The 52,276-nt window shown below is 67.8% G+C and carries 59 protein-coding genes, 2 tRNA genes and 1 pseudogene (1 of these 62 only partly in view); 30 read left to right on the top strand and 32 right to left on the bottom strand.

Annotated elements, in window-relative coordinates; genetic code table 11:
• Positions 1–111: 111 nt before the first annotated feature.
• Positions 112–765: an endonuclease III gene (gene nth, locus KBY57_RS07490; RefSeq protein ID WP_254995235.1), complete on the bottom strand. Its 654-nt coding sequence runs from the start codon at positions 763–765 to the stop codon at positions 112–114.
• Positions 766–824: 59 nt separating this feature from the next.
• Here nth and aroC point away from each other — a divergent pair, with 59 nt between their 5' ends.
• Positions 825–1,913, top strand: coding sequence for a chorismate synthase (gene aroC / locus KBY57_RS07485; protein ID WP_254995234.1), 1,089 nt, complete (start codon positions 825–827; stop codon positions 1,911–1,913).
• Between the two features lie 26 nt (positions 1,914–1,939).
• On the opposite strand, the gene KBY57_RS07480 is transcribed toward aroC, so the two are convergent.
• The 5 genes from KBY57_RS07480 to psbO form a co-directional block, all read right to left on the bottom strand.
• The gene (locus KBY57_RS07480) at positions 1,940–2,455 is read right to left on the bottom strand and encodes a hypothetical protein (protein ID WP_254995233.1); all 516 of its coding nucleotides are present in this window, start codon (positions 2,453–2,455) and stop codon (positions 1,940–1,942) included.
• A 55-nt stretch (positions 2,456–2,510) separates the two neighbouring features.
• Positions 2,511–3,140 carry a bifunctional 4-hydroxy-2-oxoglutarate aldolase/2-dehydro-3-deoxy-phosphogluconate aldolase gene (locus tag KBY57_RS07475; RefSeq protein WP_254995232.1) on the bottom strand — a complete coding sequence of 210 codons (630 nt, stop codon included), beginning with the start codon at positions 3,138–3,140 and terminating at the stop codon, positions 2,511–2,513.
• A gap of 13 nt (positions 3,141–3,153) precedes the next feature.
• Positions 3,154–4,998: an ATP-dependent zinc metalloprotease FtsH3 gene (gene ftsH3, locus KBY57_RS07470; protein WP_254995231.1), complete on the bottom strand. Its 1,845-nt coding sequence runs from the start codon at positions 4,996–4,998 to the stop codon at positions 3,154–3,156.
• A 45-nt stretch (positions 4,999–5,043) separates the two neighbouring features.
• Positions 5,044–6,210 carry a sulfate adenylyltransferase gene (sat, locus tag KBY57_RS07465; protein WP_254995230.1) on the bottom strand — a complete coding sequence of 389 codons (1,167 nt, stop codon included), beginning with the start codon at positions 6,208–6,210 and terminating at the stop codon, positions 5,044–5,046.
• Positions 6,211–6,346: 136 nt separating this feature from the next.
• Positions 6,347–7,159, bottom strand: a complete 813-nt coding sequence (psbO, locus tag KBY57_RS07460) for a photosystem II manganese-stabilizing polypeptide (RefSeq protein ID WP_254995229.1) — start codon at positions 7,157–7,159, stop codon at positions 6,347–6,349.
• Positions 7,160–7,262: 103 nt separating this feature from the next.
• Here psbO and KBY57_RS07455 point away from each other — a divergent pair, with 103 nt between their 5' ends.
• On the top strand, positions 7,263–7,634 hold the full coding sequence (locus KBY57_RS07455) for a hypothetical protein (protein ID WP_409996421.1): 372 nt from the start codon (positions 7,263–7,265) through the stop codon (positions 7,632–7,634).
• An 11-nt stretch (positions 7,635–7,645) separates the two neighbouring features.
• Here the strand turns inward: KBY57_RS07455 and coaBC are convergent, their stop codons facing one another.
• Together coaBC and KBY57_RS07445 are read right to left on the bottom strand one after the other, a co-directional pair.
• Positions 7,646–8,899: a bifunctional phosphopantothenoylcysteine decarboxylase/phosphopantothenate--cysteine ligase CoaBC gene (gene coaBC / locus KBY57_RS07450; RefSeq protein ID WP_254995228.1), complete on the bottom strand. Its 1,254-nt coding sequence runs from the start codon at positions 8,897–8,899 to the stop codon at positions 7,646–7,648.
• On the bottom strand, positions 8,889–9,086 hold the full coding sequence (locus KBY57_RS07445; protein WP_254995250.1) for a DUF2555 domain-containing protein: 198 nt from the start codon (positions 9,084–9,086) through the stop codon (positions 8,889–8,891). Before KBY57_RS07445 ends, coaBC begins: the two co-directional genes overlap by 11 nt.
• Before the next feature lie 189 nt (positions 9,087–9,275).
• On the opposite strand from KBY57_RS07445, the gene KBY57_RS07440 reads away from it, so the two are divergent.
• The 4 genes from KBY57_RS07440 to KBY57_RS07425 all read left to right on the top strand — a co-directional run bounded on the left by KBY57_RS07440 (position 9,276) and on the right by KBY57_RS07425 (position 10,470).
• Positions 9,276–9,348: transfer RNA gene (locus KBY57_RS07440), tRNA-Ala, on the top strand.
• Between the two features lie 34 nt (positions 9,349–9,382).
• Positions 9,383–9,544, top strand: a complete 162-nt coding sequence (locus tag KBY57_RS07435; RefSeq protein ID WP_254987971.1) for a PCP reductase family protein — start codon at positions 9,383–9,385, stop codon at positions 9,542–9,544.
• A 42-nt stretch (positions 9,545–9,586) separates the two neighbouring features.
• The gene (locus tag KBY57_RS07430) at positions 9,587–9,784 is read left to right on the top strand and encodes a hypothetical protein (RefSeq protein ID WP_094559179.1); all 198 of its coding nucleotides are present in this window, start codon (positions 9,587–9,589) and stop codon (positions 9,782–9,784) included.
• Positions 9,785–10,113: 329 nt separating this feature from the next.
• Entirely contained in the window at positions 10,114–10,470 is a 357-nt protein-coding gene (locus KBY57_RS07425) for a DUF565 domain-containing protein (protein WP_254995227.1), read from the top strand.
• Here KBY57_RS07425 and KBY57_RS07420 read toward each other — a convergent pair.
• A complete protein-coding gene (locus tag KBY57_RS07420) occupies positions 10,457–11,485 on the bottom strand; it encodes an aspartate carbamoyltransferase catalytic subunit (protein ID WP_254995226.1) in 1,029 nt (342 codons plus the stop codon). The two genes, KBY57_RS07425 and KBY57_RS07420, sit on opposite strands and share 14 nt — an antisense overlap.
• A gap of 98 nt (positions 11,486–11,583) precedes the next feature.
• Here KBY57_RS07420 and KBY57_RS14365 point away from each other — a divergent pair, with 98 nt between their 5' ends.
• Positions 11,584–11,826, top strand: a complete 243-nt coding sequence (locus KBY57_RS14365) for an AbrB/MazE/SpoVT family DNA-binding domain-containing protein (protein WP_409996420.1) — start codon at positions 11,584–11,586, stop codon at positions 11,824–11,826.
• Positions 11,823–12,242: a type II toxin-antitoxin system VapC family toxin gene (locus KBY57_RS07415; protein WP_254995225.1), complete on the top strand. Its 420-nt coding sequence runs from the start codon at positions 11,823–11,825 to the stop codon at positions 12,240–12,242. Before KBY57_RS14365 ends, KBY57_RS07415 begins: the two co-directional genes overlap by 4 nt.
• A 23-nt stretch (positions 12,243–12,265) precedes the next feature.
• Here the strand turns inward: KBY57_RS07415 and KBY57_RS14270 are convergent.
• Positions 12,266–12,771, bottom strand: a pseudogene (locus KBY57_RS14270) (Uma2 family endonuclease).
• Between KBY57_RS14270 and KBY57_RS14265 the strand changes: the two are divergent.
• Positions 12,745–12,912, top strand: coding sequence for a hypothetical protein (locus KBY57_RS14265; RefSeq protein WP_315859779.1), 168 nt, complete (start codon positions 12,745–12,747; stop codon positions 12,910–12,912). The pseudogene KBY57_RS14270 and the gene KBY57_RS14265 overlap by 27 nt on opposite strands.
• Here KBY57_RS14265 and KBY57_RS07405 read toward each other — a convergent pair.
• The gene (locus tag KBY57_RS07405) at positions 12,909–13,577 is read right to left on the bottom strand and encodes a DNA-3-methyladenine glycosylase (protein ID WP_254995224.1); all 669 of its coding nucleotides are present in this window, start codon (positions 13,575–13,577) and stop codon (positions 12,909–12,911) included. The two genes, KBY57_RS14265 and KBY57_RS07405, sit on opposite strands and share 4 nt — an antisense overlap.
• Here KBY57_RS07405 and KBY57_RS07400 point away from each other — a divergent pair.
• Positions 13,576–13,713, top strand: a complete 138-nt coding sequence (locus KBY57_RS07400) for a hypothetical protein (RefSeq protein WP_254995223.1) — start codon at positions 13,576–13,578, stop codon at positions 13,711–13,713. The two genes, KBY57_RS07405 and KBY57_RS07400, sit on opposite strands and share 2 nt — an antisense overlap.
• A 10-nt stretch (positions 13,714–13,723) precedes the next feature.
• On the opposite strand, the gene KBY57_RS07395 is transcribed toward KBY57_RS07400, so the two are convergent.
• Positions 13,724–14,020 (bottom strand): glycine/sarcosine/betaine reductase component B subunit, encoded by a 297-nt coding sequence (locus KBY57_RS07395; RefSeq protein WP_254995222.1) that lies wholly within the window; start codon positions 14,018–14,020, stop codon positions 13,724–13,726.
• Positions 14,021–14,083: 63 nt separating this feature from the next.
• On the opposite strand from KBY57_RS07395, the gene KBY57_RS07390 reads away from it, so the two are divergent.
• Complete coding sequence (locus tag KBY57_RS07390; RefSeq protein WP_254995221.1) at positions 14,084–14,866, top strand: creatininase family protein; 783 nt, start codon at positions 14,084–14,086, stop codon at positions 14,864–14,866.
• Positions 14,867–14,899: 33 nt separating this feature from the next.
• Positions 14,900–15,193: an Asp-tRNA(Asn)/Glu-tRNA(Gln) amidotransferase subunit GatC gene (gene gatC, locus KBY57_RS07385; RefSeq protein WP_254995220.1), complete on the top strand. Its 294-nt coding sequence runs from the start codon at positions 14,900–14,902 to the stop codon at positions 15,191–15,193.
• A 27-nt stretch (positions 15,194–15,220) separates the two neighbouring features.
• Here the strand turns inward: gatC and crtR are convergent, their stop codons facing one another.
• Together crtR and KBY57_RS07375 are read right to left on the bottom strand one after the other, a co-directional pair.
• Complete coding sequence (gene crtR / locus KBY57_RS07380) at positions 15,221–16,246, bottom strand: beta-carotene hydroxylase (protein WP_254995219.1); 1,026 nt, start codon at positions 16,244–16,246, stop codon at positions 15,221–15,223.
• Positions 16,247–16,301: 55 nt separating this feature from the next.
• A tRNA-Leu gene (locus tag KBY57_RS07375) sits at positions 16,302–16,383 on the bottom strand.
• An 80-nt stretch (positions 16,384–16,463) separates the two neighbouring features.
• On the opposite strand from KBY57_RS07375, the gene KBY57_RS07370 reads away from it, so the two are divergent.
• From KBY57_RS07370 to KBY57_RS07360, 3 genes are read left to right on the top strand one after another with little or no spacing between them, the layout of a single operon-like run.
• Positions 16,464–17,000: a Ycf66 family protein gene (locus KBY57_RS07370; protein WP_254995218.1), complete on the top strand. Its 537-nt coding sequence runs from the start codon at positions 16,464–16,466 to the stop codon at positions 16,998–17,000.
• A gap of 25 nt (positions 17,001–17,025) precedes the next feature.
• A complete protein-coding gene (ileS, locus tag KBY57_RS07365; protein ID WP_315859778.1) occupies positions 17,026–19,974 on the top strand; it encodes an isoleucine--tRNA ligase in 2,949 nt (982 codons plus the stop codon).
• On the top strand, positions 19,971–20,498 hold the full coding sequence (locus KBY57_RS07360; protein WP_254995217.1) for a cupin domain-containing protein: 528 nt from the start codon (positions 19,971–19,973) through the stop codon (positions 20,496–20,498). Before ileS ends, KBY57_RS07360 begins: the two co-directional genes overlap by 4 nt.
• 4 nt (positions 20,499–20,502) lie before the next feature.
• Here KBY57_RS07360 and KBY57_RS07355 read toward each other — a convergent pair whose 3' ends face one another.
• Together KBY57_RS07355 and KBY57_RS07350 are read right to left on the bottom strand one after the other, a co-directional pair.
• A complete protein-coding gene (locus tag KBY57_RS07355) occupies positions 20,503–20,814 on the bottom strand; it encodes a hypothetical protein (protein ID WP_254995248.1) in 312 nt (103 codons plus the stop codon).
• A 9-nt stretch (positions 20,815–20,823) separates the two neighbouring features.
• Positions 20,824–21,477, bottom strand: a complete 654-nt coding sequence (locus KBY57_RS07350) for a DUF3177 family protein (RefSeq protein ID WP_409996419.1) — start codon at positions 21,475–21,477, stop codon at positions 20,824–20,826.
• Positions 21,478–21,513: 36 nt separating this feature from the next.
• On the opposite strand from KBY57_RS07350, the gene KBY57_RS07345 reads away from it, so the two are divergent.
• Genes KBY57_RS07345 through KBY57_RS07330 form a run of 4 tightly spaced genes read left to right on the top strand, consistent with a single transcriptional unit; the run spans position 21,514 to position 25,829 of the window.
• Positions 21,514–22,806, top strand: coding sequence for an FIST N-terminal domain-containing protein (locus KBY57_RS07345; protein ID WP_254995216.1), 1,293 nt, complete (start codon positions 21,514–21,516; stop codon positions 22,804–22,806).
• Between the two features lie 2 nt (positions 22,807–22,808).
• A complete protein-coding gene (gene trmB / locus KBY57_RS07340) occupies positions 22,809–23,498 on the top strand; it encodes a tRNA (guanosine(46)-N7)-methyltransferase TrmB (RefSeq protein WP_254995246.1) in 690 nt (229 codons plus the stop codon).
• Positions 23,499–23,512: 14 nt separating this feature from the next.
• On the top strand, positions 23,513–24,835 hold the full coding sequence (locus tag KBY57_RS07335) for an IctB family putative bicarbonate transporter (protein ID WP_254995215.1): 1,323 nt from the start codon (positions 23,513–23,515) through the stop codon (positions 24,833–24,835).
• A complete protein-coding gene (locus KBY57_RS07330) occupies positions 24,810–25,829 on the top strand; it encodes an N-acetylglucosamine kinase (protein WP_254995214.1) in 1,020 nt (339 codons plus the stop codon). Before KBY57_RS07335 ends, KBY57_RS07330 begins: the two co-directional genes overlap by 26 nt.
• Here the strand turns inward: KBY57_RS07330 and glmM are convergent.
• Together glmM and KBY57_RS07320 are read right to left on the bottom strand one after the other, a co-directional pair.
• Positions 25,826–27,226 (bottom strand): phosphoglucosamine mutase, encoded by a 1,401-nt coding sequence (gene glmM, locus KBY57_RS07325; RefSeq protein WP_254995213.1) that lies wholly within the window; start codon positions 27,224–27,226, stop codon positions 25,826–25,828. The two genes, KBY57_RS07330 and glmM, sit on opposite strands and share 4 nt — an antisense overlap.
• Before the next feature lie 48 nt (positions 27,227–27,274).
• Positions 27,275–27,490 carry a hypothetical protein gene (locus KBY57_RS07320; RefSeq protein ID WP_254987981.1) on the bottom strand — a complete coding sequence of 72 codons (216 nt, stop codon included), beginning with the start codon at positions 27,488–27,490 and terminating at the stop codon, positions 27,275–27,277.
• Positions 27,491–27,555: 65 nt separating this feature from the next.
• On the opposite strand from KBY57_RS07320, the gene KBY57_RS07315 reads away from it, so the two are divergent.
• Entirely contained in the window at positions 27,556–29,547 is a 1,992-nt protein-coding gene (locus KBY57_RS07315; protein ID WP_254995212.1) for a lytic transglycosylase domain-containing protein, read from the top strand.
• On the opposite strand, the gene KBY57_RS07310 is transcribed toward KBY57_RS07315, so the two are convergent.
• Together KBY57_RS07310 and KBY57_RS07305 are read right to left on the bottom strand one after the other, a co-directional pair.
• Positions 29,544–30,017: a hypothetical protein gene (locus KBY57_RS07310; protein WP_254995210.1), complete on the bottom strand. Its 474-nt coding sequence runs from the start codon at positions 30,015–30,017 to the stop codon at positions 29,544–29,546. The genes KBY57_RS07315 and KBY57_RS07310 overlap by 4 nt on opposite strands.
• Entirely contained in the window at positions 30,017–30,430 is a 414-nt protein-coding gene (locus KBY57_RS07305) for an NIL domain-containing protein (protein WP_254995209.1), read from the bottom strand. Before KBY57_RS07305 ends, KBY57_RS07310 begins: the two co-directional genes overlap by 1 nt.
• Before the next feature lie 108 nt (positions 30,431–30,538).
• Between KBY57_RS07305 and KBY57_RS07300 the strand changes: the two genes are divergently transcribed.
• Positions 30,539–31,135, top strand: coding sequence for a thioredoxin domain-containing protein (locus KBY57_RS07300; protein WP_254995208.1), 597 nt, complete (start codon positions 30,539–30,541; stop codon positions 31,133–31,135).
• Between the two features lie 20 nt (positions 31,136–31,155).
• Positions 31,156–31,881, top strand: a complete 726-nt coding sequence (gene thyX, locus KBY57_RS07295; protein WP_254995207.1) for an FAD-dependent thymidylate synthase — start codon at positions 31,156–31,158, stop codon at positions 31,879–31,881.
• Here thyX and dcd read toward each other — a convergent pair.
• Both dcd and KBY57_RS07285 read right to left on the bottom strand, forming a co-directional pair.
• Positions 31,878–32,471 carry a dCTP deaminase gene (dcd, locus tag KBY57_RS07290; RefSeq protein WP_094559156.1) on the bottom strand — a complete coding sequence of 198 codons (594 nt, stop codon included), beginning with the start codon at positions 32,469–32,471 and terminating at the stop codon, positions 31,878–31,880. The genes thyX and dcd overlap by 4 nt on opposite strands.
• Positions 32,471–33,091 carry a cob(I)yrinic acid a,c-diamide adenosyltransferase gene (locus tag KBY57_RS07285; protein WP_254995206.1) on the bottom strand — a complete coding sequence of 207 codons (621 nt, stop codon included), beginning with the start codon at positions 33,089–33,091 and terminating at the stop codon, positions 32,471–32,473. Before KBY57_RS07285 ends, dcd begins: the two co-directional genes overlap by 1 nt.
• A gap of 260 nt (positions 33,092–33,351) precedes the next feature.
• Here KBY57_RS07285 and ntcA point away from each other — a divergent pair, with 260 nt between their 5' ends.
• From ntcA to KBY57_RS07270, 3 genes are read left to right on the top strand one after another with little or no spacing between them, the layout of a single operon-like run.
• Positions 33,352–34,092 (top strand): global nitrogen regulator NtcA, encoded by a 741-nt coding sequence (ntcA, locus tag KBY57_RS07280; RefSeq protein ID WP_094559154.1) that lies wholly within the window; start codon positions 33,352–33,354, stop codon positions 34,090–34,092.
• Positions 34,093–34,140: 48 nt separating this feature from the next.
• Positions 34,141–35,358, top strand: coding sequence for a DUF3084 domain-containing protein (locus KBY57_RS07275; RefSeq protein WP_254995205.1), 1,218 nt, complete (start codon positions 34,141–34,143; stop codon positions 35,356–35,358).
• Positions 35,355–35,816, top strand: coding sequence for a resolvase (locus KBY57_RS07270; RefSeq protein ID WP_254995204.1), 462 nt, complete (start codon positions 35,355–35,357; stop codon positions 35,814–35,816). The genes KBY57_RS07275 and KBY57_RS07270 overlap by 4 nt, the downstream gene beginning before the upstream one ends.
• Here KBY57_RS07270 and KBY57_RS07265 read toward each other — a convergent pair.
• The 4 genes from KBY57_RS07265 to psbH are packed head-to-tail and all read right to left on the bottom strand — an operon-like array spanning position 35,794 to position 37,247.
• Positions 35,794–36,051, bottom strand: coding sequence for a DUF3146 family protein (locus KBY57_RS07265; protein ID WP_094559151.1), 258 nt, complete (start codon positions 36,049–36,051; stop codon positions 35,794–35,796). The genes KBY57_RS07270 and KBY57_RS07265 overlap by 23 nt on opposite strands.
• 4 nt (positions 36,052–36,055) lie before the next feature.
• Positions 36,056–36,691 (bottom strand): aminoacyl-tRNA hydrolase, encoded by a 636-nt coding sequence (gene pth / locus KBY57_RS07260; RefSeq protein WP_254995203.1) that lies wholly within the window; start codon positions 36,689–36,691, stop codon positions 36,056–36,058.
• A gap of 6 nt (positions 36,692–36,697) precedes the next feature.
• Positions 36,698–36,988, bottom strand: coding sequence for a TatA/E family twin arginine-targeting protein translocase (locus KBY57_RS07255; protein WP_254995202.1), 291 nt, complete (start codon positions 36,986–36,988; stop codon positions 36,698–36,700).
• Positions 36,989–37,046: 58 nt separating this feature from the next.
• Complete coding sequence (gene psbH / locus KBY57_RS07250) at positions 37,047–37,247, bottom strand: photosystem II reaction center phosphoprotein PsbH (RefSeq protein WP_190388692.1); 201 nt, start codon at positions 37,245–37,247, stop codon at positions 37,047–37,049.
• Positions 37,248–37,380: 133 nt separating this feature from the next.
• On the opposite strand from psbH, the gene psbN reads away from it, so the two are divergent.
• The gene (gene psbN, locus KBY57_RS07245; RefSeq protein ID WP_094559147.1) at positions 37,381–37,533 is read left to right on the top strand and encodes a photosystem II reaction center protein PsbN; all 153 of its coding nucleotides are present in this window, start codon (positions 37,381–37,383) and stop codon (positions 37,531–37,533) included.
• 9 nt (positions 37,534–37,542) lie between these two features.
• Here the strand turns inward: psbN and KBY57_RS07240 are convergent, their stop codons facing one another.
• Complete coding sequence (locus tag KBY57_RS07240) at positions 37,543–40,446, bottom strand: alpha-mannosidase (RefSeq protein ID WP_254995201.1); 2,904 nt, start codon at positions 40,444–40,446, stop codon at positions 37,543–37,545.
• Positions 40,447–40,560: 114 nt separating this feature from the next.
• Between KBY57_RS07240 and KBY57_RS07235 the strand changes: the two genes are divergently transcribed.
• Positions 40,561–40,680 (top strand): photosystem II reaction center protein I, encoded by a 120-nt coding sequence (locus KBY57_RS07235; protein WP_006172424.1) that lies wholly within the window; start codon positions 40,561–40,563, stop codon positions 40,678–40,680.
• A 131-nt stretch (positions 40,681–40,811) separates the two neighbouring features.
• A complete protein-coding gene (locus tag KBY57_RS07230) occupies positions 40,812–43,235 on the top strand; it encodes a DUF3769 domain-containing protein (RefSeq protein ID WP_254995200.1) in 2,424 nt (807 codons plus the stop codon).
• On the opposite strand, the gene KBY57_RS07225 is transcribed toward KBY57_RS07230, so the two are convergent.
• Positions 43,222–43,848 (bottom strand): 3-isopropylmalate dehydratase small subunit, encoded by a 627-nt coding sequence (locus tag KBY57_RS07225; protein WP_254995245.1) that lies wholly within the window; start codon positions 43,846–43,848, stop codon positions 43,222–43,224. The two genes, KBY57_RS07230 and KBY57_RS07225, sit on opposite strands and share 14 nt — an antisense overlap.
• 69 nt (positions 43,849–43,917) lie before the next feature.
• Positions 43,918–45,327 (bottom strand): 3-isopropylmalate dehydratase large subunit, encoded by a 1,410-nt coding sequence (gene leuC / locus KBY57_RS07220; protein ID WP_254995199.1) that lies wholly within the window; start codon positions 45,325–45,327, stop codon positions 43,918–43,920.
• Positions 45,328–45,476: 149 nt separating this feature from the next.
• On the opposite strand from leuC, the gene KBY57_RS07215 reads away from it, so the two are divergent.
• Together KBY57_RS07215 and KBY57_RS07210 are read left to right on the top strand one after the other, a co-directional pair.
• Positions 45,477–46,586, top strand: a complete 1,110-nt coding sequence (locus KBY57_RS07215; protein WP_254995198.1) for a glycosyltransferase family 4 protein — start codon at positions 45,477–45,479, stop codon at positions 46,584–46,586.
• Positions 46,576–48,678, top strand: coding sequence for a glycogen debranching N-terminal domain-containing protein (locus KBY57_RS07210; protein ID WP_254995197.1), 2,103 nt, complete (start codon positions 46,576–46,578; stop codon positions 48,676–48,678). Before KBY57_RS07215 ends, KBY57_RS07210 begins: the two co-directional genes overlap by 11 nt.
• 29 nt (positions 48,679–48,707) lie before the next feature.
• On the opposite strand, the gene KBY57_RS07205 is transcribed toward KBY57_RS07210, so the two are convergent.
• From KBY57_RS07205 to glyA, 3 genes are all read right to left on the bottom strand, one after another.
• On the bottom strand, positions 48,708–49,982 hold the full coding sequence (locus tag KBY57_RS07205) for a competence/damage-inducible protein A (protein WP_254995196.1): 1,275 nt from the start codon (positions 49,980–49,982) through the stop codon (positions 48,708–48,710).
• A gap of 4 nt (positions 49,983–49,986) precedes the next feature.
• Positions 49,987–51,084, bottom strand: a complete 1,098-nt coding sequence (locus KBY57_RS07200) for a glycosyltransferase family 4 protein (RefSeq protein ID WP_254995195.1) — start codon at positions 51,082–51,084, stop codon at positions 49,987–49,989.
• 64 nt (positions 51,085–51,148) lie between these two features.
• Positions 51,149–52,276 carry the 3' portion of a serine hydroxymethyltransferase gene (glyA, locus tag KBY57_RS07195; protein WP_254995194.1) on the bottom strand. 174 nt of this gene lie beyond the right edge of the window, so 1,128 of the gene's 1,302 nt are visible here — the last part of the coding sequence; the start codon falls outside the window, past its right edge — the gene reads right to left on this strand; it ends in the stop codon at positions 51,149–51,151.

Below are 52,276 nucleotides of genomic sequence, written 5' to 3'. Positions count from 1 at the left end.
CTCGGAGGGGGCTTTTTCATGGGAGATGGATGTGAATGTGGTTGTGGCGTTGTTGCACAGGCTGTTTCACAACCGCAACAGCGGCTTGGCACACACCACCTGGGGATCAGTTCAGGCCTTCCGCCAGATCACCGCGCTGCGGCGCCGGGGATACAGCTCTCGGCACAGCGGGCAGACGGTGCCGTCGCAACCCCGGGCCGTGCAGAACTCACGGCCGTAGAAAATGATCTGTAGGTGCAGCCGATTCCAGGCCTCCTTGGGGAAAAGGGCCTTGAGATCGCGCTCGGTGTGCACCACGCTCTGACCGCTGCTCAGCCCCCAGCGCTGGGCCAGACGGTGAATGTGCGTATCGACGGGAAAGGCCGGCACGCCAAAAGCCTGGGCCATCACCACGCTGGCGGTCTTGTGACCCACCCCCGGCAACGCCTCGAGCGCTTCAAAACTGCAGGGCACCAGGCCGCCGTGGCGCTCGAGCAGCAGTTCCGCCAAGCGCTTGACGTTGCGAGCTTTGGTGCGGGCGAGACCCAGCTGGCGGATGTGGGCCAGGATCGACTGTTCGCTCAACGCCGCCATGGCGGCAGGGTCCGGACCAGCTTCAAACAGCGCCGGGGTGACCTCGTTCACTTTCTTATCGGTGCACTGGGCGCTGAGCAGCACCGCCACCAGCAGGGTGAACGCATCGCTGTGGTCGAGGGGGACAGGGGTTTCGGGGTAGTGCCCCTGCAGGCGCTCCATGATCAGGTTGGCCCGTTCCTGCTTCTTCAAGGTTGCGCCATGCCGCCAGCGAAGCCCAGTTTGTAGGCTCGACCCAGCGCAGATCGCCCATGGGCAGCAGCTTCGGTCAGCTCTTTCGGATCAGCACCTTCGGCGAATCCCACGGCGGGGGCGTCGGCGTGATCGTGGACGGCTGCCCGCCGCGGCTTGATCTTGATGTTGGGGCGATTCAGCAGGAACTGGATCGCCGCAAACCGGGCCAGAGCAAAATCACCACCCCCCGCAAAGAGGACGACCGGGTTGAGATCCTCAGCGGCCTGCTCGATGGGGTGACCCTGGGCACGCCCATCGCCATGGTGGTGCGCAACAAGGACCAGCGGCCTCAGGATTACAAGGAGATGGAGGTGGCGTTCCGCCCCTCCCACGCCGATGCCACCTACCAGGCCAAATACGGCATCCAGGCCCGTAGCGGTGGCGGCCGCGCTTCAGCCCGGGAGACCATCGGCCGCGTTGCCGCCGGGGCGATTGCCAAGCAGCTGCTGGCCAAGACCCATGGCACCGAAGTGCTCGCCTGGGTCAAGCGCATCCACGACCTGGAGGCGCCGATCGACCCCAACACTGTGACCCTTGAGGCCGTGGAATCGAACATGGTGCGCTGCCCCGATCCAGCCATGGCGGAGCGCATGGTGGAGCGGATCGAGGCGATCGGCCGCGAGGGCGATTCCTGTGGCGGCGTGATCGAATGCGTGGTTCGGCGGCCGCCGGTGGGGCTAGGTATGCCGGTGTTCGACAAGCTGGAAGCCGACCTCGCCAAGGCGGTGATGTCGCTACCCGCCACCAAGGGCTTTGAAATCGGCTCCGGCTTCGGTGGCACCTTGCTCAAGGGCAGCGAGCACAACGACGCCTTCCTACCCAGCGAGGGCGGCCAGCTGCGCACCGCCACGAACAACTCCGGAGGAATCCAGGGCGGCATCAGCAACGGCGAAGCGATCGTGATCCGGGTGGCCTTCAAGCCCACCGCCACGATCCGCAAAGCGCAGCAAACCATCAACGACCGGGGTGAAGCCACCACCCTGGAAGCCAAGGGTCGGCACGACCCGTGCGTACTGCCGCGGGCGGTGCCGATGGTGGAGGCAATGGTGGCCATGGTGCTCGCCGATCACCTGCTGCGCCAACAGGGTCAGTGCAGCCTGTGGTGATGGGCAGCTGCAGACTTTGTTTGGGGCTAGATCGCTGCCGCAGTGGGCTGCAGGCCATTGCCGCCGAGCAGTCCTGCAGCCTTCGCCATCCGTCGCGCCGGCGATGAGCCCGCGCGCTTGGTGGAAACAGCTGTGGACACAGCGGTCTTGCGAGCCGGTCTGCGTGCCGGTTTTTTCGGCACCGGCTTCTTAGGCGCCGTCTTTTTAGGCACCGCGGACGCACTGGCCGGCTTCTTGGCCACAGCTTTCTTGGCGGCGCGGCTGCGGTGGTTGAGCACCATCGCCCACTCGGCATCGGTGAGGTTGGCAGGCTTGGCACCGTGGGCATCGGCAACCCTGGCCGCCTTCTCAATGTCGGCAATGAGATTGCTCCAGGAGGTCGCAAACCGCTTGTCGGACTGCGACTTGGCTCCGCTCTCCACCAGGGTTTCGATCACGCCAGCTGCGGAGACCTTCTTGCGGCGGCGATTGAAAATTTCCTTCTGCAGTTGGGCGATCAACGCATCGGCCTTGTCGCTGAGCTTGATGGTGAGCTGAGACATAAAAGGGAAAACCTCTGTCTCAGCTGTAGCACTGCAGACTCGCAACGGCAACACATCAGCGCGATCGGGCCCCCAATCGCGCGACAAGGGCGGCCAAAAGCTCCCACTCAGCGTCGTTGGCGAGGGTTCCCCCCAGGGCCACCGCATCCACGCCCGCTTCAAGCCAGGGCTCGACGTCGGCTGAACGAAGACCTCCAGCGGCGATGCAATGGGGCAAGCTGCGCTCTCCCCCCAAAGGGCCGGCCAAGCGTTGCCAGTAGGCCTTCCCCACGCTGCTGGCGGGAAACAGCTTCACCAGCGAGCAACCCCAAAGCCGCGCCTGGTGCACCTCCGTTGGCGAGAGCACACCAGGCACCAACGGCAGCCGCAACTGCCGGGCCCGATCCACCAGCTGGCGATCCAGCACCGGCGACACCACGTAGGCAAGGCCTGCAGCAGCCGCAGCCGCAAGCCCGGCGCCATCCAGCACTGAAGCGGCCCCCAGATGAAGCCGAGGAAAGCGCTGTCGCAACAAGGCGCAGTGGGGAACCCACTGGGGGTGGCCACTCCAGGCAATCTCCACCTGGTGAACACCCAGCGATTGGAGCCGCTCCAGCGACTCGGCAAGATCCAGAGGGTCGAAAGCACGAAGCACCACCAGCAACGGCTGGTGGTGCAACGCCTCAATCAAGCCAGACTCGATCAAGCCAGCTTCGAGCTCAGACGTATTCAGCGACCTTGACATCGCTGCGGATTAGCAGCTCCTGGAGACCTTCGGCATCCACCGATTCCTTCTCCACCAGCATGTCGGCCAGCTCATCGAGCACCGGACGGTTTTCGGTGAGTACGGCGGTGGCACGCTTGTAGGCCTCGGCCACCAGTTGGCTCACCTCCTCGTCGATGGCTGCGGCGGTGTCTTCGGAGAAATCGCGCTCGGCAGCGATGTCGCGGCCCAGGAACATGCCGCCCTGGCTGCGGCCGAGGGCCACAGGACCCAGGCGATCACTCATGCCAAAGCGGGTCACCATCTGGCGGGCCACGCGGGCCACCTGCTGCAGGTCGTTGGAGGCACCGGTGGTGACTTCGTCTTCGCCGTAGACGATCTCTTCAGCAACGCGTCCACCCAGGGCCACGGCCATCTGGTTTTGCAGGTAGGAGCGGGAATAAAGACCCGACTCCATACGCTCTTCACTCGGGGTGAAGAAGGTGAGGCCGCCGGCGTTACCGCGGGGAATGATCGAGATCTTCTGCACCGGGTCGTAGTCGGGCATCAGGGCACCCACCAGGGCATGGCCCGCTTCGTGATAAGCCACCAGGCGCTTGCGCTTCTCGCTCATCACCCGATCCTTCTTCTCGGGGCCCGCCATCACCCGCTCGATGGCGTCGTTCACCTCGTCCATGGAGACTTCGGTGAGCTGACGCCGAGCGGCGAGAATCGCCGCCTCATTGAGCAGGTTGGCCAGGTCAGCGCCGGTGTAGCCGGGGGTGCGGCGAGCGATCTTGTCGAGGTCAACGTCCTTGGCAAGCGTTTTGCCACGGGCGTGAACGCCGAGGATCTGGAGACGACCGGCGTAGTCGGGACGATCCACCACCACCTGGCGGTCGAAACGGCCGGGACGCATCAGGGCTGCATCGAGCACGTCGGGGCGGTTGGTGGCCGCCACGATGATGATGCCGGTGTTGCCCTCAAAGCCGTCCATCTCGGTGAGCAGCTGGTTGAGGGTCTGCTCACGCTCGTCGTTGCCGCCGCCGAGGCCAGCGCCCCGTTGACGACCCACGGCATCGATCTCGTCGATGAAAACAATGCAGGGAGCACTCTTCTTGGCCTGCTCGAAGAGATCGCGCACGCGGCTGGCGCCGACGCCGACGAACATCTCGACAAACTCCGAACCGGAGATCGAGAAGAACGGCACACCTGCTTCGCCAGCCACCGCCTTGGCAAGCAGGGTTTTGCCAGTGCCCGGAGGGCCAACCAGCAGCACACCCTTAGGAATCTTGGCGCCGACGGCGGTGAAACGATCGGGGTTCTTGAGGAAGTCGACGACTTCGGTGAGCTCAAGCTTGGCGCCCTCGATGCCGGCCACATCGCCGAAGGTGACCTGGGTTTGGGGCTCCATCTGCACCCGTGCCTTGCTCTTGCCGAAGCTCATGGCGGGGTTACCACCTCCGCCCTGGGCGCGGCGCAACAGGAAGAACAGACCCCCGAGCAGCAGCAGGGGGAAGATCAAGCTGCCCACCGCCTGCTGCCAAGCCGCCGGCTCGCGGCTGGGCTGCACAGCAATGTCGACGTTGTGGTCGGTCAGCAGCTTCAGCAGATCCTTGTCGGGGGCGAGGTTGACGACGGCGCGGCGGCCGTCGTTTTCCACCACCTGGGCCGTGCCCCGGTCGGGGGAAATCAGCACCCGGGACACCTCGTCGCCCTGCACCGCTTCCACGAAATCGCTGTAACGCAGAGTGCGGGGCGCGTTGGCCGGATCGGGTCGGTCAAGGAAGGCCGTGCCCACCGCGATCATCACGATCACGAGGAGGACATAGAGCCCCGCGTTGCGCCAGCGCTTTTTCAAGACTCGTGCCTCTGCTGAGAATTTAGTAACGGAATGTTAACTGGCTCAGGCCGCAGCCCGAAGCACCTCCACCACACTACGGAAGGCGAACCATTCAGGGATCTCCTCCCCGCCGCGCAGCATCTGGCGGAACTGGGTGCCGCTGAGCTTGCGCACGTGCAGGCCACGGGCCTCGGCGTGCTCGGCGGTGACGTAGCCCTCCTCCTCGGTGTAGACGAGGTTGAGCGAGGGCACGGTTTCCATGCCCAGCTCGGGGGCGTGGTCGCGGGCGAAATCCTGGGCCTGGTACGGGCCGTAGAAGTCGTCGCCGCTGAGGGAGCTCTTGCAGCCGGCCATGTCGCGGCCAATGATGAAGTGGGTGCAGCCGTAGTTCTTGCGGATGATCATGTGCTGCAGGGCCTCGCGCGGGCCGGCCATGTGCATCGAATAGGGCAGGTAGGCCCAGCGGATGCGGGGGTTGTTGACCTCGGCCGCCAGGCGCTCGTAGGTCTGGAAGCGCACCTCCCCGGCGATGTCATCGTCCTGGGTGGGCCCGCAGGTGGGATGCACCAGCACCACACCCTGCTCGCTCACGTTGCTGGCCTCGAGCGCCCGGGTGAACAGCTCGTAGTGGGCGCGGTGGATGGGATTGCGGCACTGGAAGGCCACCACGCTCTGGCCTTCAGGCAGGGTGGCGCGCACTTCGGCAGGTGTTTTGCAGGGGAACACCCGCTGGGGCAACTCCAGGCCCTGAATGGCTCCACCGAGGTAGTAGCGACCGCGCTCGGTGGCGATCATCTTCACGGCAGGGTGCTCGATCGACGTGGTGCCGTAGCAACCCTGGGCTTCGCGGGCCTTGTCCGGCTCCCAGCGGCTCTCCACCGTGAACACGGCCAGCTCCTGGCCGCGGTAGGTGAGCAGCAGCCTCTCGCCGAGACCGATCGAGGCATCGTCGGTGTCGAACACGATCGGCAGGCCAAACAGCAGGCCGCTGCTGGTGCGATGGCCGGCCACCACGGCGTCGTAATCCTCCTGGTGGATGAAGCCGCGCAGGGGGGAGAAGCCACCCACCACCAGCAGCTCCACGTCGCAGGCATTGCGGTCGCTGCACTCCACCCGGCGGCTGGCGCCCGCCTTCAGCGACTCCCGCTCACCGGCCGCCACCATCAGGTTGACGAGCGCGCCGCCATGGGGGGCAATCAGGCCGGTGGCGGCGGAGTCGGCAACGGTCATCGCGGGCGGACGCTCAGAGGAGGATGGATTCTCCCAGACCAGCAGCACACCGTCCGAGCTCTGAGGGTCGCAAACAGGTGCGGCCATAAAAAAGAGCCCCTTCTGGGGCTCTTGGCAACTGGTGTGCGCGGAGCGCTCAGACCTGTTCGAGGCGGCCGTAGAGCTGGCCGACGATCTTGACGTCGACGACAGCTTTGGTGCCCATGTCGGAGTCAGAGGGCTGAATGGCGGTGAACACACCAGCGAACTCACCGGTGGTCGGATCGACCTTGGTGATGGACAGATTCATCGTGCCGGAGCCATCGACGTAGCGCTTCACGGTTTCGCCGGTGAACTCATCGCCAGCTGGCACCAAGCCCACCGCACTGCTGTAACCGGTGGTGAGGCCACGACCCTTGGGATCAAGGAAGTTGCTGGTGCGGTAGCTGGGGGCGCGATAGGAGCCGTCGAAATCGGTGCTGGTGGTGAGGGCTGCACCGTCTGCGGTGGCCAGCAGCTCCTTGCTGGAGAAGGTGAAGGGCACTTCCTCACCGCCGGGCAGCAGCACGGTGATGGGCTGGAAGTCGATGCCGCCCAGCTCCTTGAAGGTCAGGCCATCGCCGCTGACGTTGAGATCGCCATACACCTGATCCAGGCTGGAGGTGAAGCGGGTGAGGATCTTGCCGGCCACAAATTGGGCCTCTTGGCGCTTGTTGGCGGGCTCGCCCTTCACATACACCTCAGCGGGGTGCATGCAGATTTCGCGGAGCTGATAGTTCGCCGAAGCATCCAAAGCAATGGAGCCCCGCGCCGAATCGGGCAGGGTCGGGCAATCGTTGGCCAGACCGGTGTTGTGGATGTCGTCGTAGGTGAGGTTGGCGCGATCCACGGCCTTGGCCCCGCCGCTACACGCGGTCACCAGGGTCAGGCACAGCGCCAGCACAAGGGCCAGCAGAGGACGAAAACGCATGGGGGAACGCCGCAGAGACGGGGGATGGGAACTGGGCTGTGGCGGATCCTACCGGTGCAAAACCCTGATTCCCCGTACGATGTCGCGGCTCTCAACAACCTGTATGCGAGAGCCCGCCGCGCGCGAAGAGAGACAAGACATGAGCCTTACCCCGTCCCAGCAAGAACGCCTCACCAGCCAACTGCAGCAGCTCGAACACCTGGCCAGTGAACTGGAGGACCAGCCCGAAGCCCTCTTGGCCCTGTTGCGGCAGCTGGAGCAACTGCACCGTTCCGTTCAGGACGGGCCCTTCCGCAGCAGCCTCCCCGCCGATCGCGGTCGGCTGTTCAGCCTGTTGCAGAGCGTCGAGCGCAGTGGCGGCTGGCCCTACATCCCCCGGCTTCAGCTGCGCACCTTTATGGATCTGCTCCAGCACGACGGAGCTCACGATGGGCCCCACAACGAAACTCCCGACAACGAGCCCCTGGCCGCCTGAGGCCTGCGCTCCTAAGGGCGCAGGGCCGTGAGCAACTGCTGGGCAATGGCCAGCTTGGAGCCAGGCTGCAGCCGTTGCTCACCGCCAACGCCGCCCAGCAGCCAGCCGTGGTTGGTGTCCACACCAAACCCGGCATCGGCCTGATCAATCGGATTGGCAAACAACAGATCGCAGCCCTTGCGGGCCCACTTGGCCCGGGCCTCGGCCAGCACCTCCCCCGACTGGGCCGCAAAGCCCAGGATCCGCTGACCGGCGGGCCGGCGGGCCACCAGGCCGGCCAGCAGATCGGGCACCGGCTGCCAGCCGGAGGCGAGCTCAGCCTCCAGGGCTTCCTTGCTGAGCTTGTGCGCCAGCGGCTGCTGGCGGCGGTGATCGGCCACCGCCGCCGCCATGGCGATGGCATCGGCGTCGGGCTGGAGGCGCAGCAGGGCCTGTTCCATCTGGGCTGCCGTCTCGACCGGCTCGCAACGCAGCCCCGCCAGCAGTTGGGGATCGAGGGCCAGGGGGCCATGCACCAAGGTCACCTCCGCCCCGCGCAGCCGTGCAGCCTGAGCCAGCAGCACGCCCATCCGTCCGGTGCTGGGGTTGGTGAGACAGCGGGCCGGATCGAGCGGCTCGCGGGTTGGGCCGGCCGTAACCAGCAAGCGCAGGCCAGCCCAGTCGCGCTGCCAGCCCCACAGCTGCAGGCACTCCAGGGCGAGCAGCAACTGCACCGGCTCGGCCATGCGGCCATCACCACGGCGGTCGCAGGCCAACAGGCCCGCCGCCGGCCCCAACGGCAACACCCGCTCAAAACCCTGCAGCAGGTCCCAATTGCGCCGCACCGCCGGGGAAGCCCACATCGCCGTGTTCATGGCCGCCGCCGCCAGCACCGGCGCCTCCGTGGCCAAGAGGATGCTGGCCAGCAGGGTGTCGGCCAATCCGTGCACCCAGCGGCCCAGGCTGGTGGCACTCAAGGGAGCCACCAACACCAACTCCGCCCATTCCGCCAGCTCCACATGGAGTGGGCGGGGGGCGTGATGACTCCATTGATCGGCGTCGAGGTGGCACGGATGGCGACTCAGGCTCGCCAGGGCCACCGGACTCACCAAGGCGGCCGCCGAGGGCGTCAGCACGCAGCGCACCTCGGCACCGCGTTGGGCCAGGGCGCTGACCACCAACGGCAGCTTGACGGCCGCAATGCTGCCGCTGATTCCCACCAGGATGCGGCGGCCTGCCAGGGAGTCGACCAACACAGAAGCGGAGTCGGCCGGCTCAGTCTTCATCGAAGGGTTCCTGGTCCACCAGATGCACGTAGGGACGCGCCAGCTCAGGGCGGTGAATGGCCAGCGCACGCATCAGATGCCAGTCCTGCAGGCCCGCGAAGGGGGTGGGGTAGTCGTCTTCGTCGAGCCGGCTGGCCAACGCGGCGGTTGAGGCCTCATCAAAGGAGGCGATCAACTCGGGCGTGATCGCGGTGTCGCCCGTTGTTGGGGAAGCTGTCGTTGGGGAAGCGGTCGTTGTTGAGGAGTCAGCCTTGGGTGGGGAATCGGTCAAGTCTCTGGCCTGCTCAGTGATCTCCATTCTCGGCTCTCAGGGCAACAGCCACCGCCACAGGACTGATAATTTCTGGCAGACACGCGCCCTAGGGCTCGTTGGATCGGGGAATTAGCTCAGCTGGTAGAGCGCTGCGATCGCACCGCAGAGGTCAGGGGTTCGAGTCCCCTATTCTCCATCTCCTGACCAGCGGGAAGACCTGAACGTCCACCATGAACTGGCATCCCGACGCCGAAGCCAAACTCAAGGAAGTGCCCTTTTTTGTGCGGCCTGCGGTGCGGCGACGCATTGAATCGATGGCCCAGGAAGCCGGCCGCAGCGAGGTCGACGCCCCCTTTTACGAGCAAGCCAAGGCCCAGTTCGGACAGAAGTGATCCGGCGATGCGGTAAAAGGGTCCGTAGTACAACACCCATCGATGTCGCAATCGAAACGCGAACAGGTGGTTAGCCACCTGCGGTACATCCGCCAGGAGCTCCGTGAAATGCACCAGGGCGTGATGGATGACGGCCTGCTCCCCGAGGCCGGTGAGGTGCGCGGCGTGATGGCCCAGATGGAAGCCCTGCTCGAACTCCTGGAGGGCAAGTCCTCCCGCAAGAAAGACAGCGACGGCTGAGACGCAGACCGGGCCTTAGCCCCCAGGGCGTCAAGGCCCCCAGGGGACGCTCTGGCAAACGTCCGCTCTGCCGTTGTAAGCGCTCCATCCAGGCGCTTTGGTTGCAAGGTCCCCATCACCCAGCCCGGGCTTCGGCCGCGGGCTTTTTTATTGGAATCCCCTATCTGTAGCGGCAAAAGGCTGCGCACACTCCAGAGATGGTGTAGACAGGATCGGGCAGGGCTCGGGCCGGGTGATGGGGATCACCGCCGTCAGCATCCCTGCCCCCCTTTTTTCATTACACGCTACTGGCCTTCAGCTGATGGCCTCCCCCTCATGCAGGTGCGGTCGTGATCGCCAGCCCCCCGGAACGGCGCTACCAGCAGACCCGGTTTCAAGAACGGGTTGCACAGGCCAGGGCGAGGCTGGAAGGCTGGGCTGGCAACCCCTGGCGTCGGCTCTCGCTGCTGCTGATCGTGTTGCTGATCAGCTTCAGCATCGGCGGGGCCGTCGGCTCGCTCACCGGCACCCTGGCCAAACTCGATCCCGTTGGGGCCTTGATCTGCGTGGCCGCCATGGAGCTGGCCATCCGAGCCCGTGGGCCCCTGCTGCGCCGCAGTGGTGATGGCCTGGTGCTGCAATTGATCGACATGGCGCGCATCGGCCTGCTCTACGGGCTGCTGCTTGACGGCTTCAAGTTGCTGTGAGCGGTTCGGCTGCCGCCAGCAGATAGAGCAGGGCCATGCGAATCGGGATGCCGTTGCGCACCTGCTCCTCCACCAGCGAAACGGCTGGATCGTCGAGCACCTCCCCGGCCAGCTCGACGCCCCGGTTCACCGGGCCTGGATGGAGCAGGGGCACGGGCTGGCCGCAGAGGGCCAGGCGGGCGCGGGTGATGCCGAACTGGCGGTGGTAGGTGTCAAGGCTGGTGAGCAGATGCTGGTGCATGCGCTCCTTCTGGAGCCGCAGGGTCATCACCGCATCGGCTCCGGGTAGGGCCTCCTCCAGGCTGCGGGCAATCCGCACCGTGCCGCGCTGCGCCACCGGATCGGCCGCCTGGCCGGGAGGCGGCGCCGCCACGAAATCGGCGAAGGCATCGGGCAGCAGGGTGGGCGGGCCGCAGAGCACCACCTCGGCGCCGCAGGCGGTGAGGGCCCAGAGATTGGAGCGGGCCACGCGGGAGTGGAGCACATCGCCCACGATCACGACCCGCTTGCCGCGCAGGGCTTCCGGCGTGGGGGCCTCAGGTGCAACGTGGCGCGCCAGGGTGAACAGATCCAACAGGCCCTGGCTGGGGTGGCTGTGCAGCCCATCTCCAGCGTTGAGCACCGCCACCCGCTCACCGGCCTGATCCAGATCGGCCGCCAGGCTCTGGGGCACCCCGGCGCAGCGATGGCGCACCACCAGCACGTTGGCGCCCATGGCCACGTAGGTGCGGGCCGTATCCAGCAGGCTCTCGCCCTTGCTCAGGGAGCTGGAGGAGGGCGAAAAACTCTGCACATCGGCCGAGAGGCGCCTTGCCGCCAGCTCGAAGCTGCTGCGGGTGCGGGTGCTGGGCTCAAAGAACAGGCTGGTCATCAGCCGCCCCTGCAGGGCGGGCAACTTGCGGGCACCGGCTACCGGCAGGGCCCGGAAGCGCTGGGCCAGCGACAGCACGGTGGCGTAGTCCTCCAGCGAGAAGGCCGCCAGATCCAGCACGTGGCGGTGGCTCCAGCTGCTCAAGGGGTGCGGCGGCTCACCTTCTCAGGGTAGGGCCAGCCGAAGGACCCCACAGCACCTATTCTTACCAAGTAATACCTCTCCCAAGGCAAGGCCTCGCCATGGCTGAATCCAGCTGTTGCGCCGTGACCAGCAAAGGGCAGGTGACGATTCCTCAGATGATGCGGCAGCAGCTGGGCTTGCACAGGGGCAGCCGTGTTTGTTTTGAGTTGGTGGGCGATCACCTGGAGATCAGACCAGCGCGACCGGCAAGCAGCCCAACAAACAGCGGCTTTGGCCTGCTGAAAACGACCATGCCACCGGTGCCAAGCGACTTCGATCCGGCCACGTTGTTGCAGCCGTGATCGGCCTGGACACCAATGTGCTAGCCCGCTACTTCATCGACGAAGCCGGCGCAGATGACGCCACCGTCAAGCAGCAGGAAGCCGCACGCACCTTGCTCGAATCGGGCCAGGGCCTGTATGTGCCCAAAACCGTGGCTCTGGAACTGGAATGGGTGCTGCGGGGGTATTACCGATTCAACCGAGATCAGGTTGGGCTTGTCTTTGACGCACTGCTGAACCTGCCAAGCCTCCAGATTGAAGACCGCGCCGCAATCGAACAGGCCTTGGCAGGGCTACGTGCCGGACTTGATTTCGCCGATGCGCTGCACCATGCCAGTTGCCGCCCCTACACGGCCATCGCCTCCTTCGATCAGCGCAGCTTCGCCAAGCCTGCACGCGCGCTGAATCTGCAACCGCGGGTGATCACTCCCAGCTGATGCTCCCGGGCACGAGCCCTGGATCACACCTGCCAGATGTCCTGCAGTTCGATCCGCAACCCCGGCAGAAGCTGACCGCCATCCAGCTGGGTGGCAGCCTCAATGCGGTACGGCTCACCTGCCACCGGCCAGAGCTCCACAGCCCGCTCCTCAGGGATCAGCAACCAGCCCAGCTGGGCCCCGTTGGCATGGTAAGCCGCCATCTTCTGGCGCAGGGCGGCAACAGCGCGGGGGCCTTGATCACTGGGGCTGGCGAGTTCCACCACCACATCTGGACAAAGGGGGGGAAAGCTTCGGCGCTGCTGAGGGGTGAGGACCTGCCAGCGCTCCAGACGAACGAGAGAGGCATCGGGGCTGAGCACCGCGCCGTCAGGCAGACGAAAGCCGGGGAACTGTCGAAGACCTGCCAGCCGCCGAGCTGATCGGCCCAGGCCAGAAGGAGCATCAACAGGCGACTGTTACGGGCGCCAGTTTCCCCGCCGGTTGGAGTCATGTGGATCAGGTGACCAGCGGCATCAAGCTCGAGCACCGCATCTGGATTGGCGGCACAGACGGCAGCGAATTGCTCCGGGCTGAGGCAAAGATCAGCAGGCAGCTGCAGGGGCGCCAGAGCATCAGCCCCTGGTGCTGGAGGAGCAATGGTCATAGCCCCAGCAAGAAGATCAACTAATCGTAGGGGGGCTGGCGATCCCCCTTGGCCCGCCTGCTGACGCTGCGGCTGGCCCGCCAATACCAGCGCCATGCAATGTCCTGGCCCTGGCTGATGCCGATGCGGCTGGTTTGCATCAACTCGGCAGCACCCAATCCAGCCAGCTCGGGCGGCCGCGGCGCAATCCAGAGGCCCTGATCGGGATGCAGCGGCTGGGCGTCATGGGAACGATCGATGCCAAACCTACGCGCCAACAGCGCCGGACCTGCCGCCACCCGGTCGGGCTCGCCAGGAATGGCCACGGCGCGCAGCAACACGCCATTCGCCCAATCGGGCCGGTGCGTCACCACATTCACGCAGTGGTGAATGCCGTAGCTCACATAGACATAAAACCGCCCAGGCTCACCAAAGAGCGTTTCGTTACTGGGCGAGCGGCGGCGATGTCCGTGACAGGCGGGCTCACTCTGGCAATACGCCTCCGTTTCCACAATCACGCCCCAGAGCAGCGAGCCCGTTGGTTGGCGTTTCACCAGCAGGCAGCCGATGAGGTCGGGGGCAACCTGCTCGGCGGGGCGGGCGAAGAACGCCTTCGGCAACGGATTCCCCACAAGATCGGGGCGCTGCTCGCCAGCAGCGGCGGCAGCCAGCAGACTGGGCCTTGATGCATCAGGCCCGCGGGCTGCCATGAACTCCACCAGCTTTACCCTCGCCACCGTGCTGATCTTCGGCAGCGGCTTGTTTGTGCTGGCCACCCTGTTCTTCGGCACCAAGGGCGGCTACTACGACACCGACAACTACGACGGCAACGGCACGGCCCACTGAAGCAAGCCCACTAGGGGTTGCTGAGCCGCTCGGCCTCGGGGCAGTCTTCGGAGGTGATCACGTCATCCGGGCTGCCGCTGCGGCACACATAGGCCAGGCGGGTGCTGACGGCTCCGATCGAGTCGAGACGCACGCTCTCCTCCCAGCTGTGGGTTTCGTCGTCATCCTCAGCGTCGTAGCGCAGGGTGACGAGATCTCCCTCGATTTCCACCACGGTGGCCTCCTCGATCCAGCGCTGCTGGTCCCGCAGGAACACCCACACCGGGCGCTGTTCGGAACAAAACTGGTAGAGCTTGCGGTGCAGCATGGGCCTTGGGCACTGCTGGCATCGAAATCCTAGGCAGCCCGCCCGGGCCCGTTGCTGTTCACCATGACCCAATCCGCCCCTCGGGCTGCCAGCCCCACCGAAGCCATCCGGCTGCAACTGCGCAGCTGGCCCGAGGTGGAGACCTACCTGGAGCACTGCAAGGGCGTGATCGTGCCCCTGGGCTCCACCGAGCAGCACGGCCCCACCGGCGCCATCGGCACCGACGCACTCACCGCCGAAGCGGTGGCCCTGGAGGTGGGCCGCCGCACCGGCGTGCTGGTGACGCCGGCCCAGGCCTTCGGCATGGCTGAGCACCACCTCGGCTTTGCCGGCACGGTGAGCCTCCAGCCCTCCACCCTGCTGGCGGTGCTGCACGACGTGGTGCTGTCGCTGGCGCGTCACGGTTTCGAGCGGATCTACGTGATCAACGGCCACGGCGGCAACATCGCCACCAGCAAGGCCGCCTTCGCCCAGGCCTATGCCACCGCCGCCAGTCGCGGGCTGCCAAATGCCCCGCAGCTGCGCTGCAAGCTGGCCAACTGGTTTATGGCTGGGCCGGTGATGCAGGAGGCCCGCAGCCTCTATGGCGACCAGGAGGGCCACCACGCCACCCCCAGCGAAATCGCCCTCACCCTGCACCTGGAGCCCAGCCTGCAAACCAAGCAGCGCCCCCTGCCGGAACCGGCCCCCGCCGGGCCGATCCACGGGCCCGAGGATTTCCGCCGCCGTCACCCCGACGGCCGCATGGGCTCCAACCCCTACCTGGCCCAGCCCAGCCACGGTGAGCGCTTCCTGGATCTGGCTGCCACGGCCCTGGCCGCCGACCTGGAGGCCTTTCTGGCTTGAGCGCTAGCTTCAAGGCCTGAGAGTGCAGCCCCCATGAGCAAGATCACCGCCGACGACGTGCGCAAGGTGGCCCAACTGGCCCGCCTCGCCCTGCCGGAGGAGAAGATCGCCACCTACACCGGGCAGCTGGAGCGCATCCTCGACTATGTGGCGCACCTCGAAACGGTGGAGACCGAAGGAGTGCCTCCCACCACCCGGGCGGTGGAAGTGGTGAACGTGACCCGCGAGGACATCGTGACGCCCACCAGCGTGCGGGAAGAGCTTCTCGACGAAGCCCCCCAGCGGGAAGGCAACTTCATTCGCGTGCCAAAAATTCTGGCCGACTAAAATTCGGGTCGACTAACGGACTGGCTCCTAACGCACAGGAGAAACGGCCGTGCGGTGCAGAAGCTCCAGCACTCGGCGCCGCGCATGCCGAGTGGGCATCAGGGCAGCTATGGGACGCAGCTTGCTGCGCTTCTTGCGGTGACTGCGCACCCCGAGGAAAATGTCGTAGAGGAAGTTCAAGCCATCGCTTTTGCTTTCAAACAGGCCGAGCCGCTGGGGTGAGCCTTTGGCATCAAGAATCGGCTTGGTGGCGTGATAAGCAGGCCGATATTCAAACCAGGGAATCGATGGCCAGAGGTGATGGATCAGGTGGTAGTTCTGACCCATGATTAGCCAGTTCATCAGCCGTCCTGGGTAAACGCGGGAGTTGTGCCAGCGGTTGCGCGACTGGAAGGGGCGGTGCGGCAGATAGTCGAAGAACAGTCCGAGGGTGACGCCCACCATCAGGGCCGGCGCAAACCAGCAATTGAACACAAAATCAAGAAAATCGTATTTCGCAGCCGCAATCACAATCGCGGCAAAAATGCCCCGGGCCATCCCCCACTCGAGCAGTTCATAGCGGCGCCATAAACGCCGGCGGAAAAAGAACAGCTCGTGATAGAAGAAGCGCGGTGCGATCAACCACAACGGCCCGAAGGTGCTGACGATGTGGTCTGGGTCGTTCTTGGGGTCGTTGACATGGGCGTGGTGTTGCAGGTGCACCCGCGTGAACACCGGAAAGCTGAAGCCGAGCAGCAGGGCGGCGCCATGGCCCATCACCGCGTTCCAGAAGCGGTTGGGGTGGGCAGCGTTGTGGCAGGCGTCGTGGATGACGGTGCCCTCCAGATGCAAGGCCAGAAATCCGGTGGCCAGCAACACGGGCAGGGGCCAGCCCCCCGCAAACCAGCCCCAGATCGTGAGGCCTGCCAGGCCATAGCCGGCCAGGAACAGGCCCACCGTGGGATTCCAGGGGGCCGGGGGATCGAGAAACTCGCGCGGCACCAAGCTCGACGGTGTCGGCTTGGCCCCAACAGGGGCGACTGTCGTGGGGGTCGCTACCAAAACCTGTGTCATCGCGGTTGAAACAGGTCCCAAAGCGTTGGCTCCCGGCAACTTAAGAAAACATTGATGCCCACCGGGGGACTTGAACCCCCACGACCAAGGCCACTGGTACCTAAAACCAGCGCGTCTACCAATTCCGCCAGGTGGGCGAACCGGGACTGTAGGGACAGGAGCGTGAAGCGCACACCCAGGAGGCCACCCAAAATGGTGGAATCCTTTTGATCCGGCCATGCTCGCCACCCTGGGCGGACTCCTGGCACTGCTGCTCGGCCTCGCCATCCTGCTGCTGCCGCTGTTGGCCACCGAACTGAGCCGGCCGCGGGACTCGGTGTGGGGAGCCGTGGTGCTCCTGCTGGGCCTGGTGCTGGTGACCAGTGCCGATCGGCTCACCGGAGCACCGATGCTGGGCGTGCTCTGCGGGGGGCTGCTGATCGGCCGCCTAGCAGCGGAGGTGTCCCAGGGGCGCTGGCGGCAGCTCAGCCCAGAGGAACAGCAGCGGCTCTGGTCGGCAGAGCGCTGGCAGACGAGCCTGCAGCAGGCGGGAGCGACCGTGACCCATCTGGTTGCCCAGGTGGGCGCGAGCAGCTCCGGGCTGGGGCAGTGGCTCGCGGAGCGCCGTCAACCGAAAACCAGCGGCAAACGCTGGGTGCGCCCCGAGGAACCGGATCCGGCCAACACCGTGGTGGTGAGCTCCTTTGCCGAGATCGATGCCCTGATCGAGGCTGAACCAGCTGAGCCGGAGGCAGCCAGCAGCCAAGCGGGATAATCGGCCCTTGCTGCCCTGTGGCGACGTGACCGCCAGCTCTGCCCCCGATAGCACCGCCGCAGCGGGGCAGATCTCCTACAAGGACACCCTCAACCTGCTCCAGACGCCCTTCGCCATGCGGGCGAACGCCAAGGTGCGCGAGCCCGAGATCCAGGCGTTCTGGGCCGAGCGGCAGATCTACGCGCGGCTGAGCCAGCAGAACCCTGGCGAGGCCTTCACCCTGCACGACGGGCCGCCCTATGCCAACGGGGCCCTGCACGTGGGCCATGCGCTCAACAAGATCCTGAAGGACATCATCAACAAAACCGCCCTGCTGCAGGGCAAGAAAGCGCGGTTCGTGCCGGGCTGGGACTGCCACGGCCTGCCGATTGAACTCAAGGTGCTGCAAGGGCTGAGCAGCAGCGAGCGGGCCGAGCTCACCCCCGTGAGCCTGCGCCAGAAGGCCCACGCCTACGCCCTGGAGCAAGTGGAGGGCCAGAAGGCCGGCTTCCGGCGTTGGGGGATCTGGGCCGACTGGGATCAGCCCTACCTCACCCTGCAGAAGAACTACGAGGCCGCCCAGATCGGCGTGTTCGGCGCGATGGTGCTGGCCGGCCACATCTACCGGGGCCTCAAGCCGGTGCACTGGAGCCCCAGCTCCCGCACCGCCCTGGCCGAAGCCGAGCTCGAATATCCCGACGGCCACACCTCTCCGAGCGTGTATGCGGCCTTCCCGGTGGTGGAGCTGCCCGAAGGCCTGGCGGCCCAGCTCAGTGCCAACGGCCTGCCGGCCGAAGCCGCCACAGGCGCTGGCGGCCTGGCGGTGGCGATCTGGACCACCACCCCCTGGACCCTGCCCGCCAACCTGGCGGTGTCGGTGAATGGACGGCTCGACTACGCCATCTGCGCCGTGGCCCCACGCGGTGAGGGTGCCGCCCCTGCCGCCAGCCACCTGGTGGTAGCCGCCGAGCTACGCGAGGGCCTGGAAACCAGCCTGGGGCTCACGCTCACGCCGCTGCTGACCGTGAAGGGCGCCGATCTGGAGGGCATCGTCTACCGCCATCCGCTGCTGGAGCGCTCCAGCCCGGTGCTGATCGGCGGCGACTACATCACCACCGAAGCGGGCACGGGCCTGGTGCACACGGCCCCGGGCCACGGCGTCGACGACTTCAACACCGGCAAAAAGGCTGGTCTACCGGTGCTCTGCCCGGTGGATGAGGCCGGCACTCTCACCGCCGAAGCCGGCCCCTTCGCCGGCACCAACGTGCTGAAGGACGCCAACCCCACGATCATCGCGGCCCTGGAGGCCACAGGCCTGCTGCTCAAGCAGGAGCGCTACGCGCACCGCTACCCCTACGACTGGCGGACCAAGAAGCCCACGATCTTCCGCGCCACTGAGCAGTGGTTTGCCTCGGTGGAAGGCTTCCGCGCCGCCGCCCTCGAGGCGATCGCGGCGGTGGAGTGGCTGCCGGCCAGCGGCCGCAACCGCATCGAGGCCATGGTGAGCGAGCGGGGCGACTGGTGCATCAGCCGCCAGCGCACCTGGGGCGTGCCGATCCCGGTGTTTTATCACCGCGACAGCGGCGAGGTGCTGCTCAACGAAGCCACCCTGCGCCACATTCAGGGGCTGATCGCCGAGCACGGCGCCGATGTGTGGTGGCAGCGCGATGAGTCCGGCCTGCTGCCTGAGGCCTACGCCGCCGAAGCCAGCCAATGGCGCAAGGGCACCGACACCATGGACGTGTGGTTCGACTCCGGCTCCTCCTGGGCCGGCGTGCTCCAGGAGCGGGGTCTGCACTACCCCGCCGATCTGTATCTCGAGGGCAGCGACCAGCACCGCGGCTGGTTCCAGAGCAGCCTGCTCACCTCGGTTGCCGTCAACGGCCATGCCCCCTACAAGCGGGTGCTCACCCACGGCTTCACCCTCGATGAAAAGGGCCGCAAGATGAGCAAATCCCTCGGCAACGTCGTCGATCCGGCAGTGCTGGTGGAGGGCGGCAAGAACGAAAAGCAGGAGCCCGCCTACGGCGCCGACGTGCTGCGGCTGTGGGTGAGCTCAGTCGACTACTCGGCCGATGTGCCCCTCGGGCCGGGGATCGTCAAGCAGCTGGCGGATGTGTACCGCAAGGTGCGCAACACGGCCCGCTACCTGCTGGGCAACCTGCACGACTTCGATCCGCGCCCCCAGGCTGAGGGCGGCGACGCCGTGGCCTACGCCGAGCTGCCGCTTCTGGATCAGTGGATGCTGCAGCGCACCGCCGCCCTGATCGACAGCGTGACGGGAGACTTCGAGCGCTACGAGTTTTACCGCTTCTTCCAGGCGCTGCAGAACTTCTGCGTGGTGGATCTGTCGAACGTGTATCTCGACATTGCCAAGGATCGCCTGTATGTGAGCGGGGCCGCGGAGTTCCGCCGCCGCAGCTGCCAGACCGTGCTGAGCCTGGTGGTGGAGCGCCTCGCTGGGTTGATCGCGCCGGTGCTCTGCCACATGGCCGAAGACATCTGGCAGAACCTGCCCTACCCAGTGGCCGAAGCCTCGGTGTTTGAGCGGGGCTGGCCGACGGCGCCCGCGGAATGGCGCCAGCCTGAGCTGGAGACGCCGATGGCCGCCATCCTGGAGCTGCGGGCCCTGGTGAACCGCCAGCTGGAGAGCTGCCGCAGCAGCGGCCAGTTGGGTGCTTCGCTGGAAGCGCAGGTGCAGCTGGACCTCACCGCCGAAGCCGCGCCGCTGGCCGAGGCCCTGGCCTGGCTGGAGGGCTCAGCCCACCCCAGCGTCGACAACCTGGCGGACTGGCTGCTGGTGTCGGGCCTGCAGATCGGCGGTGCGGCGCCGGCGACGGTGCTTGAGGACGCGAATGAGGGAGGCGTGCACGTGCGCGTGGCCAGGGCGGAGGGCGAGAAGTGCGAGCGCTGCTGGCACTACGAAACCGACATCGGCAGCCACAGCGCCCACCCGACCCTCTGCGGCCGCTGCGTGGCGGTGCTGGCTGGATGAACAGCCCTGCGGCAGCGGGCCCTGGGTTCCGTGCCGAAGAGCTGATCGCCCAGCTCCAGCTACAGCCCCACCCGGAAGGCGGTCACTACCGCGAGACCTACCGGGCCCGCGAACAGGTGAAGACCCCGCGGGGGCCCAGGGCCGCCAGCACGGCGATCCTGTTTCTGCTGGCAGCGGGCGAGCGCTCGTGCTGGCACCGCGTCGCCTCCGACGAGCTCTGGCATCACCACGGGGGGGCTGGGCTGGTGATCCATGAGCTCTGCCCGGCTGGCCAGGCACGCTCCACCCTCCTGGGGCTCAACCTGTCGGCCGGAGTGCAGCCCCAGCACATGGTGCCGGCGGGCAGTTGGTTTGCAGCCGAGCCTGTGCCAGACGCCGCCTGGAGCCTGGTGAGCTGCACTGTGGCACCCGGATTTGACTTCGCCGACTTCGAGCTGGCGAGCCAGGCCCAGCTGGCCGCTCATGCTGAGCCCCTGAGCCGGATCTGCCCGCACTGGCAACGCCTCTGTGCGGGGTGCCTGTGAGCCTTCAGAGCCAGCTGGCGGGATCGAGAAACCCATCCACCGGAGCCGGACCAGCCAGCCGCTGTTCAGCAGACGGGTTGAGGGGCCCCAGCAGCAGTTCAGCCGTCTCGATCACGGCTCCATCAGGCAGCAACGGCTGATCAGGGTCGTAGGCCGTGGGATGGGTGGTGCTGCTCGAGAAGCCCCGAAACATCACCAGCTCAAACGCTTCCGCCACCTCAGCAGCGCCCTGCAACTGGCCACGCAAGCGGAGCACCCGGTCGGGGCGATCGCGACTGAGCAGCTCCAACTGGGCAAGCAGGGCCGAATCCACCATCGCCACCCCTCAGAACTCCCCAGCGATGCGGCCCTGCTTGGGCAGGCGCACCAGCAGCCACTGCAGCAGGCCCACCACGTAGGCCACCAGGCCCACGTAGCCAATGAACGCCGCCACGGCCGGGGTCCACTCACCGCCGAAGACGAAATCAAACAGGGCTTCCACGTGGCGGTGCAGCCCTAGGGGGGGCTGGATCCAAATAGAGCACTGGGCCTTGCCCATGGCGGCGCCATCCATGCAATGGAGGGCCGTGGCACTGAAGGCCGCCCCCGCCAGACCCCAGACCGTCAGGCTCCAGCGCCAGATGCGCAGGGTCAGGGGCAAGGGGCGCCAGGGCGGCAGATCGGCCAATTCCTCGTTGAGATCCACCCAAAACCACACACTCACAACCACCAGCAGCTGGGCCAGCACGGCCACCACAAACCCCAGGGGCCGGCGGTCGGTGAGCAGCAGGTTGGCGAGCAGCAGCAAGCTGGCCACCTTCCAATAGATGCCCAGCAGCCGCACCAGGGCGCCCTCGCGCCGCACGGTGGCCCAGATCAACAGCACCAGGGGCAAAGCGATGCTGAACAGGACGGCCAGGCGGACATCGAGCCACACCAGCGAGCGGTACAACGGTTCGGGCAGGGCGGCGAGCACGCGGCTGGTTCGGTAAGGCGCCATTATCCGTGGCCCCCGGCGGGCGATAGGGTCCAGCCCATGGCCGCCTTTTCACCGCCCAGCTGGCTCTCCCGCCCCTTCGCAGGCCGGCCCGACCAGGCCTGGTGCCGCACCGCCCTGGCCACCGAAACCTCCCTGCAGGCAGCGGTGGAGAGCATTGCCCGCCAGCTGCGCGGAGCAGGCCCAGCGGATCTGGCCCTGGTGTTTGCCGCGGCCAGCTACGCCAGTGATCTGCCGCGGCTGCTGCCCCTGCTGCGCGAGCAGCTGCAGGCCGCGCACTGGCTGGGCTGCCTGGGTGGTGGCGTTGTGGGCACCGACCCCTCCGGAGCCCCCCATGAGCTGGAAAACAAGCCGGCCCTGAGCGTCACCCTGCTGCACCTGCCCGGCGCCACGCTCCAGCCTTTTGCCATCGACACCGACACCCTGCCCGACCTGGATGGCCCGGCCGATCCCTGGCGCGCCTTGCTGGGCGTGCCGGAACCAGCGCTCCCCTCAGCCACCCCAGCGTCCAGCCCCTCGATGCTGCTGCTGGTGGATCCCAGCTGCTCCCGCATCAACGATCTGATCAGCGGCCTGGACTACGCCGCTCCGGAGGCGGTGAAACTCGGCGGCATTGCCGGACAGCACAGCGCCCCCCACGGCTCCCTGCTGTTCGAAGGCCAGGTCGTGCGGGGAGCGGTCGGCTGCCTAATCGGCGGCGCTTGGCAGCTCGATCCGGTCGTGGCCCAGGGCTGTCGCCCGATCGGCCCGGTGTTCGATGTCGAACAAGCCCAGCGCAATGTGGTGCTGGAAGTGAGCCAGGGCCAGGCCCGCCGCAGCCCGGTGGCCGCCCTGCAGGCGATCCTCACCGAGCTCAGCCCCCAAGAGCGGGAGCTGGTGAAGAACTCCCTGTTTCTGGGGGTCGGCCGCAGCAGCTTCAGCCTCGAGCGCGCAGAACCTGACGGCCCCACGGCCTTCCTGGTGCGCAACCTGATCGGCGTGGATCCTCGCAATGGGGCCGTGGCCGTGGGCGAACGCATGCGGGTGGGTCAACAGGTGCAGTTCCAGCTGCGCGATGCCGCCGCCTCCCGTCAGGAACTGCGCCAGCTCCTCGGCCGGCAGCAAGCGCGCCAACCAGAGCCCCTGGCCACCCTGCTGTTCGCCTGTCTCGGCCGGGGCGCAGGGTTGTATGGCGAAGCCGATGGCGACGTGAGCCTCTGCCGCGAAACGTTTGCCCAGGTGCCGATCGCCGGGGTGTTCTGCAATGGCGAGATCGGGCCGGTGGCCGGCAGCACCCACCTGCATGGCTACACCGCCAGCCTGGCCTTCCTGGTTCGGCGCGGAGACAGCTGATGGTGCGCCAGCACGTCAATCCGCTCAGCCGCTTCTTCCAGCAGCCCCGGCCCCTACCGGCGCCCGCGGAGCTGTTCAGTTCGCCGGATCAGCCCTTGCACCTCGACATCGGCTGCGCCCGTGGCCGCTTTCTATTGGCATTGGCCCAGCATCAGCCTGGCCGCAACCACCTCGGCGTGGAGATCCGCCGGGCCCTGGTGGATGCCGCTGAAGTCGAGCGCCAGGCCTTGGGCCTGACCAACCTGCACATCCTCTTCTGCAACGCCAACATCAGCCTGCAGGACTGGTTGGCGGCCCTACCCACCGGACTGCTGGAGCGGGTCTCGATCCAGTTTCCGGATCCTTGGTTCAAGAAGAAGCACCACAAACGGCGGGTGCTGCAGCCCGCCCTGCTGCTGGCCCTGGCCGAGGCCCTGGCCCCAGGGCGGGAGCTGTTCATCCAGAGCGATGTGCTGGCGGTGATCACGCCGATGGTGCACCTGATCGAGGCCACTGGCGGCTTCGATCGCCCGCCCGAAGACAGCCGTCCCTGGCGGGCCGACAACCCCCTGCCGGTGCCGACCGAGCGCGAAACCTACGTGCTGGCCCAGGGGCTGCCGGTGTACCGAGTGCTCTACCGGCGCAACGGCCACAACCTGCCACCGCTCGACACCCTGGAGGATCTGCTGGAAGGGGTCGATAATCCGGCCTGACGGCACCTTCGCCCTTGAGCGCCCCCACCATCCCCGTTCTGTTGCGCTGGCAGGGCACGCTTCAAAGCGCTTCCAGCGGGGCCCTCGGGCGGCATTTGCACCTGATTGCCGGCCTGGTGCTCTGTGCCCTGATGGCCGGCCTGCCGCTGGTGACCCGCAGCGGCCTCAGCCTGCTGATCCTGGCCAGTGGCCTGCTGTGGCTGGTGCTGGCTTTGCGCACCCCCCCGGCCCCCCTGGGGGAGATCGATCGCTGGATCCTGGGAATCCTGGCCCTGGCCCTGCTGGCCACGGGCTTCTCCCCGGTGCCCCTGGCCGCCGCCAAGGGGCTGCTGAAGCTGGTGAGCTATCTCGGGGTGTACGCCCTGATGCGCCAGCTGCTGGCAACGGCACCCATCTGGTGGGACCGGATCGTGGGGGCGTTGCTGGCCGGAGAGTTGGTGACCTGCGTGATCGGCATTCGCCAGCTTTACGGCGACAGCGGCGAGCTGGCCCGCTGGGCCGATCCCAACTCCGTGGCCGATGGCACGGTGCGGATCTACAGCACCCTGGAGAACCCCAACCTGCTGGCGGGATACCTGCTACCAATCCTGCCCCTGGCGCTGGTAGCCCTGCTGCGGTGGCCTGGGGCGGCACGCAAACTGTTTGCCCTCACGGCCCTGGTGCTCGGCGTGGCGGCCCTGGTGCTCACCTACAGCCGCGGCGCCTGGATGGGACTGGTGGCGGAAGCCGCTGTGATCGTGCTGCTGCTCGCCATCCGCCGCACCCGGGCCTGGCCTCCCCTCTGGCGCAAGCTGGTTCCCCTTCTGCTGCTGGTCGGCGGTGCAGCCCTGCTGGTGGTGCTGGTGACCCAGGTGGAGCCGCTGCGGGTGCGGGTGATGAGCCTGGTTGCCGGCCGTCAGGATAGCTCCAACAACTTCCGCATCAACGTGTGGCTGGCGGCGCTGGACATGATCCAGGCCCGCCCTTGGCTGGGCATCGGCCCCGGCAACGACGCCTTCAACCAGATCTATCCGCTCTTCCAGCAACCCAAGTTCAACGCCCTCAGCGCTTACTCCATTCCCCTGGAGCTGGCGGTCGAGGCCGGCATCCCCGGGCTGCTGGCGGGTATCGGCCTGCTGGTGGCGAGCCTGCGCACCGCCATCGGCCTCTGGCGCGGCGATGGGGTGTTCAGTCTGCCGGCCTTGGCCGTGATCGCCGTGATCGCCGGACTCGGCGTGCAGGGACTCACCGACACGATCTTTTTCCGGCCCGAGGTGCAACTGATCGGTTGGTTCTGCGTCGCCACCCTGGCGGCCGGGACAGCTGCAGGAGATGGAGCTGCTCGCGATCGTGGCTGAACTGCGGTTGATCGCCGGCTTCGATGCCGGCCAAACCCACACCACCTGTCGCCTGAGCGACGCCGACGGGGATGCGGTGCTGGCCGAAGGTCAGGGGCCCGGGGTCTGTCATCTGGCCGCCCCCGCTGGCCCCGCCCGCTTCAGCCAGGCCCTGCAGGCGAGTTGGGCCCAGGCCCGCAGCCAGCTCGGCGCCGCGAGCACAGCGCCACCGCCCACCCGCCTGCTGGCGGCCGCCATCGGGGCCAGCGGCATTGAGGTGGGCGCTCCGGTGCAAGCTGCCGCCCGCGAGCTGGCGGCCGAGGCCCTGGGGCTGCCCCTGCCGCGGGTGGTGGTCACCGGGGATGAGCGCACGGCCCTGCGCGGCGCCATGGGCCGCCACCGGGGCGGCATCGTGGTGATTAGCGGCACCGGCATGATCGCCGTGGGGCGCAACCCGGCCGGCCTGGAGCACCGCTGCGGCGGCTGGGGCTGGCTGCTCGATGGGGCTGGCTCCGCCATGGACATCGGCCGCGATGGGCTGGCCCTGAGCCTGGAGATAGCGGATGGCCGCCGGCCCGACTCACCCTTGCGCGCCCGGATGTGGGCCGGGCTGGACGTGCACCCAGACGATCCCCACGCTGCCCAGGCGATCAAGGCCAAGGTGGTGGAACCAAACTTCGGCGCTGCGGGCTTCGCCCGCCTGGCCCCCCTGGTGGTGGCCGCCGCCAGCGAGGGTGATGCGGCCGCCGCGGCGGTGGTGGAGCGCTCGGCGCTCGCGCTGGCCCAGATGGTGGTCACCATCAGCCAACGCCTGCAGTTGGAGGCACCGCCGGTGTGGCCCATGGGTGGTGCCCTCGACCACCTGCCCCTGCTGTGCACCCGGCTGGCCGCCGCCCTGGAGCTTCGCTGCCCCGGCGCCCAGCTGCTGACGCCAGCTGGAGATGCCTGCAGCGGCGCCCTCGCCCTGGCCCGCGACTGCCTGGCATCCGCCGCCGCGGATGGGGCCGCGGATTAGGCCGCGTTCAGGTGCCGTTCGGCTTCAGCGGCCAGTTGGCTGGCCCAGTGATCCACCAACGGCTGCTCAGCCGCCTCCACCATCACCCGCAACAGCGGTTCGGTGCCGCTGGCCCGCACCAGCACCCGGCCTCGGCCCTCCATGGCCGCCTCCGCGGCCTCCACGGCCTGTCGCAGGGGGTCGCACTGCTGCCACTGCTGACGCCGCTGCCGATCGGGCACCGTCACGTTGACCAGGGTCTGGGGATAGGGCTGGAAACTGTTGTCCATCCAGTCGGCCAGGCTCTGGCCGGAGCGGTGCAGCAGGGTGGCCACCTGCAGGGCCGTGAGCAGGCCGTCACCGCTCATGCCGTGACGGGCCGAGAGGATATGGCCCGACTGCTCACCGCCCAGGCCCGCCCCCATCTGCTCCATCGCCTGGTGCACGTACTGATCACCCACGGCGGTGCGCTCCAGCACGCCGCCCTTGGCCTGCCAGGCCCTCTCAAAACCGAGATTCGACATCACCGTGGCGACGATGCGATTGGCCGGCAGCTGCCCCTCCGCCAGCAACGACGATCCCCACAGGTAAAGGATCTGGTCGCCATCCACCACCCGGCCCTGGCCGTCCACCGCCAGCATCCGGTCGGCGTCGCCATCAAAGGCAAAGCCCATCGCGGCTCCGTTTTCGACCACCGCCTGCCGCAGGGGCTCGAGGTGGGTGCTGCCGCACCCCACGTTGATGCGCTCGCCATCGGCTTGGCCGTGCAGCACCGTGAGCTCAGCTCCGAGGGCGCGGAACACCGCCTCGCCGCAGGCCGTCGCCGAACCCCAGCAGAGGTCGAGCACAATCCGACACCCCTCCAGCCGGCGGCCCCTAACGCTGGCCAGCAGGGCGCGTTGGTAGTCGGCCAGCAGATCGTGGCGATCCAGCACGACACCGGTGCCGCTGAAGCCACCCGAAGCACCGGGTCCCCCGCCCACACCCTGCAGCCCCGCTTCAATCGCCCGCTGCTGGCCGCGGCTGAGCTTGGCGCCGGAGGCGCCGAACACCTTGATGCCGTTGTCGTGGGGGGGGTTATGGCTGGCTGAGACCATCAGCCCGCCGGCCGCCCCCAGGCGCCGGATCGCACCGGGAATCGCGGGCGTGGGACAGAGGCCCAGGGTCCACACCTCCCGGCCCGCGGCCGTGAGGCCAGCGGTGAGTGCCGCCACCAGCATCGGTCCGCTGCTGCGGGAATCCATGCCGATCAGCACCGGCGCGCCGGCGGGCAGCACCTGACCGCACCAGAAGCCCACCTGCAACGCCAACGCTGGGCTCACCTGGCTGCCGACGCGGCCGCGGATGCCATCGGTGCCGAAGCCAGCCACGCCACCCCGCAGGGGATGGCCGACGGGATGGGGAGCCAGCTCGGCCATGGGCAGGTGCCGCGAAGGATCCCAGGCTACGTGGACTGGCGAGAGCCCTCAACGCCAGCGCCGGGGCCACCAGATCCAGCGCAGCAGCTCCCATACGGCCCACAGCAGCAGCAGTCCCACCACCCAGCCCGGCAGCCAGATCAGCGGCCACCAGGGGCGCAGCAACAGCACCAATCCGGCCGCCGCCAGCACCCGCAACGCCCGCAGCCGCTGCTCGGCGCCAGGCAGGCTGGAGAGATAGGGGGGCAGAGGGGGCAGGCGCACCAGCAAGGCCAAATCCGAACCTCTCCAGAATGGCGAAGAATGCAAAAGCCGTGCCGCAGTTGCCCTTGGCTCGCCTCCCCCTGCTGCTGGCCCTCACCTGCCTGGGGAGCGGCGCTGCGCTGGTGGGCGGTCGGGCCCTGCTGAACCAGCTCCCGGCACCGGACCCCAACACCCCCACGGCCCACCTGGAGCGCCTGAGCCGGCTCTCCCCCGATCCAGCGCGGCGCCGGGAGGCCAACCTGCTGCTGCTGGGCCGCCAGGGGGAGGACCCGGCGCGCGTGCGCCAGCTGCTGCGCGGCCAGGGCTGGGGCCGCGATGGCCTCGCCGCGCTGGTGCTCAAGCGCGATGCCCTGGCCGCCGAAGCGCTGGCAGGCCGCGAAGCCGCCCAGCAGCGCTGGCGGCAACTACTGCGACGCTTCCCCAAGACGCCGGCCGCTGCCGATGCGCTCTACGCCCTCGGCCGAGACCAACCCCAGCTCCGCCAGGACCTGCGCCAGCGCTTCGCCGCCCATCCAGCGGCCCTGGCAGCCGCGGTGGAAGCGGGCCCGGCCGCCGAGACGCGCCGCGACGGCGCCCTGCACCTGGCCCGCCACGGTGTGCGCTGGCCCGGCGCTGCAGTGCAGCTGCGCCAGGCCTGCCGGCAACCCACTGCCGCCCCCACACCCCAACAGCGCGACCAACTAGCCGGCGGCCTGGCGCAACTGGGCGATGCGGAAGCCGCCCTGGCCTGCTTGAACGGCAGCCAGCCCGGCCTCGCCACCCAGTTGGCACTGGCCAAGGCGCTGCTCAGCGGCGGCAGCGCCCAGCAGGCCCAGGCCCAGGGCCGGCTGCTGCAGCTGGCCCACTCGGTGCCGGGCTCCCCCCAGGCCCGCGAGGCCGTGGCCCTGCTCAGCGAGCAACCCGGGCCAAGCAGCCTGCAGGCCCTCGCCGCGCTACCCGCCAGCCTGCAGAACACCGCCCCGGTGCAGGCCCGGCGGGCCCTGGAGTCCCGGGGCACCGGGGCCGTGCTGGCGGTGCTGAAGCGCTGGCCCGCCGATCCAGCCAGCTGGGAGCTGCAGTGGCAGCGGGCCCGGAGGTCCCTGCTGGAGCGCCAGTGGGCCACGGCCGAGGCGCTGCTGAGCGCACCGATCGACCGTGCGCTGCCGGTGGGACTGGCGGGCCGCCAGCGCTTCTGGCTGGGCTTCAGCCAATGGCAACAGGGCCAGCGGAGCGAGGCCAAGAGCACCTGGACCCGCCTGCTCCAGCGCCATCCCGAGGGTTACTACGGCTGGCGGGCCGCTGTGCGGCTCGGCCAGGGGGATCTCAGCCTCGATCCACGCCGCAGCCCCGCCCTGGTACGGCCCGGCTGGCAGCCCCTGGCCAGCGGCGATCCCAACCTCGATCGGCTGTGGCGCCTCGACCAACCCCTGGAGGCCTGGGAGCACTGGCGCACTGGCCGCACCCTCCCCCCCCGCACCCCGCGGGAGCTGCTGCTGGAAGGCCGGCTGCGCCGCGCCGTGGGCGACCACTGGATCGGCCTGGGGCAACTGGAGCAGGCCAGCCTGCGGCTTCCCGCAGGTCAGTCCTGCGGGCTGGCGCAGCAACTGGAGCGCAGTTTGCAGACCCCCAGCTTTGTGGCGGAGCTGGAGCAAGCCGCCACGGCCGCGGCGGTGCCAGCAACCCTGTTGGCCGCCGTGGCCAAGCAGGAATCCCGTTTCAGCCCTGGGGTGAGCTCCAGCGCCGGTGCCGTGGGGCTGTTGCAACTGCTGCCGGACACCGCAGCCGAACTGGCCGGGGGTGCGCTGGGGCCCGACGCCCTACGCGATCCCAGTCGCAATGCCCAGCTCGGTGCCCTCTACCTGAAGCAACTGCTGGGGCAATGGCAGGGCAACCCCGTGCTGATGGTCGCCAGCTACAACGCTGGCCCCGGCGCCGTAGCCGGCTGGGTGAACCCCCAGCTGCAGCAGGAACCCGAGCTTTGGATCGAAGCGATCCCCTATCCCGAAACCCGGCTCTACGTCAAAAAGGTGCTCGGCAACCTATGGAGCTTCCAGCAACGGCCCACACCGGGCTGTTAACCGCTGCTGGCCAGCCAACGGCCCACGCCGGCCCCCGCGAGCACCAGCCCCCCCAGGAACCCGGCCAGGACCAGGGGTGGAGGTGCCACCCGCACCCGGGCCAGATCCAGGCGGGCCAGCAGCACTGTCGAACCCAGGATCAGCACGCTGGTGAGCACCTTGAGGTGCAGCAGATACAGGCCCCCCACCGTGACGATCAGCAACGTGATCACCAGGCTCATCACCCGGCTGGCCGCCATCACGTTGGAGATCCGCTGCAACAGCAGATCGGGCATCGTGCACACCACCACCACCAGCAGGGCGTGGAGGCAATCGAGCGACCAGAACAAACTGGACAACTGCCCCATCCCCGAGGCAGCGGCTCCCTCCAGCGGCTGGCTCCATTGCAGCCCCTCGTAGACCGCGATGGCCGCCAGAACCAGCAGCATCGGTGCCCGCAGGGGCAACAGCAGCAGACGCACCATGGCCATCACGGGGGAGCCAACACCAGGGCAATGGCATCCAGAGGACAACTCGGAATGCACTGTTCACAGACCAGGCAGCGTTGCGCATCGAAGTGCAGCTGCCAAGCGGGCTGACGCAGGCTGAGGGCGCCGCTGGGGCAAACGCTGGAGCACAGGCCGCAATCGACACATCGGTCGCGGTTGATGGCGATCTGCCCCGGCGCCCGGTTGAGACCCAGCCCCTGGCTCTCCAGCCAAGCCTCTGCGGCCGTCAGTTCGTCGATGTCGCCCGAGAGCTCCACCACCATGGTGCCGCTCTGGTTGGGGGCAATCTGAGCCCGCAGGATCTTGGCAGCAACGTCAAAATCCACGGCCAGCCGATAGGTGATCGGCAGGTGCACCGCTTCGCGGGGGAAATGCAGGGTGAGGCGCCGTTTCACAGGGAAGGCCGGTGGACGAACAAGGCCGATTCACCTCAGGCAAAACGCTAGCAAGCACTGGCAAAGTGCAGCCACGCTCCCTCAGTGCGCCCTGCGCAGCCTGCAGCCATGACCAGCCCCTCCCCAAACCCCGGCTTAGGCCCGAGCGAACGCCTGCTGCTGCTGGTGCTGGCCGTGCTGCTGGCGGCTGGCCTGGTGTGGTTTCGGGGTGGCCTGCACCCCGAAGCGCCCCTGGAGCGCCTGGCGCGCCAGTCGCTCGATCTGCCCGTGGCCCTGCGCAACGGCAAGCCGACGGTGGTGGAGTTTTACGCCGACTGGTGTGAGGCCTGCCGCAGCATGGCGCCGGCCATGGAGACGATCGAAGCCCAACACCGAGGGGAGCTGGATGTGGTGCTGCTCAACGTCGACAACCCCCGCTGGCAGCCGGAGCTGGAGCGCTTCGATGTCAACGGCATTCCCCAGCTTGAACTGTTCAATGCCGCCGGAACTCCCGTGGGCCGCTCGATCGGTGCCCGCAGCACAGCAGAACTGCAAGCCCTCAGCAGCGCCCTGATCGCCGGCGAACCCCTACCCGCCCTGGCCGGCATGGGCGCCGTCAGCAGCCTCGATGCCACCCCCAACACCAGCGTCGACGTCACGGAGGGCGAAGTCGCTGCAGGCGCGCCAAAGGCTGCCACGATGGCCGGACCCCGCAGCCACGCCTAATTTCCCCCCTGAAATCCGCCATGGATCCCCGTTTCCGCGTCGCCCTGATCGCCGCCACGCCCAACCCCCAGCAGTGCGTGTATGCCGGCATGCACCAGGACTACAGCGAGGGGTTTGTCGCCGCAGACTCCGCCAACTGGCCGGACGAAACCAAGGCGGGAGAGATCTGCATCAAGCGGCTGCTGGCCGGAGAGCGGGGCCACTACGGCCCCCTGGAGCACGCCCAGATCGTGCTCAACGTGGGCTGGTTTCCCCACTCGGTGATGCAGCAGGCGCGCACGCACCGGGTGGGGGTGAGCTTTGACGTGCAGTCGATGCGCTACACGGGCGATCGCATCTGCAAGGCGGCCAACGGCGAGCTGGAGCTGGAGGAGGTGTTTTACCTCCGCCCGGTTTGCAGCTACAGCGACCGACAGGGCAAGAAATACGCCTACACCGACGAGCAGCGGGCCGTGGATCTAGATCTCTGCCGGGCGGCGGCGGAGCGCTACCGCGACCTGCTGGCGGCGGGCTTCGCTGAGGAGCACGCGCGCGGCATCCTGCCCTTCGACTACCGCCAGCACTTCGTGGTGAGCTTCACCCTGCGGGCCTTCCTGCACTTCCTCGACCTACGGGCCAAGCTCGATGCGCAGCAGGAAATCCGCGAGCTCTGCGACCTGATGTGGCCCCATCTGCAAACCTGGACGCCCCAATTCGCCGACTGGTATGAGAAGAGCCGGCTGCATAAGGCTCGCCTGGCGCCTTAAATGCGGGCGAGGGTGACTCGCTCGGGCTGGTGCTGGTATTTGCCGGCCCGATCTTGATAAGTGGTTTCGCAGGGATCGCCCTCAAAGAAGAGCAACTGGCAAATGCCTTCGTTGGCGTAAATCCGGCAATCAGCCCCGGAGGAGTTGCTGAACTCAAGGGTGAGGTGCCCTTCCCAGCTGGCCTCTGCAGGAGTGGTGTTGACAATGATGCCAAGCCGCGCATAGGTGCTCTTGCCCAGACAGATCACGGTGATATTGGGTGGCACCTTCATCTTCTCCAGCGCCACCCCTAGCCCGTAGGAATGGGCCGGCAGGATGAAATAGGCGCCATCTTCATCTTCATGCAGGGGCGCTGGCTCAAGGTTGGCCGGATTGAACCTCTTGGGGTTCATGATTGTGCCGGGCACGTGCCGGAAGATCAGAAACTCCTTCGCCGACAGCCGCAGGTCGTAGCCATAGGACGAGCAGCCGTAGCTGAGCACCGGCGAGCTGGCGGTGTCGGGATCCAGGTGACGCACCAGGCTCGACTGGAAAGGCTGCAGCATTCCGGCAGCGGCCTGCTCGTTAATCCAGCGATCGTTCTTGAGCATTAGAGACCTCGACGCAGCTGGGTGACCTGGTCGGCCATCGCCATCAGCTCAGAAGCCATGGCCGGACCGGTCAGGATGACATCCAGATGGGCCGGCCGGCGATCGAGGGTGGCCACGACGTCGGCCTTGTTGATGTAGCCCAGCTCCACCGCCAGACCCAGCTCGTCGAGCACCATCAGATCCACAGCGCCACTGAGCAACTGCTCACGGCTGAAGGCCCACACCTGGCGCACCGCCTCCACCGACTCCTGATCCTGGTCGGCGGCCCGCTCCGAGAGGCAGGCGGGCACCCCGGGCCGCAACCACTGCAGACGGCCACAAAGCCAAAGGCTGCTCTCCAGCCCCTGATCCACGCCACCCTTGAGAAACTGGCTCACCAGCACCCGACTGCCCAGCCCGGCGGTGCGCAAGGCCTGGCTGAGCACCGCACCGAAACTGCCCCGGAACGGAGCCGTGTGGATCTGGAGCAGGCCCTCCTGCTGGGCCACCAAACGGAGCACGGGAGCCGGAGAGACCGCCGCCAGGGGGCGATGGCCCGGGCGCTGGGGAGCGTGCTGGACCCCAGGAAAACCCGCTCCGGTTCCGGAGGTCAGACCTGGGACGGGCAAGCTGGCGGTCATGGACACCGAGTCAGGACAAGGGGCAGGACGAACGGGGACGCGACACCCCACCAGGGGAGTCGCGGCTGCGCCCCCCGAGGACCTGAATGTAGCGGGATCGGACCGTTCCACAAGCGAATGACACCATCCCTGGTGGAAACATCCGTACTGCTGCGCCCAAAACCAGCCAGGGGCAACAGCAAGGCGACGGCAAATCGTGTGCGTTGCTACAGGGGCACCCCCGGGTGATCCTTAGGGTCCGGCCACTTGCCTAAGCCACGATGGTTGGCGCCACCCACGGATTCAGCCGTACCGCCGCCACCCCATCGACCGGGGCCCCAGGGGTGGTGGCCGGCATGGGCAGCGCTGGCCAGGCCAGTCCCACCCTGCTGGAGGTGATCCGCGGGCTGGCCGGCAGCAGCGTCGAGACGATCGAACGGGGCAAAACGATCTTTTTCCCCGGCGATCCAGCCGAACGGGTGTACCTGCTGCGCCGCGGCGCGGTGCGGCTCTCGCGCGTCTACGAATCCGGCGAAGAAATCACCGTGGCCCTGCTGCGGGAAAACAGTCTGTTTGGGGTGCTGTCCCTGCTCACGGGTCAGCGCTCAGACCGCTTCTATCACGCAGTGGCCTTCACCAGGGTCGAGATGGTGACCGCTCCAGCCACCTCGGTGCGGCGCGCCATCGAGCAGGACGCCAGCGTCGGGCTGCTGCTGCTGCAGGGCCTCTCCTCACGGATCCTGCAAACCGAAACGATGATCGAAACCCTCACCCACCGGGACATGAGCTCGCGGCTGGTGAGCTTTCTGCTGGTGCTCTGCCGCGACTTCGGCGTTCCCAGCAGCGAGGGCATCACCATCGATCTGCGCCTGTCCCACCAGGCCATCGCCGAAGCCATCGGCTCCACGCGCGTCACGATCACCCGCCTACTGGGGGATCTACGCAACGACGGCCTGGTGCAGATCGACCGCAAGAAAATCACCGTCTTTGACCCGATTGCCCTGGCCAAACGCTTCAGCTGAGCGCTTCGGCTGAGGGGCAGGGATACTGGGGCCCGTTCGCAGACGCACGTGACCGGCTGGCTGCTGATCTTGGCGCTGCTGACCCTGGGGGGAGTGCTCTCCACCCTTGGTGACCGGCTGGGCAGCCGGGTTGGCAAGGCGCGCCTCAGTCTGTTCAAGCTGAGGCCCCGACGCACCGCGGTGTTGATCACGGTGCTCACCGGCAGCCTGATCAGCGCGGTCTCGCTGGGGCTGATGCTGCTGGTCAGTGAGCGCCTGCGCACGGGTCTGTTCGAGCTCGATCGGCTGGAGGATCGTCTGCAGAGCAGCCGTCGCCAGCTGGCCAGCAGTCAGGCCCAACTGGCCACCAGCCAGCAAGAGCTCAACCGGGCCGAACAGGGGAAACGGGATGCGCAACAGCGGTTCGAACAGGCCCAGGCCCGGGCCAATCAGCTGCGTCAGGAACTGGCTCCGCTGGTTGCCCAACGCAACAGCCTGGAGGTGGAACGCACCCGGCTCAGCCGTGAGGTGCAAGCCCGCGACGCTGACATCCGCCGCACCGAAACCGAACTGGCCCAGGTGCACCGCCGCATTGCCGCAGGCGCCCAAGAACTCAAGGATCTGGAGAGCAACCTGATTGCCCTGCGCCGCGGCGATGTGGTGATCACCAGCGCTCAGACCTTGGCCAGCGCCAAGGTGACCCTGGAGCGGCCCGAGCAGGCAAGCTCCGTGATCACGGCCCTGCTGCAGCAAGCCAACCTCACCGCGTTCCGGCGGGTGTTGCCTGGCCAACCGGTCGACCGCCAAATCCTGCTGGTGCCCAAGAGCGACATCGCCAAATTGGAAGGCCTCCTGGCCAAACCCGGCAGCTGGGTGGTGAGCATCCTGTCGGCCGCCAACGTGTTGCGGGGTGAGCGCCAGGTGCTCGCCTTCCCCGACCTCCGCCCAAACCGGGCTGTCGTCAAGGCCGGCGAGGTGTTGGCCAGCACCACCATCGAAGGCGACCTCAGCAGCCTGGAAGCGATCAATCGCCGGCTCAACCTGCTGTTGGCGGCGGCCTATGCCAAGGCCCAACGCCAGGGCACCGTTGCGGAGGGCCTGCAGTTTGATGCGGCCCGTTTGAGCCAACTGGGCCGCGATCTGAGCGAAAGGCCAGCGGGCCAGGTGGCGCAACTGGAAGCCTTGGTCGTGCGCGATGCCGACACCCCCGACCCGATTGCGGTGGACGTGCGCTGGCTGCGACCTGGCGCGCCGGCCGGCGATGGCCCAGGCCCCCGACGGCCATGACGGCGGGCTTGATCGCGGGGCTCGATCCCGGCCGCAGCAAATGTGGCCTGGTGCTGGCCGATCTAGCGCAAGCCCTCGTTCTGGAGGCGGCGATCCTGCCCCCCGAGGCAAGTCGGGCCCAGCTCCAGGCCTGGCAACACCAGGGGCTGACCCGGGTGGTGGTGGGCAACGGCACCAGCAGTGGCACCTGGCGCGGCCAGCTGGCCGCACTGGCCCTGGAGCTGGAGCTGGTCGACGAGCACGGCAGCACCCTGGCCGCCCGCGATCGCTACTGGGAGCTGTATCCAGCCAGCGGTTGGTGGCGGCTGCTGCCGGCAGGTCTGCGGCTGCCCCGCCGCGACATCGACGATGTGGTGGCCCAGCTGTTGGTGGAGCGTCACAGCGGCTTACGGCTGCAGCGGCCCACTCCGGAGGTGCGCCGCTGCCTGCAGGGCCTCAGAAGCGAGCCCGCACCGTGAAGGCATAGTCGCCTCCTGGCTCCAGTTGGTAATCCACCTTGAGCAGATAGCGCAGCAGGGCGTCCTGGATCAGGGCCCGGCCCAACGACGGCTCCACGCTGAGCTCACCGCGATCGAAGGCCCAACGAAACCTCCACTGATAGCCACCGGCGCTCACCTCCCCCTCCAGCACCCGCTGGCTGAAGCTCTGGTGCAGCACCCGCAGCTGGGCCGTGGTGGAGGGAAGGCGCGCCATGGCGTCAGGTTGCCGCGCCTTCCGGCTGGAAACTGTTGAGACGGTTACCGGCTCGCTCCAGCCCGAGGCGCTGGATCAAGCCGATGCCGGCCTCCACCTCGGCCAGCACCGCCTCAAGCAGGGGCTGCTCGGCCGCGCTGAATCGCCCCAGCACGTGGCCCACGGTGCGGGCGCGGCGTTCAGCCGGGTCGTGGCCCGGAGCGCCAATGCCGATGCGCAAACGCGGGAAGTCTTGGGTGCCCAGATGGCTGATCGTGCTGCGCAGGCCGTTATGGCCGCCGGCACTGCCAGAGGCCCGCAAGCGCAACTTGCCGAGGGGCAGATCCATGTCATCCACCACCACCAGCAGCTGGGAGGTCTCCAAACCAAACCAGTCGAGGGCGGCCCGGATCGAGCGCCCGCTGTCGTTCATGTAGGTCTGGGGCATCAACAGCCGCAGGCGCATCGCCCCCTGGCCCACCTCCGCCAGCAGACCATGCAACTTGGGCTGCTGGCGAAACGCGACGCCCCCGGCACCGGCGAGTCGCTCCAACGCCATAAAACCAACGTTGTGCCGCGTTGCGGCGTATTTGGAGCCAGGATTGCCCAAGCCCACCAGGAGCTGCAACGGCGCAGCAGACTCCGGAAAACCTGAGCTCACGACAAATCAGGCCGCCGGACGCGCATCCGACGGACCATCAGGCTGGGACGTCGAATCAAGGACCTGGGCCGTTGGCGCCGGCTCGACGCTGGCAGGAGGTAGATCGGCGGATGCCAGATCAGGGGTGGCGATGGCTGAGCGAAATTCCTTTTCGAACTCCGAGGAAGCCGACTGGAACCCTTTGAGGGTGCGCCCCAAGGTTTTCCCCAGCTCTGGCAGACGCTTCGGCCCAAACACCAGCAACCCGATGGCAGCAATCACCGCCAATTCGGGAAGGCCGATGCCGAAGACGTTCATGGGAGAAGGGGTTGGGGCGGAGCGATCAGCGCCGGCTCAGCGCCGGCTCAGCGCCGGCTCAGCCGAGGCCATTCCAGTTGACGGTGATGCCCTCAAGCAGGAGCGACTTGTTGTACAGCTGCAGGATCACCAGCAGGAACACCAGGAACAGCACCATGAAGATGCCCATCACGGGCGTGGTGCCCCAGCCGGGAACAACCTTGCCGTACTCCGAATTGAGTGGGCGCAGGATGTCTCCGAGGCGGGTGCGTTGGGCCATGTCTTCTGCAGCCTCTCGGGCATGGATTCGCTCTCGTTACTGTAAGGGGCCTGCGTGCCTCAGCGCGCCGGGGCGAAGACAGTTGTGACGCAACCCGTCACCTGCCCGCCCACCGGCCCGCCGATCTCCCCCTATGGATCCCACCGCCACCACCAGCTCTCCGGCCCTGTCCGTGGCCCTCGCCGTGCTGGCAGTGCTGCTCGCCCTGACCGGCTTCGGGGTGTACCAGGCATTCGGCCCGCCCTCCAAGGGACTCACCGACCCCTTCGACGACCACGACGACTGAGGCTCAATCTCAGGCTGGCCGAATCCGCCAGAACCCCAGGCTCCAGGGCATCAGCAACCAGGGATCCCCTCCAGTCGCCTGGGCACGCAACAGCGGTTGATCCAGGCCATCCAGGCGCTCCACCAGCTGCCAGGCGCTGCCGAGCTCCACACGGCGGCGGGCAGGGGAACAGTTCTGCACGGTGAGCACCAACGTCCCACACTCTCCCGAAGGCCGGCAGCCCAGCAGCAGCAGCCCCTCGCCCAGGGGTGGGAAAGCCTGACGCCGCCCGGGCCGGCCCTGGGCCACCACCGGACGCAGCCAGAGGGGCTCGCGGAAGTCCACGGCCTGCTGGGGCACCTGGGCGGGGCTCCAGCCCGAGGAGCAGGGCAGCAAGGCCAGCCGCAGGCGCTGAAAGCCATTGTCGGCGCCGGGATCGGGCCAAGTGGGAGCCCGCAGCAGCGAGATCCCCAGCTGCTCCGGGCTGGCCGACACACCCTGGGGCCCGTCGAGCAACACTGCCAAGCCCTCACCGCCGGCCGCCACCGAGGCCAGCCAACTGATCGCCGGCACCTCCCAGCGGGCCTGCTCCCGGGGAGTCACGGCCTGGGCGGGCCGCTCCAGCACTCCGCCGGACGTGTCGGCGGCCCAGCGCTGGGCGGGCTGGGCCAGGGGCACCTCCAGACGCAGCAGCTCATGGCGCTGGCGCCAATCGACGCTCAGCACCAGCTCCAGCCAGGGGGTATTGGCCAGCAACCGCCCCTCGAGCCGCACCGCACTGGCACCACAGCGGCCCCGCCACAGAAAACTGGTGCAGAGCGGCCCCTGCTCCAGCCAGATCGGCTCGCCCTGCCAAGCCCAGGCCAGCGGATGGTCGCGGTAGTTGGCGGCGATATCCCAGGCATCCCAGAACTCGCCCCGATCGGCGTAGCGGCGCCAGGCCAGGGGGCCCGCCAGCTGGGGCTGACCCGCGCCATCCCAGAGCTGCTCCAGGCCCCCCGGGCCCAGCGCGAAGCTCACCAGCCCATTGCCGCAGCGCCAGCCCTCCACCCACACCGGCGCCTCTACCGCAGCTGCGGGCGCCGCTCTGCGCTCCAGGGGCAGGGCCCCCACCCCCGCCAGGGCGGGCAGCTGCAGCCACTGGCCACCAGCCCAGGCCGCCTGGGCCGGCAGGCCGCTGCCGCCGTGGTTCCAGGCGCCCGGCGGCATCCGCAGGGTGCGGGCACGGGCCGGCAGGGGCTGCAGCTGGGCGACCCACCAGTCCGATCCGCCCCCCAGCCAGGTGTGCAGGGCGCGATCCCGCTGCCGGCAGGCATTGCGGCGGGCCGCGCGCCACTGAGGCTCGGCCTGCTCAAACACCTCCGGAATCGAAGTGCCGGGGAGGATGTCGTGGAACTGCTGAAACAGCAGCGGCCGCCAGTCGGCAGGCTCCGCTTCAACCAGGGCCCCTGAGGCGCCGGCCAGAGCCTGAGCCAGATCCCCCTCCCGCAGTAGCCGCTCCAGGGTGCGGTTGTGGCGCTTCTGGTCTGGCCGCGAGGTGGCGCAGCCGCGGTGCAGCTCGAGATAGAGCTCATCGCGCCACACCGGCAGCCGGGGGGCCAAGGGCTCAAGCGCGGCCAGGTAGGCGCGAAGGCTGCCGTGGCACTGCGGCGCGGCCTCCGGTTGCTGCTGCCAGAGCTGCAGCTGCTCGAGCATTTCAGCCGTGGGGCCACCGCCGTGATCGCCGACCCCCGGCAACCAAAGCGCCTGATCCACGCCACTCGCCCCCTCCCAGGCCAGCCGATAGCGCTCCATCGCCACCGGATCCCCGTCAGTGCCGATCGGGGCGGTCATCAGGGCCAGCACCTCGGATCCGCAGCGGCTGCGCCAGCGAAACAGCCGGTGGGGGAACGGATTGGTGGCGTTCCAGAAGAGTTTGTGGGTGCAAAACCAACGCACACCGGTGCTGTGGGCAACTGCAGGCAGGCCAGCCGCAAACCCGAAGCTGTCGGGCAGCCAGGCCAGCGGATGCTCCAGCCCAGGAAACCTGGCAGCGCTGTCGTGCTGGCCCAGCTGGAACTGGCGCAGCAGCGAGGCGCCGCTGATCAGCACGCAGTCGGTCTCAACCCAGGGGCCATTGATCGGCTCGAAGTGGCCGGCGGCCACCGCCTGCTGCAGCCGGGTAAACAGGGCCGGCCTGTTCTGCTCCAGCCAGGCGTAAAGGGCCGGAGTGGAATGGCCGAAGTGCAGGTGCTCGAAGCGCTCGATCAGATCGAGGGCTGAGGCGAACGTGCGCTCGGCGGCCTGCCAGGTGTCGGCCACCGGCCACAGCCAGGCCAGATCCAGATGGGCATGGCCGAGCACATGGAAACTGCCCGCCAGCGGCTGCCCCGCCCGCATCTGGGCCAGCTCGGCCTTGGTCTCGGCCAGCAGAGCCGCCGGATCAGCCGGATCCAGGGGTTCGAGCTCCAGCCGGCTTTCGATCAGGGCGCCGTCGTCGTGCCGGGGGCTGCGCAGCCGCAGCTCGAGCTGCAGCACCTCTCCTTGCCACCAGCTCTCGGGCAGCAGCCAACGGCAGGCCGTGTCGAACAGGTCGCCGGCATGCACGGGCTGGCCGTTCACCCGCAACTCCACCTGGTCGGCCCACCAGCGCAGCACCAGTCGCGCCTGGGCCACCGGCGCCGGAGCCTGCAGCTGCCGCCAGTCCTGTGGGCAAGCCAGATCCAGGGTCAGCTGCCGCCACTGGCCGCCGCGAGGCCAGATCACCAGCCTCCGGGCCGCCCAATCGGGCCGATGCCGCGCCCCCCAGGGGTCATCCAGGGCAGGCCCCAGCGAGCCATCCGCCTGGTGGCAGCTCCAAAGTGGCTGCAGATCCCAACGGGAACGAGACGGAGGCGAACGTGACTGAAACGTTTCAATCCGCAGGGGCAGCCCTGGTGCAGGGGCCTCAGGCATCGTTGGATGGCAAGCCGAGTCCCATAGGATGATCCCGCTGCCGCGGGGTCGACCAGGCCCACCAAGGCGCCTGTCACTCCCTGTCACCCGCTCGCCGTTCCCCAAGGCCGAACCATGCTAGCCCTCAAGATCTCGGTTTATTCGGTCGTCTTCTTCTTTATCGGGATCTTCGTGTTCGGCTTCCTGGCCAGTGACCCCAGCCGCACCCCGAGCCGCAAGGACCTCGAAGACTGACCCCGCAACGGACGGACGATCAAATCCCTATGGGATGATCGCGGCCATCGGGTGATTGGCGCGGGAACAGTGGCAGACGTGCGTTCCCGACCTCCCCAAGCCGGCCAGCTTCACCAGCGGTTCTGGGCTCGATGATCCGGACTTTGCGTCTCATCCTCAAGGCCGGGTTCCGGCCTGGCCAGTTCTGCTGGCAGCGGGCGTCGGCAGTCCTTCCAGCCCTTCTGCTGCCGGCCCTGTTCAGTCCGGCCACCCTTGCGGCCGAAGAACTCCGAGACCCAGGCGAGCGCTCCATTCCCGCGGCGCCCACCGCTCGAGCCACGCAGGCCTCAGGCATCGTGGTGGTTCGGGCCGACCAGCAGGGTTACGACCAGCAGCTCGGCCGGTTCGTGGCCAGCGGAAACGTTGAAGCCCGGTTCAATGGCTGGCGCCTCCTGGCCGATCGGGTGGAGCTGGCGGAAGGCAGCCGCAGCGTCTACGCCTCTGGCCAGATTCGTCTCACCAAAGGCGATCAATACCTGCAGGCGAGCCGTCTGCGCTACAGCGACTGGGAAGGCACTGGCGAGATTGAGGATGTCTATGGCGTCATCGACCAGGACACCCTCGCCCAGGATGTCAACAGCCCCAAAGCAGCCCCTGGCGCCACAGCACCAGGTCCCGCCTTCGCCTGCCCGCCGCTGAGTGCCAGCCCCAATGCCCGATCACTGGTGCGGCTCTTGCCGCCCGGTCGCATCAGCCAGCCCACCATGCCAGCCCCAGCCGGCTGCCCCGGCAGCGAACTCTCCCAGCGGGTTTTGCCCCTGAATCGGGCGCTGGAATCGGTGGCTTTCGGCCCCCCCCATGCTGGTGGGCCGCCCAACCCTGAGCCAATCCCGTCGTCTGCCGCCCTGCCTCCGACAGCTCTGGATCTGGATCGCCCCGCCGCGGTCGATTCCCGCGTGGCCAACGTGAGGTTCCAGCAGAGCTGGAGCACCAGCATCAAGGTGGACCTGGCGGCCGTAATCGACACCACCGATTCGCTCAACCGCAACGGCCAGGGTTACCGACCGACTTCCAACAAAGGCGGCACGGTCAGCCGCATCCGCTTCCAGGGCTCCCAGATCCGAATTCGGGGCAACCGCTGGACAGCCGAGGCGATGGCCTTCACCAATGATCCCTTCACCCCGGCCGGCTCCTGGACCCTGGCGCGCAAGGTGGTGGCCGTGATGGATGAGCGGGGTGTCACGCGCATCAGCAGCCGCAGCACCCAGATCCTGCTCGACGGCAAAGTCTCCTTGCCGGCCATCACCAACACCACCATTGGCGAAGAGGAAGCGCGATTTGCCTTCGATACCGACAAAGAAGACCGCGATGGCTTTTACATCGGCTACAACCTGGAGCCGATCAAACTGGGTCGGCGCGGCAGCCTGCAACTGCAACCTCAACTGATGGTGCAACGGGCCCTTGAGGGCCGCACCAGCAGCTTTGTGCTGCCGGGTGAAAGCCTGGCCAGCCCCACCGCCGAGCAGGGGGCGACCTTCGGCGACATGTTCGGCCTGCTCGCCGTCCTCAACGTGCCCATGGGCTGGGTCTCCCTTGATGCCGACGCCAGCCTGTCCACGTTCGATCCTGAGAATTTCCGCTCCGGCACCCGCAGCACCACGCGTCTGAGCGCTCCCCTGAGTCTTCCCGGCCATGACAGTGCCAGCGCTGCCCTGTTTGGCGCCTACCGCGAACGCATCTATAACGGCAGCCTGGGATTGCAGACCGTGGTGTATTCCTACGGAGCCAATCTTGCCGGCACGGCAGTTTTCAATCGCCAAAAACCAGGCGCAGCAACCGAAGGCGAAGGCCTAGATCAAGGCCAGAACAAAAACCAAGGCCAAGCCAAGGCCCCGTTTTTCGGCCCCGTCAACTTGAACTGGGCAGCCCAATCAGGCAATTACCAGGCCGAGTTGTACCAGACCAACACACTGGATACCCTTTGGCGCAGCTATGCCAATTTGGCGATCGGCAGCACCTTGCAGCTCTGGCAGGGAAGCGCCCTCGACGCCAGCGACGACCCGAAACGGGGCCTCCACTATGCCCCCAGCCCTGTGGTTCCCGGCCTAGGCATCGACTTCGGTGCCAGTGGCTACCTGGCCAGTTACAGCGACGGCTCCAACCAGAACACCCTCACCCTCTGGGGCGGCCCCAGCCTCACACTCGGCCAGTTTGACAAGCCCTTCCTGGATTACACCCGCTTCTCCGCCTCGATCGCCGGCACCTTCCTAGGCGGCGCCAGCCCCTTCGGCTTCGATCGAGCGGTGGACCTGCGCACCCTCAGTTTCCAAGCCGCCCAACAGATCTACGGACCTTTCGTGGTCGAGGCCGGCGCCACCTTCAACATCGACAACGGCTCAGAGTTCTACGGCGATGTTTCCTATTCCTATGTGGAAGTGAAGCTGCAGCGCCGCTCCTACGAGCTCGGGGTGTATTACAGCCCCTACGACGGCATCGGCGGCATCCGCGTCAAGCTCAACGACTTCAATTTCACGGGCACCGGTACCCCCTTCGTGCCCCGGCCTAGAAACCGTTGAGATAGGGCAGGGCCCCTGCGGTGCGCTCCAGGTGGGCGCCATGGGCCAACAACTGGGAGGTGGCATCCCACTGTCCGGTGAGCAACATCTGCCGAGGACCGGCCTGGAGCTCGAGCTCCCACAGGCGCCCGTCGGGGGCCTCCAGGGCGGGAGGGTCGAGCGACAGCCGCAGCTCCTGATCGGGAGCGGCGGCCAGAGCCGCCTGCAGGTTCAGCACCACGTCGTGGGCGGCAGTGAAGCAGGGAATACCCAGGGCCAGACAGTTGCCATAGAAAATCTCGGCAAAGCTCTCGCCAACCACGGCACGAATGCCCCAGCGCATCAAGGCCTGGGGGGCATGCTCGCGGCTGGAGCCGCAGCCGAAGTTGCGGTTCACCACCAGCAGCGAAGCCCCCTGCACCTCTGGACGATCAAAGGGATGGGGGCCGGTCGGGGCCGCAGCCAGTTCGACCCGATCGTCGGCGAACACCTGCTCACCCAGGCCATCAAAGGTGACGCACTTGAGAAAACGGGCCGGGATGATCCGGTCGGTGTCGATGTCATCGCCGGCAACGACCACGGCACGGCCGTGGAGCCCGGTGATGGGGCCCATGGGGAACGAGGGGCTGCTCATGGCTGCGGTCACGGCGTGATCAGGGGGCAAGGAATCAGGAGAAGCGGAGCGGAACGCGCGGGGATCGGCTCAGGCCGGCAGCAGCTCACGCACGTCGCGCACTTGGCCGGCGATGGCCGCAGCTGCCACCATCGCCGGACTCATCAGCAGGGTGCGGCCCGTGGCCGAACCCTGACGGCCTTTGAAGTTGCGGTTGCTGGAGCTGGCGCTGATCTGACGGCCTTCAAGCCGGTCGGGGTTCATGGCCAGACACATCGAACAGCCGGGCTCACGCCACTCGAAGCCGGCGGCGATGAACACCTGGTCGAGGCCCTCCGCTTCCGCCGCGGCCGCCACCTGTTCACTGCCCGGCACCACAAAAGCCTTGATGCCCGGAGCCACATGCCGGCCCTTGGCCACCGCCGCCGCGGCCTGCAGGTCGGAGAGGCGGCCATTGGTGCAGCTGCCGATGAAGCACACATCCACCGGCGTGCCGGCGATCGGCGCCCCGGGCTGCAGATCCATGTAGCGGTAGGCCTCCTCGGCCAGGGGGCGCTCATCGGGGGCGATGTGCTCCAGGGTGGGCACGGCTTCATCCACGCCGATGCCCTGGCCCGGGGTGATGCCCCAGGTCACCGTGGGGGCGATGGAGGCCGCATCGAAACGCACCTCATCGTCAAACACAGCCTCAGGGCCGCTGGCCAGGCTGCTCCACCAGGCCACGGCCCGCTCCCAGGCCTCGCCGCTGGGGGCATAGGGGCGGCCCTGGAGATAGGCGAAGGTGACCGCATCGGGGTTGACATAGCCGCAGCGGGCGCCGCCCTCGATCGCCATGTTGCAGAGGGTCATGCGCTCCTCCATCGACAGGGCGTCGATGGCCGGGCCCGCGAATTCATAGGCGTAGCCCACGCCGCCCTTCACGCCCAGGGTGCGGATCACATGCAGCACCAGATCCTTGGCATAAACGCCCGGCTGCAGCTGGCCATCCACCCAGATGCGCCGCACCTTGAGCTTGCCCATCGACAGGCTCTGGCTGGCCAACACATCGCGCACCTGGCTGGTGCCGATGCCGAAGGCGATCGCGCCGAAGGCGCCGTGGGTGGAGGTGTGGGAATCGCCGCAGGCGACAGTCATGCCCGGCTGGGTGAGGCCCAGCTCGGGGGCGATCACGTGCACGATGCCCTGGCGACCGCTACCCAAGCCGTGAAGGGTGATGCCGTGCTCAGCGCAGTTGGCCTCCAGGGTGCCGAGCATCTCCTCGGCAAGGGGGTCAGCGAAGGGCCGCGCCTGGGACGTGGTGGGCACGATGTGATCCACCGTGGCCACGGTGCGCTCGGGATGGCGTACGCCGAGGCCCAGATCCTTCAGGGCAGCAAACGCCTGGGGGCTCGTCACCTCATGGATCAGGTGCAGACCGATGAACAGCTGGGTGGAGCCGCCGGGCAGCTCAGCCACCTGATGCAGATCCCAGACCTTGTCGTAGAGGGTGCCGGCGCTCACGGATGACCCGTTCGACTGACGAACCAGCCTAGAGCTGGACCCCGGGCCCCATTCGCCTCAGATCCGGCTGCCGCGCGCCCCAAAACCCTCTCTATGACTGAGATGTCCCGGACGACACGAGCCGCGGCCCCTCTCCGTCCGCGCAAGCGATGCGAATTGCCCAGATTTCCCCGCTCTGCGAGAGCATCCCGCCCCGGCGCTACGGCGGCACCGAACGGGTGGTGCATTACCTCACCGAAGAGCTGGTGCGGCGCGGCCACGCCGTGGTGCTGTTCGCCAGCGGCGATTCCCGCACCAGCGCCGAGCTGTTCCCCTGCGTGCCCGAGGCCCTGCGCCTGGCGGGTTACAGCGGCGACCCCACCGTGCCGGAACTGATCCAGCTGGACCAATTGATGGATCAGCTCGATCGCTTCGACGTGCTGCACTTCCACACCGGAGCGAGCCACTACCCCCTGGTGCGGCAGCTGCCGGTGCCCCACCTCAACACCCTGCATGGCCCCCTGACCGCCCCCGACCGCGCCCAGCTGTACCGGCGGTTCCACCAACTGCCTCTGGTGTCGATCTCGGAGGCGCAGCGCCAACCCCTGCCCGAGGCCCACTGGCTAGCCACCGTGTACCACGGCCTGCCCCTGGATCTCTATCAAACGGTGCCTGAGCCCGACGACTACCTGGCCTTCGTGGGACGCATCTCGCCGGAAAAACGCCTCGACCGGGCCATCGCCGTCGCCGGCCAGCTGGGCCTGCCGCTGAGGGTGGCCGCCAAGATCGATAGCTGTGATGCGCCCTACTACCGCGACCACATCGCGGGCCTGATCGAAGGCAATCCCCTGGTGGAGTTCATCGGCGAGGTTGACGACGCCGGCAAGCAGGAGTTGCTGGGCAACGCCCTGGCCCTGCTGTTCCCGATCGATTGGGCGGAGCCCTTCGGGCTGGTGATGATCGAAGCCAACGCCTGTGGCACCCCCGTGATTGCCTGGCGCAACGGCTCCACACCGGAGGTGATCCGACCCGGCCTCAACGGCGTGCTGGTCGACTCGATCGCCGAGGCCGTGGCCGCCGTGCGCCAACTCGACCGGCTCGATCGCCGTGCCGTGCGCCGCGACTTCGAGCAGCGCTTCAGCGTGACCCGCCAGGCCGAGCAGTACGAACAGCTCTACCGCCGCCTGATCGACATCCACGACGACCCGCCCGCCCAGGACGGTCACCGTTCCCTGCACCGCCCCTGCCCACCCCGCGACCCCCTGCTCCATGCCGCATGACGTGCTCCCCCCGTTCGTGCTGAAGAACGGGGAAACCTTCGCGATGCTCGATGCCCGGGGCGAGATCCACCCCGACACCCATGCGGACTCAGGGGTCTTTCACAGGGGCACGCGCCACGTCAGCCGACTGGAATGGCGGCTGTGGGGTCGCGCTGGAGCGGTGCTGAGCTCCACCGAACGGGGGGAACTGGGGCTGCAGGTGAGCCATCTCAGCAACGACGACGAAACCGTGCATCTCGAGCGGAGCACGGTGCTCACGCCGACGGCCTGTCTGCAGCAACTCACCTTCACCAGCTTTGCCCAAACGTCGTTGCAGGTGCCGATCACGCTGCACTTCGACGCCGACTTTCGCGACATCTTCGAGCTGCGGGGCTACCAGCGACCGGAGCGTGGCCGCACCGTGCGCACCTGCACCCCCGAGGGGCTCGAAGCGGTGTACCGCGGGCTCGACAACAGCGATCGCTGCACCCTGGTGCGGCTGAGCGGCCCTGTGCAGGAGGTGGACGAAGCCTGCCTGCAGCTGAGCCTGCAACTGGAGCCCCGCCGCCCGCGGCGGCTCTGCCTGGTGCTCGACTTCCATCCCGATGGCAACCGCCAGCAACCCACACCGGAGGCGGCGTTTGATGCGGCCCTGGAGGCCGCGGTGGATCGCTTCCGCGAGGCCAGCCGGCTGGCCGCCAGCGTCACCAGCGACAACCCTGCCTTCAACTGCTGGATCGCCCGCTCCACCTCGGATGTGCACCTGCTCTCCAGCCAGCTGGACCATGGCCTGTACCCCTACGCCGGGGTGCCCTGGTTCAGTTGTCCGTTCGGGCGCGATGGCCTGATCACGGCCCGGCAACTGCTGCTGTTCGAACCCCGGCTGGCCCGTGGCGTGCTGGGGTTTCTGGCGGAGCACCAGGCTCGCCATGCCGACCCCGCCAGCGATGCGGAACCCGGCAAGGTGCTGCATGAGGCGCGGCTGGGGGAAATGGCCGCCCTGGGCGAGGTGCCCTTTGCCCACTACTTCGGCAGCGTCGATGCCACGCCGTTGTTTCTGATCCTGGCGGGCGACTACCTGATGCGCAGTGGCGATCAGGCCTTCATCCGCGAGCTGCGCGGCGCCCTGGACGGGGCGATGGCCTGGATCCGCGCTGCCGAGAGCAACGCTGCCGATGGCTTCCTGCGCTACCAGAGAACAGCCCAGGGGGGTCTGCGCAACCAGGGCTGGAAGGATTCCGACGATGCGGTTCACCACGCCGATGGTCGTCTGGCAGAAGGGTCGATCGCCCTGTGCGAGGTGCAGGCCTACAGCTATGGGGCCCGCCGAGCCATGGCCCACATCCAGCGGCTGTTCGGCCACGATGCCGAAGCGGAGCGGTTGCTGCAGGAGGCCCGGCAACTGCAGCGGCGCTTTCACGATGCCTTCTGGTGCGAGCGGATCGGCTCCTATGCCCTGGCCCTCGACGGCCAGGGCGAGGCCTGCGAGGTGCGCGCTTCCAATGCCGGCCACTGCCTCTGGACCGGCCTGGCCGGCAAGACCGCTGCCAGCGCGATCGCCCGACAGCTGATGGCCCCCAGCAGCTTCAACGGCTGGGGGATTCGCACCCTCGACGAGGGCGAAGCCCGCTACAACCCGATGAGCTATCACAACGGCTCGGTGTGGCCCCACGACAACGCGCTGATCGCGCTGGGGCTGGCCCGCTATGGCCACACTCCGGAGGGCATGCGGGTGCTGATGGGCCTGTTCGACACTGCCCAGGCCATGCCGCTGCAGCGGCTGCCGGAACTGTTCTGCGGCTTCCCGCGCCAGTCCGACGAGGGGCCGACCCACTACCCGGTGGCCTGCAGCCCCCAGGCTTGGGCCAGTGGCAGCTTGTTTGGGCTGCTCGAGGCCATCACCGGCATGGGGATCGGCCACAACCCCGACAGCGGTCGCGTGGAGGTGTTGTTCCGCAATCCGGTGCTACCGGAGCGGATCAACCTGCTGGAGATCCACGGGCTGCGGCTGGGCGAGGAGGAGATCGACCTGCAGCTGCACCGGGGCGAGCTGGACACGGGCGTGCTGGTGAAGCGCCGCACGAGCGGCGTGGATGTTGTGATTCACAAGTAAATGTGTGATACACAAGTAAATGTGGTGATTCACACGTCGTGGGTCACCAGCAGGCGTGAACGCAGGCGATGGAGCGCTTCACCGGCCGTGAGCCGCTGGATCCAGGCACGTCCGCGGCTCGATCCGAAGCGCACCCCCTCGCTGCTGCAGCCATCGGGGCCAGCGATGGCCAGATGAACCAGCCCCACCGGCTTCTCAGCGCTGCCACCGCCGGGGCCGGCGATGCCGGTCACGGCAATCGCCCAGGTGGCGCCGGTGGCCCGGCGGGCGCCCTCAGCCATGGCCATCGCCACCGGATCGCTCACGGCACCGTGGCTCTCGAGCAGCGCCGCCGGCACCCCCAGCAGGGCCTGCTTGACCGCGTTGGCATAGGCGATCACTCCGCCCAGAAACACATCGGACGCCCCCGGCACCGCCGCCAGGGCCGCGCCGAGCCCTCCGCCGGTGCAGCTCTCCGCCACCGCCAGGGTCTCGCCCCGCCGCCGCAGCTGCTCCAGCACAACCGAAGCCAGGGAATCGTGATCGGCACCAAAGCAGGCCGCGCCGGTGCGGGCGCGGATCTCGGCCTCCAGCGGAACCAGCAGCGCCTCGGCCTCAGCCGTGTTGGTGGCCCGGGCAGTGAGCCGCAACTTCACCTCGCCGGCGCCGGCATAGGGAGCCACGGTGGGGTTGGCCTGCTCCAGCAGATCGGCCACCTGGTCGGCCAGGGTCGATTCAGCCACGCCCCAGAAGCGCAGCATGCGGCTGGCAAACACCCCCTCGGCCAGACCAGCGGCACGCAACCAGGGTGCGGCGGTGGCATGCCACATCGCCTCCATCTCGCTGGGCACCCCAGGGAAGGTGAGCACGGTGAAACCGGGCTGGATCCCCGCTCCAGCGGGCGGCGTCCAGATCATTCCCGGCGCCGTGCCGGTGGGATTGGGCAACACCTGGGCCCCCTGGGGCAGAAAGGCCTGCTGGCGATTGCTGGGGGAGCACACCCGGCCGCGGGCGCTCATGCGGGCCTGGATCTCCGCCCAGATCTCGGGGTGCTCCACCAGAGGCGTCTCGAAGGCGGCCGCCAGGGTCGCGGTGGTGAGGTCGTCGGGCGTGGGGCCGAGACCACCGGTGGTGATCAACACCCGGCAGCGGCCGGCCGTCTCCCGCACCGCCGCCATCAGGCGCTCGCGGTTGTCGCCCACCACGCTCTGACGGTGATGGGGAATGCCCAGGGCCGCCAGCTGGTCCGCCAGCCAGCGGGCATTGCCATTCGTGATGTTGCCCAGCAACAGCTCGGTGCCGATGCAAAGGATCTCGGCGCTCACGGCCTCAGCGCTCCGAGCTGGCTGCGGGCCGTTGCAGGGTCCGGCGCGTGGTCACCAGCACCCAGATCAACACCGCGGTGGCCAAGGCCAGCCAGAGAAAGCGCATCTCAGCATTCACCAGCACCAGGGCGAGCGACCCCAGCCACTGGGTGAAGGCGTAGATCAGCAACACCGTGCGGCGATGGCTCAGCCCACTGCGCAGCAGGCGATGGTGCAGGTGACGCCGATCGGGATAGAAGGGGGAGTGGCCCTCGCTGAGGCGCCCCATGATCACCGCCGACATGTCGGCCAGCGGCAGCGACAGGATCAGCAGGGGCAGCAGCAGGCTGACGCTGGTGAGCCCCTTGGCCGGGCCGACGATGCTGATCGCGGCCAGGGCAAAACCGAGGAAATAGGAGCCGCCATCGCCCATGAAGATGCGGGCGGGGTTGAAGTTGTGGCGCAGGAAACCGAGGCAACTGCCCGCCAGGGCCGCGGCCAGCAGGCCAGCGGCCGGCTGGTGCAGGCTGAAGCTCACCGAGAGCAGGCCAATCGCGGCGATGCCGCTCACGCCAGCCGCCAGGCCATCGAGCCCATCCAGCCAGTTGATCGCATTGGTGATGCCCACCAGCCAGATCAAGGTGGCCAGCAGGCTCAACCAGTCGGGCAGGGGCAGCTGCAGATCCGCCCCCCCGAGCCAGTTCATCGGCAACTCGATGCTGCCGATCCGCACCCCCTCGTTCCACACCACCATCGAAATCGCCAACTGGCCGCCGAGCCGGGGCAGGGGCGGTAGGGCGAACAGGTCGTCGGCCAGACCGATCAGGAAAAAACAGAGGGCCCCGGCCAGGGTGGTCCAGATCAACTGGTCTTTTTCGGCGGCCAGATCGGCAAAGCCCCCAAACACCCAGGTGAGGCCCAGGGCCAGGCTGAAGGCCACCACGATGCCCACCCCACCGAGCCGCACCATCGGCGTGGTGTGCTGCTTGCGGGGGTCGGGTGCATCCACCAGCCCCCAACGCAGCCCCAGGCGACGCACCAATGGGACCACCAGCGCCGTACACAACGCCGCCACCGCGAAGGTCAGCAGGGCGGCCGCGTTGGGGCTGTAGGCGAGGGTCACAGGGCCAGACCGAAGGAAGCCGGGGGGCGGCCTTTGGGGCCCACCTTACGGGCGTATGCCGGGATCAGGCGTGCTGCAGCTGACGCTGCGCATCGGCGAGTTCGCCGTAGAGCGGAAAGCGCTGGCACAACGCTGCCACCCGCTCGCGGCAGCGCAGCTCGATGGTGCTGTCTTCGGGGTTGAGCAGGCGATCGGCGATCACATCGGCCACCTCGCGGAAAGCAGCCTCGTCGAAACCGCGGGTGGTGCAAGCGGCTGTGCCGAGGCGCAGGCCGCTGGTCACAAACGGCGACTGGGGATCAAAGGGCACCGTGTTCTTGTTGGCGGTGATGTGCACATCGCTCACCAGCAGGTCGGCCACCTTGCCGGTCATGGCGATGCTGCGCAGATCGAGCAACACGATGTGGTTGTCTGTGCCACCGCTCACCACGGCAATGCCGCGCTCCTGGATGCGGGCCGCCAGGGCCTGGGCGTTGGCCACCACCTGCTGGCTGTAGGCCTTGAAGGAGGGCTGCAACGCCTCGCCAAAGGCCACCGCTTTGGCGGCGATCACGTGCTCGAGCGGGCCGCCCTGGCTGCCGGGGAACACGGCCTTATCGAACTGCTTGCCGGACTCGGCATCGCGGCAGAGGATCAGGCCGCCGCGGGGTCCGCGCAGGGTCTTGTGGGTGGTGGTGGTGACCACATCACAGACAGGCACCGGGTTGGGATGCACGCCAGCGGCCACCAGGCCGGCGATGTGGGCCATGTCGGCCAGCAGAACCGCGCCCACCTCATCGGCGATGGCGCGGAAGGCCTGGAAATCAATGGTGCGCGGGTAGGCCGAGTAGCCGCACACGATCAGCTTCGGCTTGTGCTCCAGGGCGAGCTGGCGGATCGTGTCGAAGTTGAGCTGCTGGGTGTCGGGATCCACGCCGTAGTGCACGGCCTTGAACCACTTGCCGCTCACGTTCACCGGCGAGCCGTGGGTGAGGTGGCCGCCGTGGCTGAGATCCATGCCCAGGATCGTGTCGCCGGGCTGCAGCAGCGCCAGAAACACCGCAAAGTTGGCCTGGGCGCCGCTGTGGGGCTGCACGTTGGCCCAGGCGGCACCAAACAGCTCCTTGGCCCGCGCGATCGCCAGCTCCTCGATGGCATCCACGTGCTCGCAGCCGCCGTAGTAGCGCTTGGTGGGAAGACCCTCGGCGTACTT

It is taken from the genome of Cyanobium sp. Aljojuca 7D2 (genome assembly GCF_024346415.1).
Taxonomy (GTDB): Bacteria; Cyanobacteriota; Cyanobacteriia; order PCC-6307; family Cyanobiaceae; genus Cyanobium_A.
Note: the sequence above shows the minus strand (reverse complement) of the source record. Positions and strands in the feature narration are given on the sequence as shown.

Bases quoted from the DNA above. Each gene is read 5' to 3' on its own strand.
- aroC (WP_254995234.1), top strand. From the start codon at position 825: ATGGGCAGCAGCTTCGGTCAGCTCTTTCGGATCAGCACCTTCGGCGAA.
- KBY57_RS07480 (WP_254995233.1), bottom strand. From the start codon at position 2,455: ATGTCTCAGCTCACCATCAAGCTCAGCGACAAGGCCGATGCGTTGATC.
- sat (WP_254995230.1), bottom strand. From the start codon at position 6,210: ATGACCGTTGCCGACTCCGCCGCCACCGGCCTGATTGCCCCCCATGGC.
- psbO (WP_254995229.1), bottom strand. From the start codon at position 7,159: ATGCGTTTTCGTCCTCTGCTGGCCCTTGTGCTGGCGCTGTGCCTGACC.
- KBY57_RS07455 (WP_409996421.1), top strand. From the start codon at position 7,263: ATGCGAGAGCCCGCCGCGCGCGAAGAGAGACAAGACATGAGCCTTACC.
- coaBC (WP_254995228.1), bottom strand. From the start codon at position 8,899: ATGAAGACTGAGCCGGCCGACTCCGCTTCTGTGTTGGTCGACTCCCTG.
- KBY57_RS07435 (WP_254987971.1), top strand. From the start codon at position 9,383: ATGAACTGGCATCCCGACGCCGAAGCCAAACTCAAGGAAGTGCCCTTT.
- KBY57_RS07430 (WP_094559179.1), top strand. From the start codon at position 9,587: ATGTCGCAATCGAAACGCGAACAGGTGGTTAGCCACCTGCGGTACATC.
- KBY57_RS14365 (WP_409996420.1), top strand. From the start codon at position 11,584: ATGGCTGAATCCAGCTGTTGCGCCGTGACCAGCAAAGGGCAGGTGACG.
- KBY57_RS07400 (WP_254995223.1), top strand. From the start codon at position 13,576: ATGAACTCCACCAGCTTTACCCTCGCCACCGTGCTGATCTTCGGCAGC.
- KBY57_RS07405 (WP_254995224.1), bottom strand. From the start codon at position 13,577: ATGGCAGCCCGCGGGCCTGATGCATCAAGGCCCAGTCTGCTGGCTGCC.
- KBY57_RS07395 (WP_254995222.1), bottom strand. From the start codon at position 14,020: ATGCTGCACCGCAAGCTCTACCAGTTTTGTTCCGAACAGCGCCCGGTG.
- KBY57_RS07390 (WP_254995221.1), top strand. From the start codon at position 14,084: ATGACCCAATCCGCCCCTCGGGCTGCCAGCCCCACCGAAGCCATCCGG.
- gatC (WP_254995220.1), top strand. From the start codon at position 14,900: ATGAGCAAGATCACCGCCGACGACGTGCGCAAGGTGGCCCAACTGGCC.
- crtR (WP_254995219.1), bottom strand. From the start codon at position 16,246: ATGACACAGGTTTTGGTAGCGACCCCCACGACAGTCGCCCCTGTTGGG.
- KBY57_RS07370 (WP_254995218.1), top strand. From the start codon at position 16,464: ATGCTCGCCACCCTGGGCGGACTCCTGGCACTGCTGCTCGGCCTCGCC.
- KBY57_RS07360 (WP_254995217.1), top strand. From the start codon at position 19,971: ATGAACAGCCCTGCGGCAGCGGGCCCTGGGTTCCGTGCCGAAGAGCTG.
- KBY57_RS07355 (WP_254995248.1), bottom strand. From the start codon at position 20,814: ATGGTGGATTCGGCCCTGCTTGCCCAGTTGGAGCTGCTCAGTCGCGAT.
- KBY57_RS07350 (WP_409996419.1), bottom strand. From the start codon at position 21,477: ATGGCGCCTTACCGAACCAGCCGCGTGCTCGCCGCCCTGCCCGAACCG.
- KBY57_RS07345 (WP_254995216.1), top strand. From the start codon at position 21,514: ATGGCCGCCTTTTCACCGCCCAGCTGGCTCTCCCGCCCCTTCGCAGGC.
- KBY57_RS07330 (WP_254995214.1), top strand. From the start codon at position 24,810: ATGGAGCTGCTCGCGATCGTGGCTGAACTGCGGTTGATCGCCGGCTTC.
- glmM (WP_254995213.1), bottom strand. From the start codon at position 27,226: ATGGCCGAGCTGGCTCCCCATCCCGTCGGCCATCCCCTGCGGGGTGGC.
- KBY57_RS07310 (WP_254995210.1), bottom strand. From the start codon at position 30,017: ATGGCCATGGTGCGTCTGCTGCTGTTGCCCCTGCGGGCACCGATGCTG.
- KBY57_RS07300 (WP_254995208.1), top strand. From the start codon at position 30,539: ATGACCAGCCCCTCCCCAAACCCCGGCTTAGGCCCGAGCGAACGCCTG.
- thyX (WP_254995207.1), top strand. From the start codon at position 31,156: ATGGATCCCCGTTTCCGCGTCGCCCTGATCGCCGCCACGCCCAACCCC.
- dcd (WP_094559156.1), bottom strand. From the start codon at position 32,471: ATGCTCAAGAACGATCGCTGGATTAACGAGCAGGCCGCTGCCGGAATG.
- KBY57_RS07285 (WP_254995206.1), bottom strand. From the start codon at position 33,091: ATGACCGCCAGCTTGCCCGTCCCAGGTCTGACCTCCGGAACCGGAGCG.
- ntcA (WP_094559154.1), top strand. From the start codon at position 33,352: ATGGTTGGCGCCACCCACGGATTCAGCCGTACCGCCGCCACCCCATCG.
- KBY57_RS07270 (WP_254995204.1), top strand. From the start codon at position 35,355: ATGACGGCGGGCTTGATCGCGGGGCTCGATCCCGGCCGCAGCAAATGT.
- KBY57_RS07265 (WP_094559151.1), bottom strand. From the start codon at position 36,051: ATGGCGCGCCTTCCCTCCACCACGGCCCAGCTGCGGGTGCTGCACCAG.
- KBY57_RS07255 (WP_254995202.1), bottom strand. From the start codon at position 36,988: ATGAACGTCTTCGGCATCGGCCTTCCCGAATTGGCGGTGATTGCTGCC.
- psbH (WP_190388692.1), bottom strand. From the start codon at position 37,247: ATGGCCCAACGCACCCGCCTCGGAGACATCCTGCGCCCACTCAATTCG.
- psbN (WP_094559147.1), top strand. From the start codon at position 37,381: ATGGATCCCACCGCCACCACCAGCTCTCCGGCCCTGTCCGTGGCCCTC.
- KBY57_RS07240 (WP_254995201.1), bottom strand. From the start codon at position 40,446: ATGCCTGAGGCCCCTGCACCAGGGCTGCCCCTGCGGATTGAAACGTTT.
- KBY57_RS07235 (WP_006172424.1), top strand. From the start codon at position 40,561: ATGCTAGCCCTCAAGATCTCGGTTTATTCGGTCGTCTTCTTCTTTATC.
- KBY57_RS07230 (WP_254995200.1), top strand. From the start codon at position 40,812: ATGATCCGGACTTTGCGTCTCATCCTCAAGGCCGGGTTCCGGCCTGGC.
- KBY57_RS07225 (WP_254995245.1), bottom strand. From the start codon at position 43,848: ATGAGCAGCCCCTCGTTCCCCATGGGCCCCATCACCGGGCTCCACGGC.
- KBY57_RS07215 (WP_254995198.1), top strand. From the start codon at position 45,477: ATGCGAATTGCCCAGATTTCCCCGCTCTGCGAGAGCATCCCGCCCCGG.
- KBY57_RS07210 (WP_254995197.1), top strand. From the start codon at position 46,576: ATGCCGCATGACGTGCTCCCCCCGTTCGTGCTGAAGAACGGGGAAACC.